Source organism: Candidatus Kuenenia sp. (assembly GCF_027493735.1).
Classification (GTDB): domain Bacteria; phylum Planctomycetota; class Brocadiia; order Brocadiales; family Brocadiaceae; genus Kuenenia; species Kuenenia stuttgartiensis_A.
Map to the genome: position 1 here is coordinate 57,672 of NZ_JAOSKF010000004.1, position 57,671 is coordinate 115,342.

Here is a 57,671-nt window from a genome sequence, read left to right on the forward strand (position 1 = left end):
CCCCCGCTGGCGAGGGTGCAGGGGGGGGATTTGTATTTAGTATTTCGGATTTAACCATTAAATATTTTGCCAAAAAATACAAAGGAGGCAACACTTTAGTTTTTTGAAAAATTCCAATAGTCGTAGTTTAGGGGCGAAGCATTTGCTGTAAATTGTCATAAATGCGTTCATACCCAAACGAGCAAATGCTTCGCCCCTACTTTTTCAAAAGACTAAAGTGTTGCCAAAAAAATTACTGATAAGAAACTATACGTATCTTTTATAAGGAGAGCAAAGCCTTGAACCAAAATAACGAATTTAACAATACATTTGGTAGGAAACCGCTTAATCGCGAGGTTCATCTTACGGATTATCTTAACATCATAAGAAAACATATATGGATATTGGTAATTTTCTTCACTGCAGTGGTTTCCGTCGTTACCTATCTGTCGTTTACTGTAACGCCTGTCTACAAAGCGACAACACAGATTATCATCGATAACAAAAAGTCTTTTATGGAAGAAATGGCTGATGTTATGCGGATAGACGCCACGGATAAGGAGTACTACCAGACACAATACAAACTACTTGCCAGCAGGAGTCTTGCGAAACAAGTTATTCAGGAGAACGAACTCAGTGAAGTATTTTATCGTGATGCGCCTGAGAAAACAGGTTCACCAGAGACAGCTCCCGATGAGAACGATACCGAAAGTTCCTTGCCTTTGTCAGACGCAGAGGTGACATCTGAAATGATCGACTGGTATTTAAAAAATCTTCAGATAGAACCCATTCGTGAAACACATCTGGTAAATATCAGCTTTTCAAACAAATCCCCGGAAACATCCGCACGCGTAGCCAATGCCCACGCCCATGCTTTTATAGAGAGGAGTAGCCAGATACAACGTATGTCATCACAGCAGGCGCTCGATTGGCTGAAATCACAGATTCAAGGGCAGAAGTTTAAAGTAGGTGATTCGCAGAAGGCGGCATTTCAATATAAATATGAAAAACTTCGATCCTTTTCTTTTGACGATGAAAGTATATTCTTGTTTCCCGAAATAAAAGAAAATAAAGTTATTGATGAACTTTACAAACAACTGTGCAGCCTTAAAGAATCGGTATTGGCAAACACTAAAAAGTACGGGCCAAATCATCCCAGGATGATAGAAGCAAATGCAAGCATAAAGGGGCTTGAGCAGGAAATCATTGAAGAGGTGAAGAAGGTCTGTTCGTCAATTAAGAGAGAACTGGACAGTATCATCGCCTTTGAAAGTACAAACCCAAAAATGCAGGATATCCAGGAACAAATGTCTTTGGTCAAGGCGGGAGGAGCAATAAATTACGATATTTTACATCTGGAGGCAATGAGTGATCAGGCGATTTACGATATCCTGATTAATCAGGCAAAGGAGATTAATTTAACAGGAAACATGAAGAAGGACACAATCCGTGTTGTTGATAAAGCGGAAGCTCCTCTATTTCCATCAAAACCAAGAAAGAAATTAAACGTCCTTCTATCGGTCGTGGTAGGCTTAACATTTGGAACAGGCCTTGTATTTTTCCGTGAATATATGGACAACACGGTCAAAACTCAGGAAGAAATTGTCCAGTGTACGAGTATGCCGGTTCTCGGCACGATACCGTATATGAAATCATTAAAGAAAGAGGGGGTGCTGGCTTTATCCGGCAACGGAAAATCTCCGGGGCAGAAGAATCAGAAAGGCGGTTATTATTATCACACCAATTCCGATTGTATTATCAACCGGTTGCCTTTTATGCAGACAGGAATGAGCGGGCAGGCCATGATGGTAGGAAGCGCCACGCCGGGGGAGGGTAAGACCACGGTTATTACAAAATTGGCAGTAAGTATGGCAAAGGGTGGGTTACGCGTGATAATGGTGGATGCGGACGTGTACAACACGAGTTTAAGCAATTTGTTTGGATTAAAAGATAATGAAAATGCCGGAATGTCAAATGCAATGGAAAAAATCCGGTCATGGCAAATACAGGATGGTTCTTTGTGCAATTGCAGTGTGGACGATCTTTTTTCCATTATTTCATTAAAAAAATTGAGCGGAGAGCTGACTGTTTCCAACGAATTACAAAAGATTACCACCATCTTTGAAAATGGCAACCTTTTTCATATTGACAATGAGGACACTCCATTTACCAACAGATTGGGAACGATGCTCCTGCGAGGGGGTTTTATCAATGAGACCCAGTTGAAAGACGCCATGGAACGAAACCAGCGCACGAAATTGCCGTTGGGATATATCCTCATCAATGCGGGCTATATAAATCAGGAACAATTAAAAGGTCCTATCAAATTGCAGATAGAAGAACATCTCCAGAAACTATTCAGTTGGAAAGAGGGAACGTATTCATTCAAACCGGGAAGTATAGAAACGTACGAAGATAAAAGGGTATTTTTCCAGGAGGACTTTACTCCGGTGATCAACCGTTTGGGGCGTTTGGGGGGAAGCAGATTATTGGAACGTGAGATATTATCGAACGTGACAACGTTAAATGGCTCAAATATCTCACTCCTGCGATTTGGAACCGGGGAGATTTTTCCGGAAGGAAGGACCTATTTTCAGCTTTTTGAAAAATTCCTGAACCTGTTGAAACAACGGTATGACGTGGTGCTTGTGGATACACCGCCCTTGTTAAACGCAACGGGCAGTGTTACTCCATTACTGCCATTGGCAGATGGTGTGATCCTGGTGGCCAAATCAGGGCATGTCACCGTTGATGAGGTTGATCAGGCAACAGCTATTATAAAAGAAACAAAAACAAAACTTCTTGGCACCATCATGAATTATACAGAAACCGGCGCGTATTATTATAGATGATTATAAGTAAGGAGTAAGGACAGGGTTTAGGCGCTGAATTTACGTATAGGAATTTCAATATTTTTGTAGAGACGCATTGCATGCGTCTGTAAACTGCTACGCGTAAATAAAGTGTTGACACAACAGAGAGGCGAAGAGCATACCCGATTTTTTGTAACCGTTTGTGTGATTGGGGCAAAACAACGCTGCCAGGGGTTAATACTACTGTACGTTTCATTAAAACATGGCAGAAGTCACAAAAAACCGGGAATGCACCTTAATTTGCTCCATAGTATCAACCCCACAAGGGCATGAAAGCCTGCAAGGGATGTGGTAAGCCTGTCCCCCGCTGGCGGGGGATTAAGGGGGTGGAATTGTCTGCGGAGGAAATCCTGGAGGTTTATAACATGAATAGCCATAAGTTTTTCTTCTCATTCCCAAGCTCTCAGGCCTGGTCAAATGGGCAATTTTATCCTATTTTACGACAGGCATTCCCCACTTTAATGGGAAAATAGTACTAAATATGGTTGAAAACAGGCATAATGCCGGGAGTTGTTCCCGCTTTTGAGACAGCAAAGTTCATTTTGCCCAGTCTGTCTGCGTGGGAAAGAGGGGCAAATTTGTTTTCATAATAAAGGGGTAGTTGAATCGATGGAGAAATCCGGTCCACCCCCTGCACCCCCGCCAGCGGGGGACATAGTTTGAACAGGAGCATTCCCGACTTTTGGTTAACTAATTGTACACTGTACCACAAGCATCCTGGCTCGAAAATAAGACTACAAAAAATAGTTTAAGTACAGATACTACAACACTATATGGTTATAAACCCATTTTCATAGTTCCTGGGTGTTGCTAATGCAACATGATGACTGTTGACTGATGCTGATGACTTATTTTGTCATTACAAGGGCATCAGCTTGTCATTGCGAGGGTCTTTTCCGAAGCAACCTCATAAACCGTCAAAGAGATCCTTCCATCCTGCATTCATCCCATTAACTAATTCTATTTTTTTAGCCCTTGAGCCACCCTTAATTTGCTTCTCCCGCGATATGGCGTTTCTTATGTCACGAAATATCTCGTAGTATATTGATTGCTTCGGAAAAGACCCTCGCAATGACAAGCGGAGACAAGCGGAGACCCACTGTAATGACAAGCTGATACCTTTTGGATGGCCATATACTAAGGTGAACTGGTACAGAAACAGAAATGCCAGATGTTTCCAACTCGGAAGTAAGACTACAAAAAATAGTTTAAACACAGATACTACAACACGATATGGCTATAAAACCATTTTCATCGTTTCTGAGTGTTGCTAATGCAACATGATGACTGCTTGCGTTATTTTACCCTCAAGCTGGAAGCTTGAGTCACTATTCTTCCACACCCCCCTGCTAATGGCATTTTTACAAAAAATCGGGAATACTCCCGCAAATTACAAATTACAGACCGCGGCCCGCCGACTGAAGACAGCCTGTAGGCAGGTATGACGGTGAAAATCTAGTATAGCGTTTCATTAAAATATCTACATTGATACCGTCATTGCGGGCGACAGCGAAGCAATCTTAAGTTTTTTGGGAACAAGAGGTTGCTTCGTCGCTCTACTCCTCGCAATGACATTTTTTTACGTATACATTTTAACGAAACGATGTGCCAGTAATACTCTACTTTTTTGAAAAAGTAGGGGCGAAGCATTTGCTCATTTGAGTATGAACGCATTTATGGCAATTACAGCAAATGCTTCGCCCCTACACTATGCGGCAAACATCGTTACTGTTGGAATTTTTCAAAAAACTAAAGTGTTATGTTTTTTGTCATTTGAATTTGTTTCGTATTTCGATATTAGTATTTCGAATTTGGTTTCAGCCAAAGGCCTGGCCAATCCCTTTGTGGTTAAACTCTTTTTGGCTGCGTATGGCATAGATCCCTGGAATTTTCTAAGATGCCGTAGCACTCGGCGCCCGGCAAATTGCCGACTACCGACTGCTGACCTCTGATCTCTGACTGCCAGGTTTATGCTGTATTCGTTAACTGGTTACAGAAGTTATTCATGTAACTGAGAGGGACGAAGTCCCTGTAAATTAAATCAGCAGGCGCGGCCTGCCTGCTGGCAGGTATGTAAGTGAATGCATATGATCCATAGAGAAATTATTTGGGATTTGTGAGTTATTTTTTATCGTAACACTTTAGTTTTTTGAAAAATGTACTAATAAGCTCCGTAGGAGCAGCCTGTTTGTGGTAAAATAGGATATTATAACAGATCGTAGAGACAGGTTTGAAACCTGTCTCTGCAATTAGGAGTGATCTGTCTTTTGTAAATCCATATAAACAGGTCTGCCTGAATACGGACATGCCGCTCCTACGGAGCTATTTATTCTATTGAATTTTATTGTGCTACAAACAGACCGCCCCTGCCGGGGCTACATGGTATTTTTTCTATCCTGTGAATTTTTCAAAAAGCTAAAATGTTATTTTTTATTTGTATTTATCCTTGCCCGCCCTGTATGGAACCAAAGGTTATATCGTACGGGGTCTCCATCTGTGGCAAAACCCCTTTGTGTCTAAGTGTCTTCGTGGCAAAATTCACGGGTTAAAAATATATCTTTTGTAATCGCGAGGCTAAAACAAAACAACTATGGAACTAATCGAAAAAATTAAATCAAAGAAGTCGCATATTGGTATCATCGGCCTCGGCTATGTTGGATTGCCGCTGGTCATTGAATTCTGTAAGGCTGGGTTTCAGGTTACCGGCTTCGACATTGATCAAGAAAAAGTAACATTATTGAGCCAGGGCAAAAGCTACATAAAACATATTGATAGTTCACGTATCACGGACGCCGGATCGCGTTTCACTCCCACCACGGATTTTTCGATGTTGTCAGCTATGGACTGCATCATCATATGTGTTCCGACGCCTCTGAACAAATACCGTGAGCCTGATATGTCATATGTCTTTAACACAACAAAGACCATTGCCAGAAATCTTCGCAAGGGTCAGCTTATTGTCCTTGAATCTACTACGTATCCAGGGACTACGGATGAGGACATGAGACCCATGCTTGAGGAGTCAGGGTTAAAAGCTGGCGAGGACTTTTATCTGGCGTTTTCACCGGAGCGGGAAGACCCGAATAATAAGGGTTTTTCAACAAGGACCATCCCGAAAGTGGTTGGCGGTTATACGAATAATTGTCTTACCGTTGCACAAGCCCTTTATGATTCGGTAGTGGTAAAGACCGTCCCGGTTTCTTCAACAAGAGTTGCGGAGGCCACAAAACTACTTGAGAATATCTATAGATCAGTGAATATTGCGATGGTGAACGAACTGAAGATGCTTTTTGACAGGATGGGGATTGATGTGTGGGAGGTCATAGAGGCGGCGAAGACAAAACCCTTTGGATTTCAGGCATTTTATCCCGGCCCGGGTCTTGGTGGACATTGCATACCTATCGATCCCTTTTATTTGACCTGGAAGGCGCGGGAATACGAGTTTTCCACCCGGTTTATAGAGCTTGCAGGGGAAATAAATACCAACATGCCTTATTATGTGGTTCAAAAGACTGTTGAGGCGCTTAATGAGAAAGGGAAAAGCATTAAGGGCGCAAAGATTTTAATACTGGGGCTTTCATATAAAAAGATATAGACGATACCCGTGAATCTCCCTCGCTGAAGATCATGGAGCTTCTTGGGGAGAAAGACGCCCATGTTGACTACAACGACCCGTATATACCGGTTCTCCCGAAAATGAGGAAATATTCCTTTAATAATAGTTCAGTCCCTTTACATGCCGAGACGCTTGCTAAATATGATGCGGTTGTTATCGCAACAGAGCATGCTGATTACGACCCTGATTTCATTCTTAAAAAATTCAAAGCTTATCGTTGATACGAGAAATTTAATTAAGAATCATACGAATCATTCTGATAAGGTAAAAAGAGCATAAAAGAGTAACAATTATGTAGCTACAGATATACAAATAAGCACTGATAAAAGATATTGAGTAAAAATAACTTTGGCAAGTCAAAATAATAAAACTTGTATTATTAAAATTGGATTTTGTATATTATTTGAAATTTGTTGTTTGAGATTTGGTATTTGCCTGTATCTGTGGTAAGAATGCTATTTGTGTCTTAGTGCCTTCGTGGCAAAAATAATTAGCCAGAAATTGAAGAGGATGATAATTAAATAATGAAGGTTTGATACCATTACATAGAACGGAGAAAGTCGATTGTGGGGCATTCTGGATAGAAAATTCCTGGCATCCTCTTTGGCAGACGACTTTTTCGGCAGAATCAAGAAACAAGACTTGACCCCATGACCCCATGCCATGAACACGGCAATACCATTATTTGTTGGGAGGTATTTAAATGAAAATAAAAGAACAGACAATAAAAGAACTTGAAACATTGAGCCCTTCTGAATTGATAACAGTGTATGAAATGATACTTTCCTTGAAAGCGAGGGATAGAAAACGTGAGAGCCGAGAGGGGGAACCAGCCTATCTGAGGGTTAGGAAGGCTTTAAAGCAATGTAAAGGGTCGTTGAGTGAGGATATAAAATTACAGAGAGAAGATAGGATATGATTCTATTCTTTGATACCTCGGCGCTTGCAAAATTCTTCCATAATGAAGAGGGCACGGAAGCGATTACCGACCTGTTAAATTCGCAAGAGAACGAACCCTGGATTTTGGAATTGGCAACACTAGAGTTTATCAGTGTTTTACATAGAAGGTTTAGAGGTAAAGAAATAAATGAAAAGTCGTTAGCTGAAGCAATTGACGGATTTGAAGCAGAACTCACTCGTTTCAACATCGAACCCTTAAGTCATGCAATTGTTCAAGAGGCAGAAGACTTGTTAAAAAGACACGGCAAGGAACATGGGCTTAGAACATTGGACGCATTACATCTCGGATGTTTTAGTTTGGTTTCTGAAAGTGCCTGGCTTTTTGTCTCTGCGGATGAAAACCTTTGCAAGGTTGCAGAGTATATTGGCGCCAGGGTTTTTAATCCGTTAAAAAAGTAGCCGAAGTTAAATATATCCTGGAGAAATTGGGATTCGTTTTTTTATCTGTGTTTATCCGTGCCTGCCCTGTAGGGAACCGAAGGTTATCGTACGGATTTAATTTGTGGCTAAATATGTTTTTAATTTGCTTTTCTTTGCGTACACTATTTCCATGAAGGCAGGCTTTGTTGTGCAGTAATTACTAAATTGGATGTTGTCTGTTATTTGATTTTTGGGATTTGTTATTTGGAATTTACCCGTTTGTGTCTTAGTCCCTTCGTGGCAAAAATAATTACAAAGAATACTTAAAAAGATGTGGGCTGAATTTTGTTTTCTATATTCAAGGTCTGAGCCCAAATACTTTTAATATATTTATGAATATTCTGAGTCTTGCAGGCAAAGTGCAGAAAAGAGGATTTTAGTTCTTCCTCATGCTGTGAGACAAATGTCACGTCCTGATAGAATGATAAGCATGGCTGAAGTTTGCCTTGCTATCGGAAATGGAGAACTGGTAGAAGATTATCCGGAAGATGTTCGTGGCCATAGTTGTCTTATTCCTGGTCAGGGAGAAAGCAATCGTCCAATACATGTTGTCTGTTCACCGAAAACAGAATATCCGGCCGTTATTACTGCTTACCTTCTAAGCGAGCAGGAATGGGAAGAGAATTTTAAAAGGAGGAAACTATAATGAAATGTATGTATTGTCAAGGTGAAATGGAGCGGGGAACTGCACCTTTCCACATTGATCGTAAAAGCTATCATCTGATGTTGGATACTATTCCTGCCTGGGTGTGCGCGCAATGTGGCGAAGTATACTTTGATGAGGCAGAAGCAGATACAATCCAACAGATTATTCGTGCTGTAGACGAAAAAACTGAGAAAATGTCTGTCTCTGTGTAAATATATATGCTCTATTTATCTTTAACTTATTAACCTTAACCTGAAAATGTATTAACCCTGACAGGGTTTAAATCCCTGTCAGGGTTGTTTCTCGTATTAGGCATTTGAATTATAAAGGGCTGGTAACTATTCAGCGTAATCTATTAAACTACCGAAGCACAACTCGTTCTCAAACCTTGTACTGAACATAGTGAAGTATCTGTTTGGGAACGTAATGGCAATGGAAACTACATTCGCGGGTTCAGGTTTGTAACCTGAACCAAACGTTTTATACTTTCAATTCAGCCTTCTATTAGCAGAACAAATGACAAATAAATTCCAGGTTCCAAACAGGGATTTTGTGATTTGGGCATTGGAATTTTACCGCAGTACATGGCCCCATTATACGCATAAACTCATAGGTTCAGGTTACAAACCAATGTCATTAAGTTAAGAATTATTGTAACACTTTGGTTTAAAAAAAACGTATTACCGATAAGCTCCGTAGGAGCAACCTGTTTGTAGTAGATAGGATACCATAACAGATATTAGCTCCGTCAGGAGCGGCCTGTCTTCCTGTCAAGCATATACAGGCCGCTCCTATGGAGCTATTTACCTGTTGAATTTTATTGCGCTACAAACAGACCGCCCCTAAAGGGGCTACATTGTTTTTTATATCCCCTTGGATTTTTCAAATAACTAAGGTGTTAAGAATTATTTTATTAAAAACAACCCCCTTTTTCCTCCTTTATTAAGGGGGACTTTTCTGGCAGGTTGCTTAACTTAATGACATTGGGTTACAAACCTGAACCTGCGGGGAGTCGTGTAATGTTTACGCTAAATAGTTACAAGGGCTGATCCTGTCTATCTTTTATTCACGGCTAAAATATGTTTATGATCTGCTTTTCTTTGCGTACACTATTTCCATGAGGGCAGGCTTTGTTGTGCAGTAATTACTAAATTGGATGTTGTCTGTTATTTGATTTTTGGGATTTGTTATTTGGAATTTACCCGTTTGTGTCTTAGTCCATTAGTGGCAAAAATAATTACAAAGAATACTTAAAAAGATGCGGGCTGAATTTTGTATTCTATATTCAAGGTCTGAGCCCAAATACTTTTCAGAAGGAGGGATTGACAATGGAGTTATTGCATAAGATAGAAGTTCTCAAGGATACTTATCCCGACGAGGCTGAGTTGGACCTATTTTTTCTATTTTTCATAAGGAGATGCCGAAATGTTGGTAAAAAAGATGGAACTGTCCGTTGCTGAAGATATATTACTGGCTCTAAATGAAAAGCCGGCAGAGTTCCTTAAAGATGTGAAAATATTTGCTGCCATCAAGTTCTTTGAAATAGGTAAACTATCCTTGGGAAAGGCTGCTGAATTGGCAGAGATGAGCAAATTAGATTTCATGGAATTGTTATCCAATAACAAGATATCTGTGTATAACTACCCACCGGAAGAACTGGAAGAGGACTTACGCAGTATCCAAAAGGCAAGGGAAGCCTTAAGATGAAGGCGGTAATCAATTCCACACCACTCATCTCCCTGGCTATTATTGACAGATTGTCTTTGCTGGATGAACTTTTTGAAGAAATATATATCCCTAACGCCGTTTTTAAAGAGACAACGAGGAAAGGGAAACGAAAGGCTTCTGTCATTGAAAAATGGGGGGAAAACAGGAAGGCGGATGTTTTAGACATTAAAGCAAAGACAGCACTTGGGTTAATCATTGATGAAGGAGAGGCAGAGGTAATCGTCCTGGCTCAAGAAAAGGATATCGGCCTTGTTATTATAGACGAGGATAAAGCCAGGAAGGTCGCTAAATTGAATGGACTCAATGTCACCGGCACCATAGGAATTTTGTTAGATGCAAAGAAGCAGGGAAAGATTCTGCAATTAAAGCATTCTCTTGATAAGCTGTTAACTGAGGGAATCTATATAAGCGAATATCTTTATGATAATGCGCTTTTACTGGGGAAAGAAAAAAGATAAAGCTTGGAGTTTCTCAGTCTATCAATACCGAAATCGCAAATGAGCGATGAGGAAAGAGTCCGAGACTTTCAGCGTAAACTATATCGAAAAGCCAAACAGGAAGAAGAGACCTACGATATTATCTTTTCAGGAGATTGACGAGATATTATAAGAGGAAAAGTCAGCGCAGGAGCAAGCTCTATAATCGAGGAGCGTTTAAGGAATTAGTCAATAGATATGGGCTAATAGACCCGACAAAATATGTTTCTGTCAGACAACCTGTGAAAGCTTAAGAAGAAGACTGTCGGAAAGCCGTGTGCGGGAAAATCGCATGCACGGTTTGACGAGGGGGGCAGATGATAAGTATATGGCGGAGATATGGTGGCACTGGCGGGAAACCAGCCAGCAAACAGAGAAAACAAACTTCTGCCTAAGTTCTTGTCGTCTGGTTTCTACTCTACTGTACATCCGTAGTTATTTATAAGAGGTTATAAAGAAATTTTTATCAGTGTTCATCAGTGTTCATCCGTGGTTAACATAAGGAGTTAAACTGACATGGAATTATTAGAAAAAGATTTAACTGAGAAAATTATTGGTGCATGTTTTGAGGTTTCAAATGAGCTCGGAACAGGTTTTCTTGAAAGTGTATATGAAAAAGCATTAACTATTGCCCTTTTTGACAAGAAGATAGATGCAAAAGCGCAGGCGCCACTCAAGGTATTATTTAGAGGCAAAGTAGTTGGAGATTTTTATACAGATATCCTCGTTGAGGACAGAGTTATTATTGAATTAAAAGCAGTCAAAGAACTAAGCCCCCAACATGAAGCACAACTAATAAACTACTTGAAAGCAACAGGGATAAAAATAGGTATTATAGTAAATTTTGGCAACCCGAAGCTCGAATGGAAAAGATTAGTGTACTAAAATTTAACCACGAATTCACTTGGCGCGGCCTTTGGCCGCAACCAAATTCGAAATACGAATATCTAAATACAAAACAATTTCAAATGACAAAAACTCAATACTCCAAACTTTACGTAGGCATCATTTAATTAATGCCTTACGTTTGTGCAGCTTGAAAAACGAGCATAAAAAACAAGAAGTTGATGGATTGTAGTACGGATGAACACGGATCAATATTATCAACCTCTTTAACCGAGTTTCTCAGAGTTCATCTGTAGTTATTTATAAGAGGTTATAAAGAAATTTTTATCAGTGTTCATCAGTGTTCATCCGTGGTTAACAAAGGTATTATAGTAAATTTTGGCAAACCGAAGCTCGAATGGAAAAGATTAGTGTACTAAAACTTAACCACGAATTCACACGGATGAACACGGATCAATATTATTAACCTCTTTAACCGTGTTTCTCAGAGTTCATCTGTAGTTATAGTCAAACAAATAAGGTTTTCGAAAAATTTACACCTCCCGTCCCTTCTATAAAGAGGGAATTAAGGGGCGTGCTTGTATCCCATGTTCCGGAAAGAAATTACTAAAGTCAAATTTGGCAAACACTTATAAACATTGATTCTGCGACTACATGTCTTTTGGAAGTCTTTTAATTACTGGCCGAAAACAACATTGGACATTCCAAGTTTTTCCAATAGCATTTGTGTGACGGCGGGAAGTTTCACGGCTTTCTTTAAGGTTTCACCGGTATTTTTAGCCTCAAGAGTGGCGATATCTATATCTTTGAACGGCGCATAGAGTTCCTTTGAGTTTAAAAAATCTTTTTCTCCTATTGCCTTTCGTTGGTTTGATAGATAACGGTTTATAAAATATGCCAGGATGCAGATAGTATAGACGGCTTTAACATGTGCCTCGGTATTGACAAAGAAGGGCCTGATTTTTAAGAACGATTTTACATTTTTAAAGACATCTTCTATTTTTGTCTTGTCCCGATAGGCTCTAACTATAGATTGGGGTTTTGCTTTAAACGCACCTCCATCTTCCCGTTCTGTATGGTTAGTGATAAAAACACATACGCCATCCAACAATCTATCTGCGGCTATAACATCAGTTAACAGCTTGATTTCTATTTTGAAACTTTTGACGGATTTGACCTGCCCGTTTTTCAGTCTATGGGTAACGGTGATGGACGTCAGAACAGGGTCTTCGAAATATTTATGAATCTTTAACCTTTTCAGCTCATCTACAATGCGGCTCTTTGTTGCGTCATATTGCCGGTCTCTTTGGGCATTTTTAAGGTTTTTATTCTCTTCTTTGAGATAATCCTTAAAAAAGGTTATTTTCTCGTCTCTATTATTGCGGTCTTCTATAAATAAAGTGGGATTAAAACCGGTAATAAAACGCTTGTTTCCTATGACGCCATTGTCATGGTAGTATAATTCATCATCATAGTTTAAAAACCCTTGCGGGATAGGTATATCGGAGGCGTCCTTATCTTCTATGGATAACCCATTAAGAGACTTTAAACTGACACCGCAAGAGGGTATCTGATTTCTATCCAATGCCGAGATGTATTTGAGTTTGGCTTCTTCTATCAAATTGGCATTGTCCTCAGAGATTATGCCTCTGTCAAATACAAGGGTGACGTTTTTATCAGTCAATTTGAATCTGGTTTTACAGGCATTGATATTCTGTTTGAGGGTTTTTACCTCAGCGGTGTTCCCGGGGAATACATCCCATTTGAAAGGATATCCCTCAGAGTTGATAAGAACACCCAGTAAGACCTGCCGCCTGCCATGACACTCTATTTTGCCCTTGCCAAATGCCGATAGATCACAGTTATATCCCACAAAGTAGGAAGTAGTTAGGTCGTAGTTGATAAATTTATAGGATTCCGGACGTTTCCAGAAGGTTTGGTTAAAAAGGTGGTTCTCTATAGATATTTTGTTTTTGTGTATTTTATCTAATTCATAATAGATTTTATCGTCATTTAGGCCTGAAAGATCAATTTTAAGAATGTCCTCCAGCGCGCTCTTTTTCGCCCAATGAGGAATGGAATAATGAGAACACGGATCGGTGCACCTGTTAATAGTCAGTATCTTTGCAATCATATTGGTAGGAAGGGCGCCTGCAGTGACATCGTAGTCAAAAGCCTGATCAAGCTGCCACTGGTTCCACAACTCATTAACAACGGCTATATCGAGATATGCCCTGCTTTCCAGGACTGCAACGTCTTTGAGCTGAGTCTGCAATTGATCTGTGTTTTCAACTGTTTTACATATCAGTTTGATTTGCTCGGCTTGAATATCGGAAAGTTTCCCGATGGGCCAAAGTATTCTTTTTCTGACCTTTTTGCCATCCCTGTAGGATTCGGCAATAGAGTAAGATTTATAGGTTTTCCCTTTGTATTTAGAATCGCTATAAGTAAGGTGCATAATGTAGTCCCAATATTCTTTGACTACACTATCATTAATAAAATATTTTGTCAAGTCAGTATTTATAGGGTTATAAAGGATTTGTATTAATAAATAGGCCATTTATTCTGCGACTACATATTATTTTGAATTTGTGGAAACCCGCTTAAAATAAGGATTTTGTTGAAATCTTTCCGGAAAGGGGGTTGTATAGTATGCTTAGTCAAATAAATCTGTTTTTAGAAAGCCATTTTATTGCCAAATTCCTAAAATCATATTTGTTTGGCTATATTTATAAGAGGTTATAAAGAAATTTTTAGCAGTGTTCATCTGGTGGCAAAAATAATTACAAAGAATACTTAAAAAGATGCGGGCTGAATTTTGTATTCTATATTCAAGGTCTGACCCCCAAATATTTGCTTGACAAACCTTGTTGGAAGAGGAGATAAAATTAATGAAAGAAAATGTACTTACTATAAAATATTCAGATGATGTCCTGCTCTCTCTTAAGGAAACCAGAGAAGAGTTCGAAGATGAAGCAAGATATCTTTTAGCATTAAAACTTTATGAGCTTGGCAAAATATCTTCTGGTAAGGCTGCAAAGATGGCTGGTCTGAGCAGGGTTGAGTTTTTGATGAGATTAAAAAAATACAAGGTTTCTCCATTTCAGATGGATTTGGAAGAAATACTAGAGGAAGCCAGAAGTGACAGATAAAGGAATCGTGGTCAATACATCTCCTTGGATTGCCCTTTCAATATGTGGTCAGATTCCGTTACTTGAAAAGCTTTATACGGACGTTTGTGTCCCACTGCATGTCAAAGAAGAGATTATGGCTGGTGGAAGAAAAAGTTTTGGCGTTTATGAACTGGAAACTTGCGAATGGGTAAGAATTGAAAAAGTTCACGATATTGAGAAGATAAAATTGTTGTATGAACTGGAGCAAGGTGAGGCAGAAGTTATCATCCTGGCAAAAGAAAAAGGTATCCAGCATGTGCTGATAGACGAAAAGATTGCAAGACTCCAGGCAAAAGTTTTAGGACTTAAGGTGATTGGGACACTAGGCGTACTGTTAATGGCCAAGAAAAAGGGACTGCTTAATTCAATAAAACCAGCCATTGCCAAGATATTGGGAAACGGTATTTGGATTAGAGACGAAATAGTAGTTGGGATATTACAAGATGCAGGAGAGGAATGAAAATTATTGTTCTGCTAGTTATTAAGATTGTCAGCTTGTTCAATTGGTAGCCAAAGTAAAATGTATTATGGAAAAGTTGTAATTTCGTAATTATTTGGGATTTGTTTCTATCTGTGTTAATCCGGTACGCCAAGAAGCGTATATATATCAGTTGGTGCAAATCCAACCCGCCAATTGACCGTTCGGGCGGTAGTGAAAGAGGCAGAAAGCCTCACGGGAGGACGTAAACAGCGATGAATACGTTCGAGTTCCCTGTAGCGAGCAGTCAGACCGTAGTGCAAGCGAACACGCAGGCTTAGTTACGCTAAAAATACGATAGATGAGCCTCCCAGAGAGGGTGAAATCTGTAATCGCATAGGTAGCAAGAGACAAACGGTAGAACTATGCGGTGTCGTCGGAGTTGAGAGTGACGGTATGACTGTAAAAGGTATATAAATGAACTTGGGAGGTCTCATTATTCAGGTTGATGACCGTAACGCATACTATCAATACCGAAATCGCAAAAGAGCGATGAGGAAAGAGTCCGAGACTTTCAGAGTGATTAGCGGGATAATTAACATAAAAATACCATGATGAATAAAATTTGTCAATAAAACAAGTTAGCGCTTATGCCCCTGCACCCCCGCCAGCGGGGGACATAGTTTGAACAGGTACATTCCCGATTTTTTGTAAATTTTGGCAGTAATTTTTCATGGCTATACGCTAACTCATTACCCATCCCTTGCCCCTCTCAAGAGGGGAATACTTGGAGTCCCCTCTTGAGAGGGGTAAGGGGCGGGTTCTCGTTATAATGAATAATTTTGAATGCTATCTCCATGAATTTACACACATTCAAGTAAAATATCAGTCAACGGCTTTCTTTTCTACAAAAAATCGGGAATACACCCATTGCCGACTGCCAGGTTTATGCTGTATCCGTTAACTGGTTACAGAAGCTATTCATGTAACTGAGAGGGACGAAGTCCCTGTAAATTAAATCAGCAGGTGCGACAGCCTGCCTGTTGGCAGGTATGTAAGTGAATGCATATGATCAATAGAGAAATTATTTGAGATTTGTGAGTTGTTTTTTATCGTAACACTTTATTTTTTTGAAAAATGTATTACCTATAAGCTCCGTAGGAGCAGCCTGTTTGTAGCAAAATAGAATATTATAACAGATCGTAGAGACAGGTTTGAAACCTGTCTCTGCAATTAGGAGCGACCTGTCTCTTGTAAATCCATATAAACAGGTCTGCCTGAATACGGACAGGCCGCTCCTACGGAGCTATTTATTCTATTGAATTTTATTGTGCTACAAACAGACCGCCCCTACCGGGGCGACATGGCATTTTTTCTATCCCATGAATTTTTCAAAAAGCTAAAATGTTATTTTTTATATGTATTTATCCTTGCCCGCATTGCATAAACCCGCACTGCACTTTTGACTATATCTTTTGTAATCGCGAGGCTAAAACAAAATAACCTATGGAACTAATCGAAAAAATTAAATCAAAGAAGTCGCATATTGGTATCATCGGACTCGGCTATGTTGGATTGCCTCTGGTCATTGAATTCTGCAAGGCCGGGTTTCAGGTTACAGGCTTCGACATTGATCCAGAAAAAGTAACATTACTGCACCAGGGGAAAAGCTATATTAAACATATTAGTTCTTCGCTTCTCACTCCTCACTTTTCACAGTTCACTCCGACAACAGACTTTAGTCAGTTATTGGCTATGGACTGTATCATCATCTGTGTCCCGACGCCGCTGAACAAATACCGGGAGCCTGATATGTCATACGTCTTTAACACAACGAAGACCATTGCCGGCAATCTTCGCAAGGGACAGCTTATTGTCCTTGAATCCACTACATATCCCGGCACTACAGATGAGGACATGAGACCTATGCTTGAGGAGTCGGGGTTAAAAACGGGTGAGGATTTTTATCTTGCGTTTTCACCGGAGCGGGAAGACCCGAACAATAAAGATTTTTCAACAAGGACAATCCCGAAGGTGGTTGGCGGTTATACGAAGAATTGTCTTACCGTTGCACAAGCCCTTTATGATTCGGTAGTTGTAAAGACCGTTCCGGTATCTTCAACAAGAGTTGCAGAAGCCACAAAACTCCTTGAGAATATTTACAGATCCGTGAACATAGCGCTGGTGAACGAACTGAAGATGCTTTTTGACAGGATGGGGATTGATGTATGGGAAGTCATAGAGGCGGCGAAGACAAAACCCTTTGGATTTCAGGCTTTTTATCCCGGCCCGGGTCTTGGTGGACATTGCATACCTATAGATCCTTTTTATTTGACCTGGAAGGCGAGGGAATACGAGTTTTCCACCCGGTTTATAGAGCTTGCAGGGGAAATAAATACCAACATGCCTTATTATGTGGTTCAAAAGACTGTTGAGGCGCTCAATGAAAATGGGAAAAGCATTAAGGGCGCAAAGATTTTAATCCTGGGACTTTCATATAAAAAAGACATAGACGATACCCGTGAATCTCCATCGCTGAAGATCATGGATCTTCTTGGTGAGAAAGATGCCCATGTTGACTACAACGACCCTTATATACCGGTTATACCAAAAACGAGGAAATACTCATTTAATAATTGTTCAGTTCCTTTACATGCAGAGACGCTTGCGAAATATGATGCGGTTGTTATCGCAACAGAGCATGCTGATTACGACCCTGATTTCATTCTAAAAAATTCACAGCTTATCGTTGATACGAGAAATTTAATTAAGAATCATACGAATCATTCTGATAAGGTAAAAAGGGCGTAAAAGGGTAGTAAAATTTAGCTACGGATATACTTGGCGCGGCCTTTGGCCGCAACCAAATTCGAAATACGAATATCTAAATACAAAACAATTTCAAATGACAAAAACTCAATACTCCAAACTTTACGTAGGCATCATTTAATTAATGCCTTACGTTTGTGCAGCTTGAAAAACGAGCATAAAAAACAAGAAGTTGATGGATTGTAGTACGAATAAGCACTGATAAAAGATATTGAGTAAAAATAACTTTGGCAAGTCGTAACTATTCAGCGTAATTTATTAAACTACCAGAGATCAGAGCGCAACTCGTTCCCAAACGGGAGCATTCCCGATTTTTTGTAAAAATATCATTAGCAGGGAGGGGAAGAGGAAGAATAGTAACACAAGTATCCAGTTTGAGGGTAAAATGCCACAAGCAGGATGCTTGTGCTACAATGTACAATTAGTTAACCAAAAATCGGGAATGCGCCTGTTGTTCAAACTATGTCCCCCGCTGGCGGGGGTGCAGGGGGTGGACTGGATTTCTCCATCGATTCAACTACCACTTTATTATGAAAACAAATTTGACCCTCTTTCCCACGCTCCGCAGGCTGGTCAAATGGACAATTTTATCCTGTTTCGTGACATGCATTCCCGCAGAACGTAGGAATGAGAAGAAAAACTTATGGCTATTCATATTATAAACCTCCCAGATTTCCTCCGCAGACAATTCCACCCCCTTAATCCCCCGCCAGCGGGGGACAGGCTTGCAGCATTGTTTTGCCCCAATCACACAAACGGTTACAAAAAATCGGGAATGCTCCTTTCCCAAACCTTGTACTGAACATAGTGAAGTATCTGTTTGGGAACGAGCCGTGTATCGTTTACGCTGAATAGTTACGCAACGGAAGCGTTCCAGATTCTTTGCAAAAAAAGCAATCAGTAGGGGTTAATAGTAACGTAGAAACAGGTTTGAAACCTGTCTCTACCGCTTGAAAATGAAAGAAACAACCCTGACAGGGTTAGTCAAACAAGATGTTTTACGATACAATACCTGTCAGCCGACATGCAGGTGCGAATATCTGCAAAAAAGGTAACACTTTAGTTTTTTGAAAAATTCTAACAGTAGTGATGTTTGCCGCATAGTGTAAGGGTGAATCATTTGCTGTAAATTGTAATAAATGTGTTCATACCCAAACTGGCAAAAGCTTCGCCCTTACTTTTTCAAAAAACTAAAGCGTTACCAAAAAGGCACCCTAGAAGTTCTGAAATACTCTTTTTAAATTGCCTGTGTACAATTAGTACACCAAAACCGGAAGGAAAAATCGGGAATGCGCCTGTTGTTCAAACTATGTCCCCGCTGGCGGGGTGCAGGGTGGACTGGATTTCTCCATCGATTCAACTACCACTTTATTATAAAAAAAAATTTGACCTCTCTTTCCCACGCTCCGCAGGCTGGTCAAATGGACAATTTTACCCTGTTTCGTGACATGCATTCCCGCAGAACGTAGGAATGAGAGAAAAACTTATGCTATTCATATTATAAACAGAATTCCTCGCAGAACGTAGGAATGAGAAGAAAAACTTATGGCTATTCATATTAGCAACCCCTTCCCAGATTTCTCCGCAGACATATTCCACTCTCTGCAAGGGGACAGGCTTGCAGCATTGTTTGCCCCAATCACAACAAACGAGTTACAAAAAAAATCAGGTAGTGCTCCTTGTCCCAAACCTTTGTACTGAACATAGTGAAGTATCTGTTTGGGAACGAGCGGTTTATGGTTTACGCTGAATAGTTACGCAACGGAAGCGTTCCAGATTTTTGCAAAAAAAGCAATCACGTAGGGTTTAGAATAGTAACGTAGAAACAGGTTATTGAAATCTACCGCTACCGTGAAAAAAAGAAACAACCCCTGACAGGGTTAGTCAACAAGATGTTTTACGTACAATACCCCCAAGAGGAAAAATAAGCACTGGTTAGTTTTTTGAAAAATTCTAACAGTAGTGATGTTTGCCGCATAGTGTAAGGGTGAATCATTTGCTGTAAATTGTCATAAATGTGTTCATACCTAAACTGGCAAAAGCTTCGCCCTTACTTTTTCAAAAAACTAAAGTGTTACCAAAAAAGGCACCTTAGAAGTTCTGAAATACTCTTTTTAAATCCGTTCGCAAGTTTATGAAAAATGGGAAGTGTCCCCAATTCGTGCGCAAATATTGCACCATAATACAATAGAAAAAAAGGCATTCGTTTATCGTGTGCTTCATCCTTGTCAATATAATCCCCCAAATCACAATGCTTTCAAGCCGCGTTTGATTTTCTGCAAACTTTGCAAAGAAAAACAAATATAAAAAAGGCCTATCCTTTTGTTATTTGCCCAATTTACCATACTCTGAAACCCCTATTATTACTAACGTATAGTCAGATAACCAATTACAATAAATTTGAAATTATTAAACCATATTGGTATATCAATTGATTATTCATGGTTTTTGTAAGTTTCTCTTCGTGCCCCTTGTGTCCTGTATTCTTTGTACTACTATCCATCAACTTTTTGTTTTTAATACTCGTTTTTTCAAAAGACATAACCGTAAGGTATAGATTAGTAGAGACGCACGGCCGTGCGTCTCTAATAGTACATCGTTTCGTTAAAATGTGTACGTAAAAAAATGGTAACATTTTAGTCTTTTGAAAAACGTATTACCGATAAGCTCCGTAAGAGCAGCCTGTTTGTAGCAAAATAGGATATTATAACAGATCGTAGAGACAGGTTTGAAACCTGTCTCTGCAAGTAGGAGCGACCTGTCTCTTGTAAATCCATATTAAACAGGTCTGCCTGAATACGGACAGGCCGCTCCTACGGAGCTATTTACCTTATTGAATTTTATTGCGCTACAAACAGACCGCCCCTGACGGGGCTACATGGTATTTTTTCTATCTCGGGAATTTTTCAAACAACTAAAGTGTTACAAAAAATGTCATTGCGAGGAGTGGAGCGACGAAGCAATCTCTTGTTCCTAAAAGACTTAAGATTGCTTCGCTGTCGCTCACAATGACGGTATCAATGTAGATATTTTAATGAAACGCTATACAAGTTTGGAGTATTGGGGTTTTGGTAACAATTTAGTTTTTTGAGACCGTAGGGGCCAAGCATTTGCAAAATAACTGGCATAAATGCGTTCATGCCCGGACATGCAAATGCTTCACCCCCTGCACCGTGCGGCAAAACAATGTTATTATTGGAATTTTGTAACTATTCAGCGTAAACGATACACGGCTCGTTCCCAAACTCCAGTTTGGGAATGCATTTGTTCGAGAAACTCCGGTTTCTCGCCTGTTTACTGATAGATAGGGAATAAAATCACAGGGTTAAGACAGTTTGTAATTTGTAAAGTCAGCCCCTCACTGGAAACAACGTTTCCTGTGCAATTGTGTTCCCAAACAGATACTTCACTATGTTCAGTACAAGGTTTGGGAACGAGTTGCGTTCTGATCTCCGGTAGTTTTATAAATTACGCTGAATAGTTACGGAATTTTTCAAAAAACTAAAGTGTTACGTTTTTTGTCAATTGAATTTGTTTCGTATTTCGATATTCGTATTTCGAATTTGGTTGCAGCCAAAGGCCGCGCCAAGCCCTTTGTGGTTAAACTCTTTTTGGCTGCGTATGGCATAAAGCCCTGGAATTTTCTAAGATGCCGTAGCACTCGGTGCCCGGCAAATTGTCGACTGCTTACTGCTGACTTCTGACTGCCAGATTTATGCTGTATCCGTTAACTGGTTACATAAGTTATTCATGTAACTGAGAGGGACGAAGTCCCTGTAAATTAAATCAGCAGGCGCGACAGCCTGCCTGCTGGCAGGTATGTAAGTGAATGCATATGATCAATAGAGAAATTATTTGAGATTTGTGAGTTGTTTTTTATCGTAACACTTTATTTTTTTGAAAAATGTATTACCTATAAGCTCCGTAGGAGCAGCCTGTTTGTAGCAAAATAGAATATTATAACAGATCGTAGAGACAGGTTTGAAACCTGTCTCTGCAATTAGGAGCGACCTGTCTCTTGTAAATCCATATAAACAGGTCTGCCTGAATACGGACAGGCCGCTCCTACGGAGCTATTTATTCTATTGAATTTTATTGTGCTACAAACAGACCGCCCCTACCGGGGCTACATGGTATTTTTTCTATCCTGTGAATTTTTCAAAAAGCTAAAATGTTATTTTTTATATGTATTTATCCTTGCCCGCATTGCATAAACCCGCACTGCACTTTTGACTATATCTTTTGTAATCGCGAGGCTAAAACAAAATAACTATGGAACTAATCGAAAAGATTAAATCAAAAAAGGCGCATATTGGTATCATCGGACTCGGCTATGTTGGATTGCCGCTGGTCATTGAATTCTGCAAGGCAGGGTTTCAGGTTACAGGCTTAGACATTGATCCTGAAAAAGTAAAATTACTGAGTCAGGGCAAAAACTATACTCGAGGGGTTCACAAAATGTGATTCCAGAAATGCTATAACTATCTATATAAACAGAAGTTAAATGTAATTCTAGAAATCCCTATTTATAAACTCTTACAGTATATATTAAACATATTGATAGTTCACGGATCACGGGCACAGGATTGCATTTCACCCCCACCACGGATTTTTCTAAGTTATCGGCTATGGACTGTATCATCATCTGTGTACCGACACCGCTGGACAAATACCGTGAACCTGATATGTCATATGTCTTTAGCACAACGAAGACCATTGCCGGAAATATTTGTAAGTGACAGCTTATTGTCCTTGAATCTACTACATATCCCGGTACTACGGATGAGGACATGAGACCCATGCTTGAGGAGTCGGGGTTAAAAGCGGGCGAGTACTTTTTATGTGGGTGCATTCCCGATTTTTTGTAAAAAAGAAAGCCGATGGCGGATATTTTATTTGAATGTGTGTAAATTCATGAAGAGAGCATTTAAAATTATTCATTATAACGTGAACCCACCCCTAACCCCTCCAAGAGGGGAATACTTGGAATCCCTTCTTGGGAGGGGTTAGGGGTGGGTAAGGAGTTAGCTTATGGCTATGAAAAATTGCCGCCAAAATTTACAAAAAATCTGGAATGCTCCCTTGCCGATTGCAGATGTTTTAATTGCAGCCACAGTTCTTACGATGGATGTATCGGTATTGACTAAAAATAAGAAAGATTACCAATTTATTTAAGAGATAAAGTTGATACCTTATGATTGGAAAACTTAGGGTCTAGGATTCAAATTTGTAATTGATAATGATGGTGTCAAGAAGACAGGAATTCTGTCCCTGTTTTTCTAAAACTGTGGTAGCTAACCAAAGACTATGATGGTGCAGAGTCTTGAGTGGTAGTGGAAATGTCAAGAATCAAGACTTGACCCTATGTGATGTTTTTGGAATTTGATACTTGTCATTTGGAATTTGTTTGTATCTGTGGTAAGAAAACTATTTGTGTCTTAATGCCTTAGTGGCAAAAATTGGGGATGTGATAATTCGCCAACGTTCCGATTTTAGTAACATTTTTTATCATATAGTTAAAGTCCATTATGGAAGGAAATAAACAAAAAGATATGAAACGCGCCCTTATTACCGGAATCACTGGCCAGGATGGATCGTACCTTACTGAATTCCTTCTGTCAAAAGGTTATGAAGTCCATGGTCTCATTCGCAGGGCAAGTACCTTCAACACGGGGAGGATCGACCACCTCTATATAGATCCACACATTTCCGGTGTAAGATTATTTCTCCATTATGGTGATTTATCTGATGCAGGACAACTTGCCGGTCTTATTTACAACATCCAGCCAGAGGAGATATACCATCTGGGGGCACAAAGCCATGTAAGGGTGAGTTTCGATATGCCGGAATATACCGGAGACGTGTCAGCATTAGGGACGACACGGCTTCTTGAGGCAATTAGGAGGAGCGGCATAAAAACAAAGTTCTATCAGGCTTCTTCTTCAGAAATGTTTGGCGCCTCTCCTCCTCCACAAAATGAGAATGCCCCATTTTATCCCCGGAGCCCCTATGCGGCTGCAAAGGTCTATGCATACTGGATGGCGGTAAATTATCGTGAGGGGTACAACTTGTTTGCCTGCAATGGGATACTTTTCAACCATGAATCACCGAGAAGAGGAGAGACCTTTGTAACCAAAAAAATAACCAGGGCAGTTGCCAATATCCTTGCCGGAAACCAAAAAAAACTCTATCTGGGAAATCTGAATGCAAAAAGGGATTGGGGATTTGCCCCATAAGCGCTAACTTGTTTTATTGACAAATTTTATTCATCATGGTATTTTTATGTTAATTATCCCGCTAATCACTCTATAGGAGGATAAAGCCATGATGAGAGAAGATTGGGATCTTCTAAGAACTTTCTTCCCAAACGATTGGAAAAGTTTAGCCGTTGATACAAATGCTTTAAAAGGCTTGCGCAAGGATAAATCTGAAGAAAAGCTTCTTCGAACATTATTAATTCATTTAGGATGTGGCTATTCATTGCGTGAAACAGTAGTTCGAGCCAAGCGTGCTAACTTAGCAGATTTATCCGATGTTGCCTTATTAAAGCGATTAAAAAAGAGCAAAGAATGGCTATATAAATTATGTTTATCTTTATTCCGTGAGCGTGGCCTCCAAATTAATAAACGGAATAATTTTCATCTTCGCTTATTTGATGCAACAACAGTAAAGGAACCTGGGAAAACAGGAAGTCTTTGGCGCATTCATTATAGTATTGAGGTTCCTTCATTATCTTGCGATTTCTTTAAACTTACGGGAACTGAAGGAGAAGGCACAGGAGAATCTTTTCGGCAGTTTCCGATGAAAAAGATGATTATATTATAGCTGACAGAGGTTACTGTACTGGCCAAGGAATTCATCATGCAACAAGGAAAGGCGCTTATCTTAGCGTTAGAGTTAATTCGCAATCTCTACGGATATTCGGCGAAGAAAAGAAACCCTTTCCTTTATTGAAAGAAATCCAATATTTAAAAAGACCCCTTGCTATAAAATCATGGAACGTTTTTATTCCAAACGTTGATAATACTGAATATGTCAAAGGTCGTCTTTGTATAATACGCAAAACAGAAGAAGCCATTAAAATAGCTCATAAAAAACTTAAAAGACATGCAAGCAAAAAGGGCATTGAACTAAAACCGGAGACCCTTATTTATGCCAAGTACGTAATAGTATTCACAACGTTTCCTGAAAATCAATTTACCGCTTTTGATATCTTAGAATGGTATCGAGTTCGATGGCAAATTGAACTGGTCTTTAAAAGATTTAAACAAATAGCACAATTTGGACACTTACCTAAATACGATGATGATAGCTCAAAAGCTTGGCTTTATGGCAAACTATTCGTTGCTCTTTTGACAGAAAAACTAATAGATTTTGCTACGTCTTTTTCCCCCTGGGGATACTTCATTGTCAAGCAAGAAGACTAAAAGCAAATGGCGTGAATTTGCTTTTATGCTTAATCAAGTAAAACGGGCTATAGAACCAGCGTTATCATTACAGGAAGTTCTTAAGTGCTGGAATGACATTGCTTGTTCTTTAGCAGAAAATACAAGAATCCGAAAAACACAGATATCAAAATACTTCGAGCGCACCTAAAACAAGTTAGCGCTTATGGGGATTTGCCCCTGAGTATGTGGAAATGATGTGGCTAATGCTCCAGCAGGATTCGCCAGACGATTATGTCGTTGGCACAGGCGATAGTTATTCAGTGAGGGAGTTTGTAGGAAATGCTTTCCACTATGCCGGCGTTGAACTAGAATGGCAAGACAAGGGCGTAAATGAAAAAGGTATAATCAGTTCCTCCGCCTCAAACTTATCTATCGGAGATGTAGTTATAGAAATAGATCCAAAATATTTCAGGCCGACAGAGGTCGAATACCTGAAAGCAGATATTACGAAAGCAAGGACAAACCTTGGTTGGGAACCGAGAACAACGTTCGATGAACTTGTCAAGATAATGGTAGATTACGACATGAAGGTTTTGGGATTAGAACCGCCTGGTGAAGGAATGAAGGTGTCAAGGGACAAAGGCTTTAACTACACAAACCACGATTTTTCTTTGTATGAGAAAATTAAAGAAGGGTGTTAGTTAATAGTGATGAGTAATACCTAGCGTGGCAACGCCGCAACCAAATCGACACCTCTCTTTCACCTCCTTTTGAAGAAGAGGATAAATAGGAAGTAAAATACTTACACAACCGTATCCTCGTGAAACTCGTCCTCGTGTTATGGGGAACAGGGGGAAAGAAGTATTTATAGGGTAAACTCACATGAGCCAAAGGCCCATAAAAGGGCGTGGAAATACACCACTCGCCCTTAATCTTTCCCGTCAAGGGAGGAAAAGTTTCCTCGCCTCTTGTGGGGGGTGGGTCTGGGTGAGGGGTATTTTCGTACCAATACTATAGTAAGTTGTCAGGACAACGAGAGTGAAATAAATGAACGAGAACACAGATATAGAATATGACCTTATAATAGAGCCCGGGCGGGGCGTAAAGCATTACTGGCTTGACGTCTGGAAATATCGCGAACTTTTCGCCTTCCTTGCATGGCGTGATGTGCTCGTGAGATATAAACAAACAGTCATAGGAATCGCCTGGAGTATCATAAGGCCGTTTCTGACCATGATCGTATTTACCGTTATATTTGGGAAATTGGCCAAATTCCCGTCAGAAGGTGCCCCGTATGCCATTATGGTGTATGCGGCGATGTTGCCCTGGCAATTATTTGCAAACTCTTTATCGGAAAGCAGCAGTTCTCTTATCGGTAATGCAAATTTAATCTCCAAGGTCTATTTCCCCAGGCTCATTATTCCGGCGAGCGCCGTTATTGTGAGTCTCGTGGATTTTCTTATTTCATTTTCAATCTTGTTTGTGCTCATGATATGGTATAAATTTATCCCGGATTGGCGGATCGTAACCATCCCGTTGTTTTTATCACTTGCGCTGCTTGTTGCCCTTGGTTGTGGTTTCTGGATTTCTGCCTTGAATGTGAAGTACAGGGATTTTCGGTATGTTATTCCCTTTTTTATACAATTTGGCCTGTATATCTCACCGGTTGGCTTTAGCAGCGCCCTCATTCCCGAAAAGTGGAAATTGGTTTATTCCATGAACCCGATGGTAGGAGTTATAGATGGATTCAGGTGGGCTATCTTAGGAGCGGGTGTAAAGTTTTATTGGCCGGGCTTTCTGCTGTCGCTTGTGCTGACTGCAACTATACTAATTTCCGGTTTCTGGTATTTCCGCAAAACTGAAAAAACCTTTGCAGATGTGATATAGCAGGGCGCATGGCGCAAAGGGCATAGCGCGGGGGTGCAAAGGGCATAAAGAGAGATTGCATTCTTTATCAATAATACCTGAGGTTATCGTATCATGAAAACATTCATCCTTGCCGGTGGAGGAGGGGAAAGGCTTTGGCCTTTATCCAGAAATAATTTCCCGAAACAATTTTTAAAACTGAACGGAAGTATGTCCCTTTTACAGCAAACCGTTGACAGGCTTCTGGGCGCTGTTTCTCCGGAGGACATTATTGTCATAACAAACCATAACTACCAATTTCATGTCTCTTCGGCGCTGAATTCTCTGCCAGGTATGAATGGCTCTGTTTCCGGCGCACACACGATACTTGAGCCTTTGAGCAGGAATACAGCGCCCGCAATAGCGCTCGGAGTGAAATACTGTAAAGAAATACTTAGGTGCACGGAGGATGAAATAATATTTTTATCCCCCTCCGATCACATCATAAAACCGACGGAAGCATTTGCAGAACGGGTGAGGCATGCAGAAGAGATTGCCCAAAAAGGTTATATTGTAACCTTTGGTATAAAACCGGATAAGCCCGAGACGGGTTACGGGTATTTAAAGTTCAGCGATCAATCTTCAGGGAATTGTGCCAAAAAATTCTTTAAAGTGGAAAGATTTGCGGAGAAGCCTGACAGAGACACGGCAAAGCAATATATCCATGAGGGCAACTATTATTGGAATTCAGGCATGTTCGCCTTTAGTATACAAACAATAATGGAAGAACTTCAGAGGTATGCACCAGAAATAACTGAAATATACCATCTGGGTTATGAAGAAATGCTGCTGCAATTTCAACACATGCCCGATATCTCTATCGATTATGCTGTTATGGAAAAATCAGACAAGGTTGTGGCATTGCCATTTGATTTATACTGGAACGACGTCGGTTCGTGGGATTCTTTATTTGATATTCTTGACAAGGATGCGAATGGCAATGTGCTCCAGGGGGATGTTATGGCAATAGACACAAAAGACTCCTTTCTCCTGGGCAAAAAAAGACTCATTACCACCGTAGGCCTTGAAAACTGCCTTGTGGTAGAAACGGACGACGCCATACTGATAGCAAAAAAAGGGAGAGGCGCAAAAGGTAAAAGACATCGTAAAGAAACTCAGGGAAAATTCAAGACCGGAGGCCGTTGAACATGTTACTACTTACAGGCCGTGGGGAAGCTATACCGTGCTTGAAAATGGCCCGCGGTATAAAATAAAGCGGATCGTAGTAAACCCGAAGGAAAAGCTCAGCCTGCAAATGCATTATCACCGGTCAGAGCACTGGGTGGTGGTAAAAGGAAGCGCGAAGGTGACTACCGGTGATAAGGAGAGTTTTATCCATGAAAACGAATCGGCATATATACCGAAATCAACGATACACCGGCTTGAAAACCCCGGCAAAATACCCCTTGAAATAATTGAAGTGCAGAATGGTGAATATCTTGGGGAAGACGACATTGTTAGGTGTGACGATGTGTATGGCAGGACGCAAGGAGCATAGCGCAAAGAGCAAGGCGCATAGAGCAAAGAGCAAAGAGCAAAGAGCAAAGAGCAAGGCGCAAAGAGCAAAGAGCAAAGAGCAAGGCGCAAAGAGCAAAGAGCAAAGAGCATAGAGCAAAGAGCAAGGGCAAGAGCAAAGAGCAAAGAGCAAGGCGCAAAGAGCAAAGAGCAAAGAGCATAGAGCAAAGAGCATAGAGCATAGAGCATGGCACAATATATGCTTTGTGCTCCAGGAGAGTGAGATGGTTAGATTCAGATTTCAGGATATGGAAATATGGCAAATGGCAATAGAGATTGCCGATAAGCTTTTTGATATTGCTGACGAGCTTGATAAAAAAAGACTCTACCGTTTTTCAGAACAGCTTCGAGGAGCCGGAATGAGTATGTCTAACAACATCGCCGAAGGAAGCGGTTCAAATTCAGACAAGGAATTTTGTCAGTTCCTTAATATTGCTCGCCGATCAACTTTTGAAAATGCAAATATCCTGATATTATTACAAAGAAGAAGTTTTATCGATCAAGTAACTATGGATTCACTATTAGAAGGCCTGGATCATTTATGCAGAAAAATCACCAACTTTCAAAAATCCTTAAAATGATTTTTATTTTGCCCTGCGCCCTGCGCTCCGCCCTTTGCGCCCTGCGCCATGCACTCTGCTCTCTGCGCCATGCGCTTTCCGCTATGCTATTGGGAGTTGAACTATGAGTCACACCGTCATTAAAGTCGAAAATCTTTCAAAAAAATACACCATCCGCCACCAGCAAAATGGCAGCTACACTGCCCTGCGTGACGTCCTTGCCGACAAGGCGAGAATGGTGGGCAATAGAATGCTCTCTGCCCTCTGCTCTTTGCGCCCTGCGCCCTGCGCCCTGCCCTCTGCGCATAATCCTTCCCGCGAGGACTTCTGGGCGCTCAAAGACGTCTCCTTCGAGGTCAAGCAGGGCGAGGTTATTGGCATAATTGGACGTAACGGCGCCGGTAAATCTACGTTATTAAAGATATTAAGCAGAATTACAGAACCAACCACGGGTAGCGTTAAAATCAAGGGCAGAGTAGCAAGTCTGCTTGAGGTGGGGACGGGTTTCCACCCGGAGTTAACGGGCAGAGAAAACGTCTATCTCAATGGCGCCATTCTCGGCATGACAAAGGCAGAGATTAAAAAGAAGTTTGATGAGATTGTGGCATTTGCAGAAATTGAAAAATTCCTTGATACGCCAGTGAAGCGTTACTCAAGCGGGATGTATGTGCGGCTTGCTTTTGCAGTAGCGGCGCATCTTGAGCCGGAGATACTGATTGTAGATGAAGTTTTAGCGGTTGGGGATGCGCAGTTTCAAAAGAAGTGTTTGGGGAAGATGGGTGAAGTGGCAAAAGAAGGAAGAACCGTTATATTCGTAAGTCATAATATGCCTTCGGTTCAGAATCTTTGTAGCAGGGTCTTGTTAATGCAAAAAGGTTTACTTATATTGAGCAACAATCCTGATACAGTTATTTCAAATTATTTATCTAGTGGAGTGAATATTGAGTCTTCTGAAGTAGACCTGAATTTGCACCCTGGACGATCACGATCTAAAGAACCCGCATTGAAACAAGCATGGTGCTTAAATAAAGATAACACCAAATTCAATAAGATAATGATGGGAGAAAGTCTAAGGATATGTTTTCGATTTCGAAGTAGTCGTGCAATAAAATGCCCTTACTTTGGTTTCGGAATTGAAGATGGAAATGGTCGTCGTATTTTCTCCTTAAATAATTTAATGTCGCCAATAGAAAATAATTCTTTAAAACCAATCGATTCTGGTGTTGCTTGTCTTGAAATACCCTGTGTTCCCTTACTGCCAGGTACATACTTTGTTAGTTTGTCTTTGGTAGAAGACAACAATACGTGGGTGGATTTTGTTGAACGTGCAATTGCGTTTCAGGTTCAACCTGCCGATGTATATGGGTCAGGAAATATTCCACATAGCACGCATGGAGTTGTTTATGTTAACGGGCATATAAATTTTAATCCTGAAAATTTTACTATTAAGGGTTCATATACTAATTAGTTGGCAAAATATTGTGTATATTTTTTAAGGAAATTTTCTTGCAGATCAAATTTTATATGCTTTTCTTTTAATGACTATGATTTTATTGATGGCAAAAAAGCTAATTGATTTAGAGTTTGTATCATGGTTTAGAATCTATAAACCTGGTAATTACATTTTAACTAAAGAGAATGCCTACCTTCGTATTTTGCGGCGTCTTGGAGAATATATAAATGGTGTTACGTTAGCACGGCAAAACATAAATAGATTAAAACCCCAATTTCTTGTAGAAATAACTGGGGATGTTCTTGATATAGGAGGATTTGACGGAATTTTTAAAAATTATTACAAAAATGGTAAATATCTAAATGTAGATATAATTGATGGTCCGCAGATAGACCTAGTGGCAGACTTGGCAAATATGAAAGAAATTGAGTCTAATACTATAGGTGGAATTATTTGTGTTTCTGTTATTGAGCATACACTAAATCCTGAAAGTGCTATTCGAGAGATATATAGGTGTTTAAAGCCAGGCGGGAAAGCGTTCGTTTCCAGCCCATGGCTTTTTGAAATGCATATGATGCCGAATGATTATCTTAGGTTTTCGTCCTATATGTGCGAAAAATATTTTAATGCCTTTGATATAATTGGAGTTAATTATACAAATTCATATTTTGGGCTATTGGCACATATAGCTCAACATAACATATTTTTAAGACTTACATTTGGGTTAGCATTTTTTCTTGTTGATGCAGTGTGCAAAGATACGCCGAAGTGGGCCACCCAAATATCGTATATTTTACAGAAGCCACTTAAGTAATTGTCTAACAATGCAATTTTGCCGTCTTTGTTCTCAGTTGCTGAATTGTGATTTAAAAAGATTTATTAAATGCAAATAAATTTATAAATAGTTCATGATTATACATATTGAAGTGGGAACGGGTTTTCACCCGGAACTTACCGGCAGGGAAAACGTCTATCTCAATGGCGCCATTCTTGGCATGACAAAGGCAGAAATAAAACCCCCTTTCCGGAAAGATTTCAACAAAATCCTTATTTTAAGCGGGTTTCCACAAATTCAAAATAATATGTAGTCGCAGAATAAATGGCCTATTTATTAATACAAATCCTTTATAACCCTATAAATACTGACTTGACAAAATATTTTATTAATGATAGTGTAGTCAAAGAATATTGGGACTACATTATGCACCTTACTTATAGCGATTCTAAATACAAAGGGAAAACCTATAAATCTTACTCTATTGCCGAATCCTACAGGGATGGCAAAAAGGTCAGAAAAAGAATACTTTGGCCCATCGGGAAACTTTCCGATATTCAAGCCGAGCAAATCAAACTGATATGTAAAACAGTTGAAAACACAGATCAATTGCAGACTCAGCTCAAAGACGTTGCAGTCCTGGAAAGCAGGGCATATCTCGATATAGCCGTTGTTAATGAGTTGTGGAACCAGTGGCAGCTTGATCAGGCTTTTGACTACGATGTCACTGCAGGCGCCCTTCCTACCAATATGATTGCAAAGATACTGACTATTAACAGGTGCACCGATCCGTGTTCTCATTATTCCATTCCTCATTGGGCGAAAAAGAGCGCGCTGGAGGACATTCTTAAAATTGATCTTTCAGGCCTAAATGACGATAAAATCTATTATGAATTAGATAAAATACACAAAAACAAAATATCTATAGAGAACCACCTTTTTAACCAAACCTTCTGGAAACGTCCGGAATCCTATAAATTTATCAACTACGACCTAACTACTTCCTACTTTGTGGGATATAACTGTGATCTATCGGCATTTGGCAAGGGCAAAATAGAGTGTCATGGCAGGCGGCAGGTCTTACTGGGTGTTCTTATCAACTCTGAGGGATATCCTTTCAAATGGGATGTATTCCCCGGGAACACCGCTGAGGTAAAAACCCTCAAACAGAATATCAATGCCTGTAAAACCAGATTCAAATTGACTGATAAAAACGTCACCCTTGTATTTGACAGAGGCATAATCTCTGAGGACAATGCCAATTTGATAGAAGAAGCCAAACTCAAATACATCTCGGCATTGGATAGAAATCAGATACCCTCTTGCGGTGTCAGTTTAAAGTCTCTTAATGGGTTATCCATAGAAGATAAGGACGCCTCCGATATACCTATCCCGCAAGGGTTTTTAAACTATGATGATGAATTATACTACCATGACAATGGCGTCATAGGAAACAAGCGTTTTATTACCGGTTTTAATCCCACTTTATTTATAGAAGACCGCAATAATAGAGACGAGAAAATAACCTTTTTTAAGGATTATCTCAAAGAAGAGAATAAAAACCTTAAAAATGCCCAAAGAGACCGGCAATATGACGCAACAAAGAGCCGCATTGTAGATGAGCTGAAAAGGTTAAAGATTCATAAATATTTCGAAGACCCTGTTCTGACGTCCATCACCGTTACCCATAGACTGAAAAACGGGCAGGTCAAATCCGTCAAAAGTTTCAAAATAGAAATCAAGCTGTTAACTGATGTTATAGCCGCAGATAGATTGTTGGATGGCGTATGTGTTTTTATCACTAACCATACAGAACGGGAAGATGGAGGTGCGTTTAAAGCAAAACCCCAATCTATAGTTAGAGCCTATCGGGACAAGACAAAAATAGAAGATGTCTTTAAAAATGTAAAATCGTTCTTAAAAATCAGGCCCTTCTTTGTCAATACCGAGGCACATGTTAAAGCCGTCTATACTATCTGCATCCTGGCATATTTTATAAACCGTTATCTATCAAACCAACGAAAGGCAATAGGAGAAAAAGATTTTTTAAACTCAAAGGAACTCTATGCGCCGTTCAAAGATATAGATATCGCCACTCTTGAGGCTAAAAATACCGGTGAAACCTTAAAGAAAGCCGTGAAACTTCCCGCCGTCACACAAATGCTATTGGAAAAACCTGGAATGTCCAATGTTGTTTTCGGCCAGTAATTAAAAGACTTCCAAAAGACATGTAGTCGCAGAATCAATGTTTATAAGTGTTTGCCAAATTTGACCTTAGTAATTTCTTTCCGGAACATGGGATAAAAAGGAAGTTTGATGAGATCGTGGCATTTGCAGAAATCGAGAAATTCCTGGATACGCCTGTGAAGCGTTACTCAAGCGGGATGTACGTGCGGCTGGCGTTTGCTGTTGCGGCGCATCTGGAGCCGGAAATATTGGTGATAGATGAGGTGTTGGCCGTGGGGGATGCACAGTTTCAAAAGAAGTGTTTGGGGAAGATGGGTGAAGTGGCAAAAGAAGGAAGAACCGTTATATTCGTAAGTCATAATATGCCTTCGGTTCAGAATCTTTGTAGCAGGGTCTTGTTAATGCAAAAAGGTTTACTTATATTGAGCAACAATCCTGATACAGTTATTTCAAATTATTTATCTAGTGGAGTGAATATTGAGTCTTCTGAAGTAGACCTGAATTTGCACCCTGGACGATCACGATCTAAAGAACCCGCATTGAAACAAGCATGGTGCTTAAATAAAGATAACACCAAATTCAATAAGATAATGATGGGAGAAAGTCTAAGGATATGTTTTCGATTTCGAAGTAGTCGTGCAATAAAATGCCCTTACTTTGGTTTCGGAATTGAAGATGGAAATGGTCGTCGTATTTTCTCCTTAAATAATTTAATGTCGCCAATAGAAAATAATTCTTTAAAACCAATCGATTCTGGTGTTGCTTGTCTTGAAATACCCTGTGTTCCCTTACTGCCAGGTACATACTTTGTTAGTTTGTCTTTGGTAGAAGACAACAATACGTGGGTGGATTTTGTTGAACGTGCAATTGCGTTTCAGGTTCAACCTGCCGATGTATATGGGTCAGGAAATATTCCACATAGCACGCATGGAGTTGTTTATGTTAACGGGCATATAAATTTTAATCCTGAAAATTTTACTATTAAGGGTTCATATACTAATTAGTTGGCAAAATATTGTGTATATTTTTTAAGGAAATTTTCTTGCAGATCAAATTTTATATGCTTTTCTTTTAATGACTATGATTTTATTATGGACTACTTCTAGTTCATTGGTATGGAAATGATGGTCACTATGATTCAAAGTTCCTTATGTCCTTTTTCAATAGTGTAATTAATCGTTAATTTCCTTCGCTCTTCAACTAATTGATAGAAAACTAAAAATAAAAGGTTTTATAATCAAACAAGAACAATCAAAAGGATGGCAAAAAAGTTAATTGATTTAGAGTTTGTATCATGTGACTTATGTGGTTCAGAACGCTTTGTTGAACGTTACAAGAAACCAGATACATGGCTATGGCAACACGACTACGAATTCTCAGTGGTTGAATGTATGAATTGCGGTTTAGTATTTCTTGATCCAAGACCAACAAATGAATCAATGTCTCAGTTCTATCCGCATGATTATCACGAGAATAGAGATAGTAAAATTCATCATGAACGTTATAAAAACCAGTACAGTTATCTTGGTAATATAAATAATCATGGGAAAATGCTTGATATTGGCTGCGCTAGAGAGGGGATTGGCTAAATTTCTTTTATGACAAACATCCCTACTGGGAATTATATGGTTGTGATACTTTTTCTAAAAAGGTTAATTATGAAAATATAACCTTCACGAATGCTCCTTTGCCTTCTTGTAATTATAAATCAAATTATTTTGACATGATTACAGCATGGGCTGTCTTTGAACATCTGTATGAACCTATAGTCTATTTTACTGAAGTTAATAGAATACTAAAAAGAGGGGGTTCTTTTATATTCTTAGTTACCAATTCAGAAAGTCTTTATGGAAAATATTCGGATGTTGAAGATATTCCCAAGGCACACATATTATTTCTCTGAAAAAACGCTTTTGAAGTATGCTGGAATTGTTGGAATGAATGTAGAAGAAGTTGTTTATTCAAACGAAATATTTGATGGACGAGGATATAAAAACATAGAAATGCTATTCAGGAGAATGTTAGGTATTAGTTACTTAGCTATAAAAAATAAACGTATAAATCGCTTACAGTCTTTAACGATTAAGTTAGCCCATTTCTTTGACAAATTATTAAATAAAATAAATTTAGAAAAAAATAAACCCACAGGCATAATGATATGTCATTGGAAAAAAACCTAGATTTAGAGATAAATGAACTTGAGAAAAGCACTACAAAAGATATTTAAAATAATAGCACTACGAAAAATTAGAAATAGTAAATACAATCAAATAGTTACTCATCTTACGGAGGACGAGAAATTAGTGCTCTACAACCTCAGTAAAAAGTTAGAGAACGGAATGGTAATGGTGGAAGTTGGTTCTTATCTTGGCGCAAGTGCGTGCTTTTTAGCCTGGGGTTGTAGTAAAAAAACTAATATTTTCTACTGCATTGATACTTGGGAAAACGACTCAATGACAGAAGGGAAACGAGATACGTATAATGAATTTATATTTAACACGAAGGACTTTAAGGATTTGATTAAGCCATTACGCGGCAATTCTGTTGATGTTGCAAAGACCTTTCAAGGGGAAATTAATCTACTTTTTATTGATGGCGATCATTCTTACGAAAGCTGTTTGCAAGATTGGGTCTCATGGGAACCATTCTTGGATCGTAATGCCATAGTAGTTTTCCACGACATTGGCTGGGCTGAAGGAGTCCAAAGAGTTGTTCAGGAAAAAATCGTCCCAATAGCCAAAAAAGAAAAACAGCTTCCAAATTTATATTGGGCGTGGATTTAAGAGTGTTTTTATCCGTTATTATTCCAACCCGAAATCGTGCTGATTATTTGGAAGATGCCTTAGAAAGCATCTTAGTGCAAACTCTAAAACCAGAATTTTATGAAGTTATTGTTATCGACAACGGCTCTGTGGATAATACAAGGGGAATTGTTGACAAATTGAACCTACAGCATGAAAATCGAATCAAGTATATATTTGAAGAAGAACCCGGGCTTCATGTTGGGCGTCACCGTGGAGCCAAAGAGGCAAAGGGGGAAATTTTAGTTTACGCTGATGATGATATAATTGCCTCTCAGGAATGGTTAAGTGCGATTCAAAATGCATTTAAGGATCCAGAAGTTGTATTAGTGGGAGGTAAAATCCTTCCCAAATGGGAAGGTCAGATACCTGAATGGATTAATCTTTTTAAGAGTAAAGTTGAGTGGGGTTGGACCATTGGGTATTTGAGCCTTTTGGATTTTGGCGATGAAACCAAAATTATTTCTCCTGGCTACGTCTATGGTTGTAACTATTCAATTCGTAAAACTGTTTTATTTGAATGTGGGGGATTTCACCCAGACGGTATGCCGCAGGAATTAATCCAGTACAGAGGAGATGGAGAGACCGCCTTGTCCAGGGTAATTAAGGGAAGGGGATATAAATCTCTATATGAGCCCAAGGCATCTGTCTTTCACTGGGTTCCATCTGAAAGGTTGTCGGTTGACTATTTTTGCCGCAGGGCATTTAATCAGGGCATATCGGACTCGTACACTGAAATACGAGCCAAATATGGATTGTCCAATATATTCTCGCAACCGTCTAATCAAACACCTTTTCCAATTTGGAAGAATATTAAAAAGATGATCAGATTTTTCTTGTTTTGGAAAAGCAATAAAGCTTCACATAAACATCCTATAGTCAGGCGAGTAAACAAGGCATATGCAGAGGGGAAATCCTTTCACAGGAAGAAAGCAGAACAAGATCCTGAACTTTTGAAATACATTTTAAAAGAAAACTATTTTTTATGAATACATTGAAAAAATTGATAAAAAGCAAAACAAAATCCTTTTTGAATCTCGCATCAAAACGTTAGTTGAATCTATCGTTGAGAAGAAACTGGATCATGAACTTCAAGTTCGCTCTCAGCTTCAGGATTTTTATCATGCCACAGAAAATGAAAAAGCCTCTTATTGGGAACAACAATTTGATCCGAAAGAATTTTGTGAGCGTTTTAAAAAATCTGGTATTGAAATAGAAGAAATAGAAATTGATATAGGGGATTTCGAGCAGTGGATGGGAAAATATCCTTCTATAGTAGATACCTATAAAGGATTGGTGATGTTAGAATTGAAAAGGTTTTAGAACACTATCTTACCTTAAAGCACCTTGATGTGAAGCGAGAGGATATTCTAATTGATATTGCAGCGGCAGGAAGTAATCTGGCTAAGGTTTTACGTAAAAAAGGTATGAAGGCTTACAGGCAGGACTTGACCTATCCCGATGGGATAAATGGGTATGATATAGGGGGTGATGCTGGAAACATGCCGCTCGCTGATGCCTTTGCAGATGTCTTAACGTTGCATTGTGCCTTTGAATGCTTTCAAGGAGAAGCGGATGTTAGATTTGCACGTGAAGCAGGTCGTATTTTGCGAGGGGGGGGGAGGGTAGGAATTATCCCTTTATATATCGATACCATAACTTTTGTAAAAACTAGCCCTTGGTGCGATACAAGAAATATTCAAGTGGAACAAGAAGCAAAATTCTTATGGCGGGATGATAAGTATAAAGAACCCTTTAGTCGTCACTATTCTCCCGAAACTTTTAGTTATAAAATTGCATCACAAATGCCGGAATTTGCCATAAAGATTTTATATTTTACCAACTTAAAAGAACTTTCAGAGAATGTCTATCCTGGGCAGAGAATATATTGCCACTTTATGTTTAAAGCACAGAAAAGGTAATGTCAGAAAAATACACACTCAGGCGGGCGGGTTCAGGTTTGTAACCTGAACCCATAGTTTATTTGGCGAATAGTGCTCTATGTATTTAATAGCTAAATCCCCCCTATTAGCAGTCAGTAACAATATAAAACGTGGGGTTCAAGTTGCAAACTTGAACCCGCCAGGAGTAGTACTGTATCAATTTAGTGTTTTGAAAATTTAAGCCCTATTAAGGGCGTACTGTTTGTAGCAATTAATCGTTAAGATACGATTAGCTCCGTAGGAGCGACCTGGATATGATTGATATGCAAACAGGCCTGTCTGTCGGCAGACAGGTCGCTCCTAACGGAGCTAATATCTGTTATGGCATCCTATCTTGCTACAAACATGAGAAAAGTATAGGAAGATATTTATAGAGGATGATTGTATTGTGAGTATATTTCTTGATACAAACATTCTCATTTACTCTTATGATAGGGTAAGTCAAGAAAAACATAAAATATCGGTAGATTTTAATTTGTGAGAGAAAACATCTATTCTCAAAATGGCTGTTCCGGAAGGAGGAAATATGTGGAAACAAAGAATTGAGTATGATTCGCCTGTAGATGCTCTTATGGCTATAGCTAAGCGTCTCAGCATTTTTGGAACTCGGTACCGTATGACATCGGAGGAGTTTTTCGACAAGTTTAGCAAGGGACAGTTGGAAGACTCCGAGGATTTTGTCGAATGGGCGAATGACTATCAACATTATGTTGCGATCAGGCGTGAAATAGAGGCACATGTATAGCATGTTGCTTGATTTTGCAAAAAATAGAGAGAGGAGGCGGTTCATTTATGAAGTTGCAATTAATTATTGAGGTATGGAAAAAAGGATCCTGGTTTTTAGCACGAGCACCCGAAATGGACTTTATTTCACAGGGGAAAACTCCTGAGGAAGCAAGGAAGAATCTTTTAGAAGTTATAAACATACAATTTGAAGAAATGAAAGATATGGGGACACTTGAGGAATATTTACTTGAGTGTGGGTTTGAAATAAAGGGAGGCGAGTTAACCCCTCAAGGTGAAATTATAGGTTTTGAGAAATCGGTCATATCGGTGCCCTGATGCCGAGAATAAACCCTGTAGATTACAAAACGCTTTTAAAGATATTCCAGATGTTTGGTTGTACATATAAACGTAAAAAAGGCTCACATCACATCCTGACATACCCTGGAGCAAAGCGAGTTGTAGTTATTCCAGAGTATGACGAGATAGACATTGAAATAATCAAAAATAACATGCGAACAGTTGGTATGACAAGGGAACAGTATTTTGAGTTGCTAAAAAAAGCATAAGCCTCATTAAAAATCGGAATAAGGAAACTATTTGGAATTTGTGATTTATCATATAGAGAATGATTATAGAAAAAGCACTTACAGAGCAGATAATTTGAAATTTGGTAACACTTTAGTTTTTTGAAAAAGATTTGCCACACATATATAGTACAGTGTTTGTGGTAAAAGTTTGCTTCCTTATAACACCCCCCCGGCCCCTCTTTTTAGAGGGGATTTAGGGGTGTGTTTTAATACGAAAAAGCTTCTTACTCTATAAAACCCGGAATCCTTGATTTTATTAAGTCTTTTCAAAAAACTAAAGTGTTGTGAAATTTGTTATTTGGTATTTGTTCTTGTCTGTCTCTGTAGTAAGAAAACTATTTGTGTCTTAGCGCCTTAGTGACAAAATAATTAGCCAGAAATTGAAGGGAATGACAATTGAACAATAAAGATGACTACAAGCATCCCTTCAGGGATAATTATCTTGATTTTATTGTTTGACTGAGGAAGAAGATATGAGAGAGGCTATTGATAGGGTCTTTTGCGAAAACAAACTCCTCGCAATAATCATCCGCTCAGATTACAGCAAGGAGGGAATCGAGTTCTTTACCCCAAACGAATTCTCCCAGCAGCTTGCCTATATGAACCGCCCAGCCGGATACAAGATAGCCCCACACGTCCATAATAAAATTCAACGTGAGGTGTTTTATACGCAAGAAGTGCTCTTTATCAAAAGCGGTAAGGTAAAGGTTGATTTCTATACGGATGATCAGGGTTTTCATGATTCGCGTATTCTTGAAACGGGCGATATCATACTCCTTGCTTCCGGTGGACATGGATTCACCATGCTTGAGCCAACTGAAATGATTGAGGTGAAGCAGGGTCCCTATGCGGGAGAGGCAGATAAGACGAGGTTTGAGGGGAAAGGTGAATAGATTGAGATTGAGGAAAAATGTATAAAAACTTTAAGGATATGATAATTGAATATTTTAAATACGGATATGGAAATCTTCAATCCCCATGATAAATTCTTCAAAGAGACTTTTTCTATACGAGAAAATGTAATCGATTTTCTTAAGGGGACATTTCCCCCGGAAATTTTTAAAAAGCTGGATTTATCCACTTTGACACGGGATAATAACTCATATATCGACGAGGAACTTAAGGAACATTTTTCAGATATTGTCTATACCTGTTATTGTAAAGACAAAGAGCTAAAGATAACCCTTTTATTTGAGCATAAGAGTTATTCTGTAACATGCCCGCACCTCCAGTTATTAAAATATCTTTTAAAGATATGGGAAGCGAATATTAAGCAGACAGAAAAACTCATACCAGTAATTCCCGTGATTTTGTATCACGGTAAAGAACTATGGAAAGTCCGGAGATTTAGTGACTATTTTGAAGGAATAGACGAGATATTTTGTCGTTTTGTTCCGGAATTTGAATATCTGCTTACCGACCTGTCAAAATTTAGTAATGAAGAGATAAAGCAGAAGGTGTTTAGAAAGGTTTCTCTGGAGATAGCCTTATTGCTTATGAAGAATGTTTTCGATGAAAGGGAATTGGAGCGTAATCTAAAGGGCTTCTTTGAAATAGGGAGGCAGTATTTTGAAGAGGAAGAGGGGTTAAGGTTTTTGGAAAGTGTAATCCGGTATCTATATAGTTCTACCGAGATAGAAGTGGGTAAGGTTGTAAATACCATAAAAGATATCTCAGAGAGGGGAGGTGAATTAGGAATGACAACGGCTGCGAAACTTATTGAAAAAGGCAAGATTGAAGGCAAGATTGAAGGCAAGATTGAAGGGCTCAAAGAGGCAATAGAGATTGGTTTGGAGTTGAAGTATGGGGTTGAGGGCTTAAAGCTTTTGGAACGGATTAATAATATATCTTTGGTAGAGAAGTTAGAAGCAATAAAGGAAGCAGTGAAGATATCAAAGAATATGGAAGAAATTGAAAAATTGCTGTGAGTGTTGACACAGGCGCTGATAGTTGCGCTTATTCGTGCATATTTGTGTTCATTCGTGGCAAAAATAATCCGTGTTTAATCTGTTTTCTCTTGCGTTCTTTGCGCCCCCCCATTTCCATGAGGGCAGGCTTTTGCGGTGCAGTAATTATTAAATACGGAGTTTGAAGGTTTAAGGATTTAAAGGAAGATTATTTAAGGGCATGGAAGGGGTTAGGAAAATGGGAAGTGTCCCCATTTTCCCCTATTTTCCACTACAATTTCACGGGAGTATCTCATGAATAAGACAGAAAGTCTTAAGAGACAAATCGATGTATTGCCTCCTGCAATGCTTTCCGAAGTCGACAGGTTCATAAAGAGTTTAAAAAAGCAGGTACGTAAGCCGGTCAAGAGGGTGTCCCTTCTGTCCGAACTGGCGGAGTGCGCCCTCGACGATGACCTGCCGACCGATCTTGCCGAACAGCATGATCATTATCTGTATGGTACTCCCCGAAAATGAGGCAAACGGTCTTCCTGGATACCAGCTACCTGATTGCACTGATACGGAAGAAGGATGCCCGTCACCCTGATGCATTGGCTGCCGCATCGATATTTACCGGGCGTTTCGTCACTACAGACCTTGTTCTGGTTGAGCTTGCGAATTCCCTGTCACTGCCTCCGAATAGAGCTGCTGTGATCTCAGCCATCGAAAGAATCAGAACTGATGCAGCCACAACAATCATTTCGTTTACTTCAGAAGGCATGGAACGGGCTTTGACATTATTCAAGAGCAGTCACGACAAATCATGGGGATTGGTTGACTGCTTTTTCTTTTGTGGTTATGAAAGAAAAACGGATACGTAATGTGTTGACGTTTGATGATCATTTTCGTCAGGCTGGATTTGAAACACCCCTGCTGGCTGATCTGAAATGATTAATAATCCTGTTCCTTTTATAATAAGGTGAAATGAAGTTAGGTGTCAGACCTCAGACCTCAGACCTCTGACTTCAGACTTCAGACCTCAGACTTCAGCTCACAACTTTCAACTTAAAAAAACTATGATCCCTGTTAACGAACCATTATTAAACGGCAACGAAAAGAAATATTTAAACGAGTGCATCGATACGGGCTGGATATCCAGTGAAGGGCCATTTGTAAAGAAATTCGAGGAACAATTCGCCGCAACCGTGGGGAGAAAATACGGAATTGCCGTGGCAAATGGATCGGTAGCCCTTGATGTCGCTGTGACCGCTGCCGGTATTGGGAAAGGCGACGAGGTTATTATGCCAGCCTTTACGATTATATCTCCTGCAGCCTCTGTGGTCAGGGCTGGGGGAATTCCCGTCTTAGTTGATAGCGATCCCATTACCTGGAATATTGATGTGGAGAAATTAAAGATTAAGATTGAGGATGAGATTGAGGGAAAAGAGAATAAAAACCTAAAAGCGATTACGGTGGTGCATATCTACGGCCTGCCTGTCGATATGGACCCGATCCTTGAGGTTGCTGATAGATATGGACTTAAGATCATCGAAGATGCTGCAGAGATGCATGGGCAAACCTATAAAGGGAAACCTTGTGGTAGTTTTGGGGATATCAGTATTTTTAGTTTTTATCCGAATAAGCATATTACTACCGGTGAAGGGGGGATGGTACTTACCGATGATGACGGTATCGCAGAAAGACTGCGATCTTTACGCAATCTCTGTTTTCTGCCGCAAAGACGTTTTGTTCATGAGGAATTAGGCTGGAATTTCCGGATGACGAATCTACAGGCAGCCTTAGGTGTTGCACAACTGGAACGTATCGATGAATTTATAGCCCGTAAACGGAGAATGGGTATTCTTTATACGGAATTGCTAAAGGATGTTCCAGGCATTGAACTCCCCCTAGCAAAAACAGACTTTGCGCAAAATATCTACTGGGTCTTTGGCATCGTTTTAAAAGATGAGGTGCCATTTGATGCAGAGACGATGGCAAATAAATTGGCCGCGTACAAGATTGGAACCCGTCCGTTTTTCTGGCCCATGCATGAACAGCCGGTTTTCCAGAGAATGGGATTGTTTAACGGTGAGCGTTATCCGGTGGCAGAAAAGTTAGCACGCCGGGGGCTGTATATTCCAAGCGGATTGGCGCTCAAAGAAGATCAGATTAGACGAGTGGCTCAAACCATTAAAGAAATTATGATTGAGAGCGAACAGAGATGAGTACCTTTGGTGATTTATACTCTAAGTATTACGATTTGTTATATCGTGATAAAAATTATCAGGGAGAAGCGGATTATGTTCACCGGTTAATCCAAAAATATCATACAAGTACAAAAGAGATTTTAGAGTTGGGATGTGGTACCGGAAGGCATGCAGAGTTGCTTTCTGAAAAAGGATATTTCATTCATGGTGTAGACCGCAGTGAAGAAATGGTTCAAAGAGCCAAGCGGCGGTGTGTTGGCAGGGAAGACAAACTGACATTTGATTGTGCAGATATTTTGTCACTTCAGTTGTGTAAGAAATTTGATGTAGTTATATCGCTTTTTCACGTTATGAGTTATCAAGTAACCAATGAAGCGCTTAGTTGTGCCTTTGAAACAGCAAGCAGCCATATTAAATCAAGAGGGATTTTTATTTTTGATTTTTGGTACGGCCCGGCGGTTTTTACAGACAAGCCTTCGGTTAGGATCAAGCGAATTAGAGATGAGGATTTGGAGGTTTTAAGAATCGCAGAACCCATGATGCAAGAAAATGAAAATAGTGTAGATGTCAACTACCATATAATATAGTAAAAAGCATTTATTTTTATAAAAGATTGTTTTTTTCTTGCATTCGAATTGTTTCTAGAGTATTAAATTCTGCATGAATCCATTTCTCAGTGAAAAAACCCGAATAGAATTTAAAAAAGCACATAAGAAAGAGCCTCATAGACGTCATGCCGACCGAATCAAGGCGATACTTCTTCTTGATTCAGGATGGAGTTACGACGAAGTGGCAGAAGCGCTCTTATTAGACGATCAAACAATCAGGAATTACGAAAAACTATACAAAGATAAAGGTTTTGACGGGCTTTTATCTGACAATTATATTGGCTGTGTACCAAAACTCACCTGCGAACAAGAAGAACAATTAAAAGATCATATCAGGCAAAACAACTATAGTGCGGCAAAAGAAATTGTTGAATATGTAAAACAGACATTCAATAAAATCTATACACCCGAAGGAATGGTACATACCCTCGATAGATTAGGCTTTACTTACAAGAAAACTACAATAGTTCCAGGCAAAGCAAACCCTGAAAAACAAAAAGAATTTATCGAAAAATACAAACAACTCAAAGAAGAGAAAGCCCCGGAGATAAGATACTTTTTATGGATGGAGTTCATCCACAGCACAATTCTACGTCTGCATATTGCTGGATAGAGAAAGGCAAAAAGAAGGAAATACCCTCTAATACCGGTAGGAAAAGAATAAATTTAAACGGTGCTATTGACATAGAAACCTTTGAAGTAACAATCCGGGAAGATGAAAGCATCAATGCTCAATCAACAATAAAGCTTTTCCATGAAATAGAGTCAAGGTCTGCTCAAGCCGGTACTATTTACATAATCTCTGATAATGCTAAATATTACAGTTCTAAGTTGGTCAAAGAATACCTTGCAAATTCGAGAATAAAGATCAAATTTCTCCCTTCCTATTCACCCAATTTAAATCTCATTGAAAGATTATGGAAATTCTTTCGCAAAAAAATATTGTATAACAAGTATTATGATACTTATGAGAAGTTTAAAAACAAATGTTTAAGTTTTTTCAAAAATATTAACGAGTATACAGATGAATTGTCTACTCTTTTAACTGAAAATTTTCAAATTATTGGCGAGCAAATTTCGAAAACCTGATTTGTTTGACTATAATTAAAGACTTGAAAAATAGAGAGATTCAGGAGAAGCACGAGCAGCATCGAATGAGGTATCTTTTTTTACCAGAAATCAGAATGTATTTGAAGGTGAGTGGTTTTGAGTTGGTTGATGCAATTGAATGGTTGACGGATGATAAGCCATTAGGACTTAATAGTTGGAATGGTGTAGTGATAGCAAGGAAAAGTTTATGAAAATAATTTTTAATAGTTGTTTTGTTCAATGAAGGATTTAGGAATAAGCAAAACGTGCCACATTGCTATTTATTTAGTTGCGCATCCAAGTATGGGCGGTACATTCCAATATACTTTAACGGTACTCAAGGCTTTCGCAAAAATAAAAGAAAATAATAGGAATGGTGTTTCCATTCTATGTATTACTCTCACAAAAGACTGGAATGATTTACTAAAGAAAGATTATCCACAGTTTAGTGTGACACACATTCATAGGAATATTTTTCACAAAGCTGTTGGCAAGGTTTTAAAATCTACTAAATTTGGATGGTTTGTTTGGAGAAAAATAAACAAATTACTACCTTTTGCATACAAAGATATTTTTAAGATGAATCTGGATTTGATTCTATATCCTTCTCAAGATGATATTGTACATGAGATTGATATACCTGCAATATCAGTTATTCATGATCTTATGCATCGTTATGAAAAACAATTTCCTGAGTCATGTAGCATTCAAGAAATTGAACGGAGAGAACGACAATATAAAAAGATATGCAAGTTTAGCACAATAATAATTGTTGATTCTAAAGTAGGGGAAAAACAGGTAGAAGAGTCTTACGGAAACATTTTGAAGGCAAAAGTTATACCCTTGCCGTTTATACCCCCACCTTATATACTCGAACATAATCCGACAATTGATTTTACCTATGTAATAGAGAAATATAAACTCCATAGTAAATATGTATTTTATCCTGCCCAGTTTTGGACACATAAAAACCATCATAACCTATTAAAAGCAATAGATTTGTTGAAAGACAAGGGAATCAAAGTAAATGCTGTATTTGTTGGTTCAAAGAAAAACAATTACAAAAACGTGATTGATCTCATTAACATTTTATCTTTAGGTGAACAAATAAGAATAATTGACTATGTACCTAACGAAGATATAGTTGCTCTTTATAAAAATTCTATTGCATTGGTTATGCCTACTTTTTTTGGACCAACAAATATACCTATAGTTGAAGCTATGTTTTTAGGGGTCCCGGTCATCTGTTCGAATGTTTATGCAATGCAGGAACAAGTTGGTAATGCCGGGCTTTTATTTGATCCCAAGAGTATAAATGGTATTGCAGATAGTATTTATAGAATATGGACAGACGAAAATCTAAGAAAAGGCCTCATACAAAGAGGGTATAAAAAAGTGAAAAATATTACAATAGAAAATTATACAAAACAATGGGAAAACATTATTATGGAAGCTTTAAAAAGATGACGTTTATTGACAACGTAAATAAAACTATACTGATAAGCAAACTGCTAATACCTTTGGTTCTTCCTGGATAAAAATCAGTATGGTTATGCTTTGTAATAACCAGAGCCCGCATGGAGATGAAACTAATCGTTAATATTGGTCAGATATTTATTAACAGACTAGAGGAAAAATGGATGATGAAATTAACCTATAAGGTTCGGACACTGTATTATCTTGCCTTTAATGAAGAGTAACATAGCAGAAAGTTTTCAAATAAGAGGTAGGGGTTAAAAATTTTCAAATGACAACAAAAATCAAATAACCAAGGTTGGATAAGCAAACTACCCACATGGTATGAAAGAGAATAAGACTAAATTGCCCGGGAGGGTTTTGATCGTTACCAGTGGTTACCCTCCAATAATCGGGGGATCATCCACGGTATTCATAAATCTATTGGGCAATATTGACCCTTCCACATTCGTTATCCTGACAAAATCGTGGGGTTATGGTTTGGGTATGGAGAAGCCAAAAGGATACAATGTTTACCGTGTGCCACGTTTAAAATATACTTTTCTGCGTGGTCAAAGATACTGGGAGCCACTTATAAAACATTTTGTAGTAAGCCGCATTGTTAAGATGGGGATGAGGGCAATTCGTGAGATGAAATGTACAGGGATCCTGGCTGCTTTCCCGTGTCTTCCATATATGGAGGCTGGTTATTTATTAGCTAAAAAGTCCGGATTGCCGTTTTCTGTTTATCTGCATGATACTGTTTTAGAAGCGAATGTTGGACAATTATTTTATGAGAATTGGGCAAGAAAGATACAAGACCTTATATTTCCAAAGGCAAAACCCATTTTTGTTATGAGTGAGGGGATTAAACAATTTTATAAAACACAATATTGTATGGATACGATTGTTCTATCCCATTGTTTTAATGAACCATTACCCCAAGAATATGATAGTGAAAGTACCAATAAAAATAATATAATCAACCTTTTCTTTGGTGGCAATATTTATAGAACGTGTTTATCGGCATTAAAAAATATTTTCGTTGCCATTAAAAATGAACCTGACATTCATATTACCATAAGCAATCCATATACACTTCATCCAGGCCTTTCGCTTCCTGATAATCGTCTTCATCACTGTTTTTCCTCTGAGAGATACGATTTCTTAAGGAAGCTAATGCAATCTGACGTCACGATAGTACCTCTTGGCTTTACCAAAGAGGTACATCATGGTGAAATTTCAACTATTTTTCCTACAAAGTGTATTGAATATTTTTGGGCAGGAAAACCTATTCTTGTTCATTGCCCAAAAGATTATTTCCTGGCCCGTTTTTTCGAGGAACATGAATGTGGGATGGTAGTGAGCGATCCCGATCCACAAACGATAAGAGATGCTATAAGAAAACTCATAAATGATAATGAGTTACGAGCTAAATTTATCAAAGGCGCTCGGAAGGCTTTAAGTTTGTTTGATGGAAAGCGAGTAGCTGAAATTCTTTCTGATAATCTTTTTAAAAGATGATGTTATAAAAATTTAGACATGATTCGAAAAAAAGACTGATTCAATATTGCATCAGTATGTAATAAGAAAGAACAAGAGAAATAATATTGCGGATGTGTCATTGACAAAGTGAAGAATTTTGAAGATTGAAAACGAAATAGAACGCATCAAGGACGCCTATGAGAGAAGAAAGGGAAAAATCCCTTCCCTTTTGTATTCTTTTTTTAACCGTGCCAACCTTTTTATTATTCAACAAAGAGAATATGCTTTATTAGAGTTACTGGCAAAATACAATATAACCTCCCTTGATTCTAAAAAAATTCTTGATGTTGGTTGCGGTGGCGGAGGGGAACTGCGGAATTTAATCAGATACGGTGCTAAACCAGAAAACATGTGTGGTATAGACCTTTTACCTGATAGAATCAAAATAGCAAAGAAAATAAGCCCCAATATTGATTTTCGATGTGGAGATGCTTCTTGCATTTCTTTTGAAGACGAAAGTTTTGATATTGTCGTGCAGTTTACTGTCTTTACATCAATTTTCGATGATAATATGAAAAAGAGTATTGCAAGAGAAATGATCCGGGTGCTTAAGCCCGATGGCATAATTCTCTGGTATGATTATCATATGAACAATCCGAGAAACCCCGATGTTAAAGGGGTGAAAAAGGGGGAAATTTATGAACTTTTCCCCAATTGTAACATTTATCTGCAACGTATAACCCTTGCGCCCCCAATTATCCGTCTCATTGCTCCGTATTCATGGATTGCGTGTTATATACTAGAAAAGTTAAAAATACTCAATACCCATTATATAGGGGTTATAAAGAAATGTCGGAAATCATAAGCCAATATTAAAGTGAGTATAAATTCAACCGGTAAAAGTTAATGGGGCCTCGAAGTTAAATTCTCCGGAAGTAAAGATACCTTTTTTCAAGCGATAAAATGATGGAATATGCAGTGAGCACACCATCCAACATTAAGGTAAAGTATGGATTCAGAAATATATCTTAAAAAAGTTTGCAACAATATATTTGCATAAAGAAACCGTTTATCGACGCAAAATGGGATTCGGTTTCAATCTTGCATTGATGTTAAGAACCAATATAAAATCATTTTTTAAAGATATTTTGATGAATAAACGTTTTAAAGGGTGGAAAGCTTTTAGATGAACATTTTAAATGGAAATAACATGAATGGGAAATTGTCACGATGGCGCAAAGCAATTAATAATCCTGTAAAATCATGGTATTATCTCATGATGCTTATGAAAGGAAAATGGTATAAATTTAAGTATTCATTCCGTGGCCATCGTTTTTCTTGTGGGAAAAATCTTCTGGTAAAAGATTTGTTTGTATTTTCAGGTGCGGGTTCAGTACATCTAGGGAATAATATTTATATTAAAGGTGGTCCTTATCGAAATAATATTCTCGAGACCTTTTCAAGTGCAGCTAACATCACTATTGGTAACCACAGTTTTCTAAATGGGGTAAAAATGCATTGCCTAAGCCGGATTGAAGTTGGTAAAAGGTGTATTTTTGCTAATGCTCGTATATCTGATCATGATCCACACAGTGTTTATCCCAACCGTTGGAACCTATCTGTTCCTTTGATAACAAAACCAGTAATTATTGAAGATAATGTCTGGGTTTGCATGGAATCTATTGTCCTTAAGGGGGTAAGGATCGGCAAGAATTCTGTTGTGGCAGCTGGCGCTGTTGTTACCAAGGATGTTCCTGATAATTGTGTTGTTGCAGGAAATCCCGCTCGCATAGTTAAGAGATTTTCTCGGGATGAAATAAATCAGGCCGAACAATATATGTCTGGATTACCGGAATGAATCAACGTTGGTCCAAACGTTTTAAAGGAAAATGTATAGAAGGGATCACTGGATATATAGTAGAGACGTAGACCGTCTTGTGGGTGCTTGTAGAGTCTTCAGAAGAGATATGATTAAGGGAAATGAATAATTACAAAACATGGTTAGTTTTTTTGAATGCTATATTTTTTCTGGTCAGCAATTTACGTGTAAAGACGTGAAGTATATAGTAAATGGAATCCTATAATCGTCCTTCAAATTAGCTTTGATATCAATAATAATATCTTCCTTTAAGTTGAAAGACTCAGGAATATTGAAATGACAAAATTTAAGCAAGAGCATTTTAAGTTATTTTCATTTTTACAAGAATCATTAGTTCCATCAGTCATTGGGATATAAGACATCATATAAGGTTTATCATGGAATCGGTGCTGAGAATTAAAAGTCGAAAAGGAATCATTGCTGTGACAGGAAAATAAGGAAGGTCAGAAATGGTTTATGGGTTTTCCAGAAGTAACGGAAGGGACTCGTAGGGGTATTGGCGAACACTTTTTGTCTCATATTGTTCGTTGAGGAAAGCTTCTAATAAATTATTTTGATAAATCTGTACATTTCAAAAATTATCCTTTGGGATTGATCAAACAGCAAATATTTGAATGAAGCAGATAGCAAATTATTCCCCAAAAATTATACTTGTTGGTTAGTCTGGTTGGTTAACATTTATAAAAGCAGGTCTGTCCTTTTATAGTTGGTGGTTATATGTTATTAAAATGATCGTTGACTGATGATATATGAGCAAAGAAATTAAGGAAAACAATAAGAAGGAACCTTTATAAATGAAAATTGCAGAAGTATATGATGCTCCCTATAATGAGAGAGGCGGTATTAGCGTATATGTTGTTTCTTTTATAAAAAATGCGCCAGAACATGATTTTACCCTGTGGACTCGAGATAAGAGTGATATGACAGTTGCAATTGGTAGAAAACTTATAAGTATCAATGCGCTAATTCCGAATAAAAAGAAATTTAAATTCGTACCTGAAATAATAAGAAGTATTTTTACGTTTGGTTAAAACTCAAAAAAATATCTAATCTTCAAAACGTAATTGTATATAACTCCAGTACATATTTTTGGACATATATTTTTAGAAAAAAACGATTCCTACAATTTTAATTATTCATGGCACGAATATGCCAATAACCAGCATGTCAGTTGGTAGAAAAAAGGCATTTTTCGTCGCTTGTTCAGATAGGCTGGCTATTAAAAAAGCAGATAGAGTAATATTGGTTAGTCAGGAAGGCCTTCAATACTATCAGGATAAACATCCAAAATATAAAAGTAAGATGGTTTTCTACCCCACATTTTCGGAGGATTCTTTATTTTATCCAAAAGACCGTAATATCTCCAAAAAGGATTTATTTTTAGCTGGGAAAAATATTTTAACATATGTTGGCAGATTAAATGTTCAAAAAAAAGTCTCATTAGTTATTAGAATATTTAGTCAAATATTAGAGATAAAAACAAATTCACATCTTTGTATTGTGGGAGATGGGCCTGATCGAGAAACATTGATTGATTTAACGAAAAAATTGGGATTGGGAAAATATGTAACTTTTTATGGAAATGTCTGTCACGAAGAGATACCCACTTTTTTCAATGCTTCTGATTTGTCCTTTACGCTTTCATATTGGGAAGGTACTGCGCAGACTATATTGGAAAGCCTTGCATGTGGCACACCTGTTATAGTCTCAGATGTAGCAGATAATCGTCAAATTATTACAAACGGTAAAGATGGCTTTGTCCTTGAGTCTGATGATGAGGAAAAAGGTGCAGCATATGCCATTAAGATCATGGATAATTATGATCAGTTCTCCAAAAACGCACTGGATAAAGGAAAAAAATATTACGCTTCTGCGATTGTTCCCAAGATAATTCAGGAAATAAAAAGTGTCATAGAAAAACAGCATCTATAAGTTCCTATTTCCGATAGAAATTATTTTGTTAATTATCTTTTGATCTTTCTTTTGAAAAATGTTTTATGAAAAACCCGGAAATGAGAGAACGGGGCAAGAAAGCATATACCTGGTTGCCAAATTCTAATCATATCCTGTTAGATATAGGGTGTGGGGTAGGCGAGTTTACAGGTTATTTCCAGGGAAAGGCAAATATTGTTATCGGCTGTGATATCTCCCTTGAGAACTTAAGAAATGCACAAAGGATGAATCACGGCATATCTTTTGTTCAATGTGAATGTGAATACTTACCCTTTAAAAATGATACGGTTGGTGCCGTTGTGTGTACCGATGTATTGGAACATACCAATAGTAAAAAACAAACTATTCACGAAATTTTCAGGGTGATGAAGGAAGAGGCCACTATGTGTTTAAGCGTGCCTTATAAAGGTTCATTTTGGTTTTTAGATGTTGAAAATTTCCGATACTACATAAATAAACTTATAACCACCCCTCTTTTCCCTCCTTCGCAAGGAGGGGATAAAGGGGAGGCCTTCCGAGCAATTAAAAAAAAGGTGAAATCAGGGTTGCCTCATAAACATTTTACGTTTGCCGAACTAAAGGAATTAGTCCACAATTTCACAATTTTAAAATATTCCAGAACTGGTTGCTTCATTTATCCAATGTGCCTGATTGCTTATAGGGTAACCAAAAGGTTAAGAATTACTTTTTGGATAGATTCGTGAGATTTCTTGCTGATGCTGACTATTCAATAGCATATGGAATTCATGCATTTAATATAATGTTGTTAGTTAAAAAACCGAAAAAGAAATGATGACCTCGGTATTCAATAGAGCCTCTTATATACTTAAGTGATAAATAGTGTTTTACAAAAACAACCTATATAAATTTCAATATTTAATCGTTATTTTTCTGCCACTTATCTTTTGGTATCTTTGTGGAGACATTTTTCTTTACAGGACGCCGTTCATCCTTCCGGTTTTTTTTATTCTTCCGTTTTTAGCTTTCCTGCTTATCAAGAAAAATATATTGGGATTATATATCATTATCGGGGCTATGTGCCTCTCCGGCGGGCTTATCAGCATTGGAAGCGGTGAGCATGCTATCGAATTCTTTTCTGATTTACCACTTCCCTTCAACTTTAATCTATTCGAACTTCTATCTATAGGGATAATGGCCATATTGTATGCTTCCATTTGTTTAAAAAGAGACCTCAGCCTTTTTGAAGAAACGAGACTCAGTCATAGTATGTATATTTTTTTCTCTGGCCATGTTAATATGTTGGTTTATTTACGCGATCAGTATACATAATTTTGAGGGTTTATATGAGTTAAGAAGACTCATGTGCATGCCACTTGTTTTTGTACTCATGATTAATCTTATTAAAAATGAAGAGCAATTAAAATTTATTATTAAACTATTTATAGTTTGCATTGGTATAAAAAGCATTACTGGATTAATCACCGTTTTTATTTCCCGCAGTTTTGTTTTACTTTATCCAGGATGGGCGGAATCGACGTTTTTTTAACTGGGATCTTTTTTTATCTTGGTTTTAGAGATAATTGTCCAGGTGATCCGATTGTTAAATCTATGCGGTTTTTTTAATTCCTATATTTCTATGTTTTCTTTTTGCCACTCGTCGCACCATGTGGGGCTCTTTTATAATCACTATCTGTCTTTATTTCTTATTCTTGAAGAAAACCGGCAAGATGAAGTTTATCGGATTACTGATTCCGGCAGGTGTATTATTTGTTACTGCGGTACTTTTGAGTGATAATGAATCGAATACTGTTTTTTCATTATCAGGTGAAATAGAGTCCATGAAAAATCCTTTCGAGGCACATACCTTTATTCTTAGACAATGGGAATGGAAAAATGCCTGGGAATATATTAAGTTGAATCCTTTATTTGGAAATGGACTGGGGGCTGTGTTAAAACCCATAGTTGATTTCAAGTATGTTTCTAGAAATGACTTTACAAGCATACTCATTCATAACAACTATTTGTGGATTTGGGCAAAGATGGGATTGTTTGGGTTTATACCATTTTTGTTACTTACGTGTCTTTGTATTAAAAATACTTATCAATTATATGAGGAATTAGAAGATCCATATTATAGAAGTGTATTGTTAGGAATTTTCTTAAGCCTGATAAATTTTATCATCGCTGGCTTTATCTCCCCCTCAATGGCTGAAATCAAAATCAATGTATGGCTTGGGTTTGTTTTAGGGATCGTTGCGCTTTGCAATCGTTTTAAGAAATCGAAAAACTTAACAAATAAATATTTGAAGAATACTATATTTTCATGGAGATAATCAAAAATAATGTTTGATTCACATTCCAAAGCAAAGAAATATTTTGATAAAAACGTTGAAAACTATTGGAAGAGATCTGAGGCTCAAGTTAAGAACTTCAGTTCAATGATCTTTCAGAGACGAATAGATATCGTAGAAAACTTTCTTCGTCGTGTTCGAAAAGGAACGGTTTTGGATTTTGGTATGGGACCGGCAGTTTTCGGTTCTTCTTGTATTTCTCAAGGATTGCGCTATATCGGGATTGATATTTCACCTGAAATGGTTCAAAAAGCAAAAAGTCTGAATTTGCAAAATGCTGAATTTATGGTAGGAGATATCGACTTGCTTGGTGTTTTTCGAAATAAAATGGATGCAGTATTATGTATAGGTTTGCTTGATTATCTTGAAGATCCGGAACAAGGGATTTTGGCACTTGCTGATTGTGTCAAACCCGATGGTTACTTAATTCTTTCTTTCAGGAATCGTTTTTCGCTTCCTCGATACTTACGCGATGTGTTAAAAATTTCCTTGAGCGTATTTCATCAATGCAAATTGAGCTGGCAAAAGAAGGCGTTTTTTTCGGAAGTACATGAAAAGGCATTTGATTACTCTACGCAATTAAACCCAAAACTTGTCCATCTCGGATTTCGTGATTTCGAGGTTAATTATTTTAATTGTTCGCTTTTTTTCTTTAATTTTCCACTTCCCTCCTGGATTTGGAGGAAATGGCGTTGCTGGGATTCCCAATTGGCAAGTCAACGAACACGATTCTTGTGTTCAGGTGGTGTCATTGTCGCAAAAAGACGGCAAGGCGACATCCCATGAAATCGGTTTGGTTAATGTATCATGATGTTTATCGGGAAGAACCTTTACAAGGCATACCACGATCTGCCTCAATGTATCATGTGTCAGAAAAGATTTTCAAACAACATCTTTCGGTTATTATAGCGTCAGGTCGTAAGGTAATTACGATTACTGAGTTTCTTAAAGGCAATTTTGAAGATTCTGTGGTTTTAACTTTTGATGATGGATGGAGAGGGTCCTTTGAAATAGCAATGCCACTGTTACAGAAGTTTGGTTTAAAAGCAACCTTTTTTATTACAAAAGATTTTGTGGGACGTAAAGGTTTTTGCGACCGGGAAAATATTCTCCGTGCTGTAAGCGCTGGAATGGAGATTGGACTGCACGGTACAACACATCGTATGTTGGCTTCCTGTTCCAGGGAAGAAATTTTATGGGAATTTTATACCTGCAAACAGTTTCTTGAATCGCTTTTGGGGCAAAAAATAGACTCCGCTTCTTTGCCCGGCGGTGATTTGAACAGAATAATTATTGCATGCGCTAAAGAGGCCGGTCTTAAATCGTTATGTGCTTCAAGACCGGGTATTAATAAGATCGGGACATCCCTTTTCAACTTAAAAAGAGTTGCAATCAGAGAAAGTACATCTGCTTCTGAAGTTCAAAGATATTGTAATTATAATATTAACAAAGAGTTGATACGATGGGCTCTATTTCAAGTTCCTTATTTGTTGATGGGAAAGAAAAATTATGCCTATCTTCGCAGATGGCTACTAGGCGAAAGAAGAGGCGAAGGAGATATACTTTTCAAACCTTAATCCTTCCTTATTATTTGATGGAGTGTATTTGTGATATCAAAGAGCAAAATAATTAAAATGAGTGGGTATAGTAAACCTGAAGGTGAGACGCTATATTATCTACATAAGATATGTCTTGATGAATTGCGAAAATGCGAAAAAGGTAAGTTGTTAGAAATTTCTCCCGGACAATTACGGTTCTGGAGGCAAATTAAGGAATTAAATAAGTTTGAGTTGTATGGATGCGATATTGAGTGTAACGATGATTCAATAAAATACTGTAATCTGAATACAGATGATTTACCATATGATAATGCATTATTTGACGATGTTGTTTGTTGTGAGGTTATAGAACACATCCATAATCCCTGGAAACTTATAGCCGAGATGAAACGCGTACTGAAACCAGGCGGAAAGCTAATTATCTCTACTCCCAATATCTCAAAAATGTATGACCGTATTTTCTATTTGTTTAAAGGGTTTTTCCCTGGATTTCAATACGAAAGATACAATCATGCCATGCAACATATAAACCCGATAAATATTAAAGAAATGCTCTTGCTTTTAAATGAAAATGGGTTTGTGATTAACGATATAAAATATGGGTCTTCTCCCTACTGAGTGGGTAAAAATGAGCGAAAAAAGTCTTGCGACCCGCAATTAGAGGGAGTTTTCAGCTTGTTTTAGCGTCTAAAAATGTGATATAAAATCGCATGAGAAAAAAACGATCACTTTATGATGCATATCAGTTTTGTAGTTTTAAACCACAACACAAGGTATCAGGCGTTTTTGGCGACTCCAATGCCATGGTAATAAAGCTTACCCGACAGGGAAAAAAACCGTCTGCGGTAACTGCGGTAAAGTATACCGAACCATCTATGACCGCAAGAATAGGCGAGTGCGTGATCTTTCCAGCGGCAATAGGCGTGTATACCTTGAACTTGAGATTCGCCGGGTTTTCTGTATTTGCTGCAACAAGGTGAAGCAAGAGAAGCTGAAGTTCCTTGCGGATAATCCTTTCTACACCAAGCGCTTTGCCTTCTATGTTGGCAAGCGATGCAATACTCAGACGATTAAAGACGTTGCCGTAGAATTGCACCTGGACTGGAAGACTGTCAAGGAACTCGAAAAGCAGTACATGCGGGAGAAACTCCGCCGTGCCGGGAATCCTGGTCCAAAGGTAATCGGTATTGATGAAATTTCTATTCGTAAAGGTCACCGTTACCGTATCATAGTAAGCGACCTTGAGAGGAAGCGGGTGATTTGGTTTGGTGGTAAAGACCGTTCAGAAGAGAGCATGAACCTCTTCTACGACGAGTTAGGTGTGCACAAAACCAGGAAGATACGGCTTGCGGTTATGGACATGTGGAAGGCTTTTGAGAATGCCATCCGTTGTCGCGCACCACAGGCGGCCATCCTTTACGATAAATTTCATAT

Annotated in this window: 60 protein-coding genes and 2 pseudogenes (1 of these 62 only partly in view); 58 read left to right on the plus strand and 4 right to left on the minus strand. The window is 38.6% G+C overall.

Annotated elements, in window-relative coordinates; genetic code table 11:
- The first annotated feature begins 278 nt into the window (after window positions 1–278).
- On the plus strand, window positions 279–2,831 hold the full coding sequence (locus M5U24_RS03510; protein ID WP_099324277.1) for a DUF4388 domain-containing protein: 2,553 nt from the start codon (window positions 279–281) through the stop codon (window positions 2,829–2,831).
- 496 nt (window positions 2,832–3,327) lie between these two features.
- On the opposite strand, the gene M5U24_RS03515 is transcribed toward M5U24_RS03510, so the two are convergent.
- Window positions 3,328–3,525, minus strand: coding sequence for a hypothetical protein (locus M5U24_RS03515; RefSeq protein ID WP_099324276.1), 198 nt, complete (start codon window positions 3,523–3,525; stop codon window positions 3,328–3,330).
- Between the two features lie 1,917 nt (window positions 3,526–5,442).
- Here M5U24_RS03515 and M5U24_RS03520 point away from each other — a divergent pair.
- The 9 genes from M5U24_RS03520 (at window position 5,443) to M5U24_RS03560 (ending at window position 11,583) form a co-directional block, all read left to right on the plus strand.
- Complete coding sequence (locus M5U24_RS03520) at window positions 5,443–6,447, plus strand: nucleotide sugar dehydrogenase (protein ID WP_298201570.1); 1,005 nt, start codon at window positions 5,443–5,445, stop codon at window positions 6,445–6,447.
- A 32-nt stretch (window positions 6,448–6,479) separates the two neighbouring features.
- Window positions 6,480–6,689: a UDP binding domain-containing protein gene (locus M5U24_RS03525; protein WP_298201572.1), complete on the plus strand. Its 210-nt coding sequence runs from the start codon at window positions 6,480–6,482 to the stop codon at window positions 6,687–6,689.
- A gap of 482 nt (window positions 6,690–7,171) precedes the next feature.
- Window positions 7,172–7,387: a hypothetical protein gene (locus M5U24_RS03530; RefSeq protein ID WP_099324274.1), complete on the plus strand. Its 216-nt coding sequence runs from the start codon at window positions 7,172–7,174 to the stop codon at window positions 7,385–7,387.
- Window positions 7,384–7,827 (plus strand): type II toxin-antitoxin system VapC family toxin, encoded by a 444-nt coding sequence (locus M5U24_RS03535; RefSeq protein WP_099324273.1) that lies wholly within the window; start codon window positions 7,384–7,386, stop codon window positions 7,825–7,827. Before M5U24_RS03530 ends, M5U24_RS03535 begins: the two co-directional genes overlap by 4 nt.
- Window positions 7,828–8,242: 415 nt before the next feature.
- Window positions 8,243–8,494, plus strand: a complete 252-nt coding sequence (locus M5U24_RS03540) for a DUF4258 domain-containing protein (RefSeq protein WP_261341085.1) — start codon at window positions 8,243–8,245, stop codon at window positions 8,492–8,494.
- Window positions 8,494–8,706 carry a type II toxin-antitoxin system MqsA family antitoxin gene (locus tag M5U24_RS03545; protein ID WP_099324271.1) on the plus strand — a complete coding sequence of 71 codons (213 nt, stop codon included), beginning with the start codon at window positions 8,494–8,496 and terminating at the stop codon, window positions 8,704–8,706. The genes M5U24_RS03540 and M5U24_RS03545 overlap by 1 nt, the downstream gene beginning before the upstream one ends.
- Before the next feature lie 1,213 nt (window positions 8,707–9,919).
- Window positions 9,920–10,201 (plus strand): UPF0175 family protein, encoded by a 282-nt coding sequence (locus tag M5U24_RS03550; RefSeq protein WP_099324270.1) that lies wholly within the window; start codon window positions 9,920–9,922, stop codon window positions 10,199–10,201.
- Window positions 10,198–10,680 carry a DUF3368 domain-containing protein gene (locus M5U24_RS03555; RefSeq protein ID WP_099324269.1) on the plus strand — a complete coding sequence of 161 codons (483 nt, stop codon included), beginning with the start codon at window positions 10,198–10,200 and terminating at the stop codon, window positions 10,678–10,680. The genes M5U24_RS03550 and M5U24_RS03555 overlap by 4 nt, the downstream gene beginning before the upstream one ends.
- Window positions 10,681–11,214: 534 nt before the next feature.
- Window positions 11,215–11,583: a GxxExxY protein gene (locus M5U24_RS03560; RefSeq protein ID WP_099324268.1), complete on the plus strand. Its 369-nt coding sequence runs from the start codon at window positions 11,215–11,217 to the stop codon at window positions 11,581–11,583.
- Window positions 11,584–12,220: 637 nt separating this feature from the next.
- Here M5U24_RS03560 and M5U24_RS03565 read toward each other — a convergent pair.
- Window positions 12,221–14,104 (minus strand): IS1634 family transposase, encoded by a 1,884-nt coding sequence (locus M5U24_RS03565; protein WP_099324133.1) that lies wholly within the window; start codon window positions 14,102–14,104, stop codon window positions 12,221–12,223.
- Between the two features lie 331 nt (window positions 14,105–14,435).
- Here M5U24_RS03565 and M5U24_RS03570 point away from each other — a divergent pair, with 331 nt between their 5' ends.
- The 5 genes from M5U24_RS03570 (at window position 14,436) to M5U24_RS03590 (ending at window position 22,428) form a co-directional block, all read left to right on the plus strand.
- Window positions 14,436–14,696 carry a UPF0175 family protein gene (locus tag M5U24_RS03570; RefSeq protein WP_099324267.1) on the plus strand — a complete coding sequence of 87 codons (261 nt, stop codon included), beginning with the start codon at window positions 14,436–14,438 and terminating at the stop codon, window positions 14,694–14,696.
- On the plus strand, window positions 14,686–15,177 hold the full coding sequence (locus M5U24_RS03575; protein ID WP_099324266.1) for a DUF3368 domain-containing protein: 492 nt from the start codon (window positions 14,686–14,688) through the stop codon (window positions 15,175–15,177). The genes M5U24_RS03570 and M5U24_RS03575 overlap by 11 nt, the downstream gene beginning before the upstream one ends.
- 1,464 nt (window positions 15,178–16,641) lie before the next feature.
- On the plus strand, window positions 16,642–17,946 hold the full coding sequence (locus tag M5U24_RS03580; RefSeq protein ID WP_164994683.1) for a nucleotide sugar dehydrogenase: 1,305 nt from the start codon (window positions 16,642–16,644) through the stop codon (window positions 17,944–17,946).
- 403 nt (window positions 17,947–18,349) lie between these two features.
- Window positions 18,350–18,589, plus strand: a complete 240-nt coding sequence (locus M5U24_RS03585) for a hypothetical protein (RefSeq protein WP_164994684.1) — start codon at window positions 18,350–18,352, stop codon at window positions 18,587–18,589.
- A 3,647-nt stretch (window positions 18,590–22,236) separates the two neighbouring features.
- A complete protein-coding gene (locus tag M5U24_RS03590; RefSeq protein ID WP_205713381.1) occupies window positions 22,237–22,428 on the plus strand; it encodes an NAD(P)-binding domain-containing protein in 192 nt (63 codons plus the stop codon).
- A 58-nt stretch (window positions 22,429–22,486) separates the two neighbouring features.
- On the opposite strand, the gene M5U24_RS03595 is transcribed toward M5U24_RS03590, so the two are convergent.
- Complete coding sequence (locus tag M5U24_RS03595; RefSeq protein ID WP_230405761.1) at window positions 22,487–22,756, minus strand: hypothetical protein; 270 nt, start codon at window positions 22,754–22,756, stop codon at window positions 22,487–22,489.
- A 239-nt stretch (window positions 22,757–22,995) separates the two neighbouring features.
- On the opposite strand from M5U24_RS03595, the gene M5U24_RS03600 reads away from it, so the two are divergent.
- The 37 genes and pseudogenes from M5U24_RS03600 (at window position 22,996) to M5U24_RS03780 (ending at window position 53,070) form a co-directional block, all read left to right on the plus strand.
- Entirely contained in the window at window positions 22,996–23,139 is a 144-nt protein-coding gene (locus M5U24_RS03600; protein ID WP_164994685.1) for a type II toxin-antitoxin system VapC family toxin, read from the plus strand.
- A 353-nt stretch (window positions 23,140–23,492) separates the two neighbouring features.
- Entirely contained in the window at window positions 23,493–24,200 is a 708-nt protein-coding gene (locus tag M5U24_RS03605; protein ID WP_230405762.1) for a GDP-mannose 4,6-dehydratase, read from the plus strand.
- 88 nt (window positions 24,201–24,288) lie between these two features.
- Window positions 24,289–25,391, plus strand: a pseudogene (locus M5U24_RS03610) (IS4-like element ISCku3 family transposase).
- 191 nt (window positions 25,392–25,582) lie between these two features.
- A pseudogene (locus M5U24_RS03615) lies at window positions 25,583–26,053 on the plus strand (GDP-mannose 4,6-dehydratase); the annotation flags it as partial.
- A gap of 346 nt (window positions 26,054–26,399) precedes the next feature.
- The gene (locus M5U24_RS03620) at window positions 26,400–27,239 is read left to right on the plus strand and encodes an ABC transporter permease (protein WP_164994687.1); all 840 of its coding nucleotides are present in this window, start codon (window positions 26,400–26,402) and stop codon (window positions 27,237–27,239) included.
- Window positions 27,240–27,332: 93 nt separating this feature from the next.
- Window positions 27,333–28,403, plus strand: a complete 1,071-nt coding sequence (locus tag M5U24_RS03625) for a mannose-1-phosphate guanylyltransferase (protein WP_298201583.1) — start codon at window positions 27,333–27,335, stop codon at window positions 28,401–28,403.
- Window positions 28,360–28,755: a cupin domain-containing protein gene (locus tag M5U24_RS03630; protein WP_298201626.1), complete on the plus strand. Its 396-nt coding sequence runs from the start codon at window positions 28,360–28,362 to the stop codon at window positions 28,753–28,755. Before M5U24_RS03625 ends, M5U24_RS03630 begins: the two co-directional genes overlap by 44 nt.
- Window positions 28,733–28,867, plus strand: coding sequence for a hypothetical protein (locus tag M5U24_RS03635; RefSeq protein WP_261345353.1), 135 nt, complete (start codon window positions 28,733–28,735; stop codon window positions 28,865–28,867). Before M5U24_RS03630 ends, M5U24_RS03635 begins: the two co-directional genes overlap by 23 nt.
- A 129-nt stretch (window positions 28,868–28,996) precedes the next feature.
- Complete coding sequence (locus tag M5U24_RS03640; protein WP_164994689.1) at window positions 28,997–29,353, plus strand: four helix bundle protein; 357 nt, start codon at window positions 28,997–28,999, stop codon at window positions 29,351–29,353.
- Between the two features lie 103 nt (window positions 29,354–29,456).
- Window positions 29,457–30,800 (plus strand): ABC transporter ATP-binding protein, encoded by a 1,344-nt coding sequence (locus M5U24_RS03645; protein WP_164994690.1) that lies wholly within the window; start codon window positions 29,457–29,459, stop codon window positions 30,798–30,800.
- An 88-nt stretch (window positions 30,801–30,888) separates the two neighbouring features.
- Window positions 30,889–31,599, plus strand: a complete 711-nt coding sequence (locus M5U24_RS03650; protein WP_164994691.1) for a methyltransferase domain-containing protein — start codon at window positions 30,889–30,891, stop codon at window positions 31,597–31,599.
- Between the two features lie 94 nt (window positions 31,600–31,693).
- Window positions 31,694–31,873, plus strand: a complete 180-nt coding sequence (locus M5U24_RS03655; RefSeq protein ID WP_164994258.1) for a hypothetical protein — start codon at window positions 31,694–31,696, stop codon at window positions 31,871–31,873.
- An 11-nt stretch (window positions 31,874–31,884) separates the two neighbouring features.
- Window positions 31,885–33,768 carry an IS1634 family transposase gene (locus M5U24_RS03660; RefSeq protein WP_164994692.1) on the plus strand — a complete coding sequence of 628 codons (1,884 nt, stop codon included), beginning with the start codon at window positions 31,885–31,887 and terminating at the stop codon, window positions 33,766–33,768.
- Between the two features lie 47 nt (window positions 33,769–33,815).
- Complete coding sequence (locus M5U24_RS03665) at window positions 33,816–34,751, plus strand: Wzt carbohydrate-binding domain-containing protein (RefSeq protein ID WP_164994693.1); 936 nt, start codon at window positions 33,816–33,818, stop codon at window positions 34,749–34,751.
- A 255-nt stretch (window positions 34,752–35,006) separates the two neighbouring features.
- Window positions 35,007–35,336 carry a hypothetical protein gene (locus M5U24_RS03670; RefSeq protein WP_298201589.1) on the plus strand — a complete coding sequence of 110 codons (330 nt, stop codon included), beginning with the start codon at window positions 35,007–35,009 and terminating at the stop codon, window positions 35,334–35,336.
- A 258-nt stretch (window positions 35,337–35,594) separates the two neighbouring features.
- Window positions 35,595–35,927, plus strand: a complete 333-nt coding sequence (locus M5U24_RS03675) for a hypothetical protein (protein ID WP_298201591.1) — start codon at window positions 35,595–35,597, stop codon at window positions 35,925–35,927.
- 18 nt (window positions 35,928–35,945) lie between these two features.
- Window positions 35,946–36,530 carry a class I SAM-dependent methyltransferase gene (locus tag M5U24_RS03680; protein ID WP_164994695.1) on the plus strand — a complete coding sequence of 195 codons (585 nt, stop codon included), beginning with the start codon at window positions 35,946–35,948 and terminating at the stop codon, window positions 36,528–36,530.
- Window positions 36,521–37,537, plus strand: coding sequence for a glycosyltransferase (locus tag M5U24_RS03685; protein ID WP_230405788.1), 1,017 nt, complete (start codon window positions 36,521–36,523; stop codon window positions 37,535–37,537). The genes M5U24_RS03680 and M5U24_RS03685 overlap by 10 nt, the downstream gene beginning before the upstream one ends.
- Before the next feature lie 363 nt (window positions 37,538–37,900).
- Complete coding sequence (locus M5U24_RS03690; protein WP_164994698.1) at window positions 37,901–38,470, plus strand: methyltransferase domain-containing protein; 570 nt, start codon at window positions 37,901–37,903, stop codon at window positions 38,468–38,470.
- A 547-nt stretch (window positions 38,471–39,017) separates the two neighbouring features.
- The gene (gene tumA, locus M5U24_RS03695) at window positions 39,018–39,236 is read left to right on the plus strand and encodes an antitoxin TumA (RefSeq protein WP_298201593.1); all 219 of its coding nucleotides are present in this window, start codon (window positions 39,018–39,020) and stop codon (window positions 39,234–39,236) included.
- Window positions 39,237–39,250: 14 nt separating this feature from the next.
- Window positions 39,251–39,553, plus strand: coding sequence for a hypothetical protein (locus M5U24_RS03700; RefSeq protein ID WP_164994699.1), 303 nt, complete (start codon window positions 39,251–39,253; stop codon window positions 39,551–39,553).
- Complete coding sequence (locus M5U24_RS03705; RefSeq protein WP_164994700.1) at window positions 39,553–39,783, plus strand: type II toxin-antitoxin system HicA family toxin; 231 nt, start codon at window positions 39,553–39,555, stop codon at window positions 39,781–39,783. The genes M5U24_RS03700 and M5U24_RS03705 overlap by 1 nt, the downstream gene beginning before the upstream one ends.
- A gap of 494 nt (window positions 39,784–40,277) precedes the next feature.
- Window positions 40,278–40,697, plus strand: coding sequence for a hypothetical protein (locus tag M5U24_RS03710; RefSeq protein WP_164994701.1), 420 nt, complete (start codon window positions 40,278–40,280; stop codon window positions 40,695–40,697).
- Between the two features lie 45 nt (window positions 40,698–40,742).
- Window positions 40,743–41,732 carry an Rpn family recombination-promoting nuclease/putative transposase gene (locus M5U24_RS03715; protein WP_164994702.1) on the plus strand — a complete coding sequence of 330 codons (990 nt, stop codon included), beginning with the start codon at window positions 40,743–40,745 and terminating at the stop codon, window positions 41,730–41,732.
- A 273-nt stretch (window positions 41,733–42,005) separates the two neighbouring features.
- Window positions 42,006–42,227 (plus strand): hypothetical protein, encoded by a 222-nt coding sequence (locus M5U24_RS03720; protein WP_164994703.1) that lies wholly within the window; start codon window positions 42,006–42,008, stop codon window positions 42,225–42,227.
- Window positions 42,224–42,571 carry a PIN domain-containing protein gene (locus tag M5U24_RS03725; RefSeq protein WP_164994704.1) on the plus strand — a complete coding sequence of 116 codons (348 nt, stop codon included), beginning with the start codon at window positions 42,224–42,226 and terminating at the stop codon, window positions 42,569–42,571. The genes M5U24_RS03720 and M5U24_RS03725 overlap by 4 nt, the downstream gene beginning before the upstream one ends.
- A 195-nt stretch (window positions 42,572–42,766) precedes the next feature.
- Complete coding sequence (locus M5U24_RS03730) at window positions 42,767–43,915, plus strand: DegT/DnrJ/EryC1/StrS family aminotransferase (RefSeq protein ID WP_164994705.1); 1,149 nt, start codon at window positions 42,767–42,769, stop codon at window positions 43,913–43,915.
- The gene (locus M5U24_RS03735) at window positions 43,912–44,484 is read left to right on the plus strand and encodes a class I SAM-dependent methyltransferase (RefSeq protein WP_164994706.1); all 573 of its coding nucleotides are present in this window, start codon (window positions 43,912–43,914) and stop codon (window positions 44,482–44,484) included. Before M5U24_RS03730 ends, M5U24_RS03735 begins: the two co-directional genes overlap by 4 nt.
- 73 nt (window positions 44,485–44,557) lie before the next feature.
- The gene (locus tag M5U24_RS03740; protein WP_298201595.1) at window positions 44,558–45,118 is read left to right on the plus strand and encodes a winged helix-turn-helix domain-containing protein; all 561 of its coding nucleotides are present in this window, start codon (window positions 44,558–44,560) and stop codon (window positions 45,116–45,118) included.
- Window positions 45,067–45,594: an IS630 family transposase gene (locus M5U24_RS03745; protein ID WP_298201597.1), complete on the plus strand. Its 528-nt coding sequence runs from the start codon at window positions 45,067–45,069 to the stop codon at window positions 45,592–45,594. The genes M5U24_RS03740 and M5U24_RS03745 overlap by 52 nt, the downstream gene beginning before the upstream one ends.
- Before the next feature lie 240 nt (window positions 45,595–45,834).
- Entirely contained in the window at window positions 45,835–47,061 is a 1,227-nt protein-coding gene (locus tag M5U24_RS03750) for a glycosyltransferase family 1 protein (RefSeq protein WP_164994708.1), read from the plus strand.
- Window positions 47,062–47,394: 333 nt separating this feature from the next.
- A complete protein-coding gene (locus M5U24_RS03755; protein WP_164994709.1) occupies window positions 47,395–48,573 on the plus strand; it encodes a glycosyltransferase in 1,179 nt (392 codons plus the stop codon).
- A 118-nt stretch (window positions 48,574–48,691) separates the two neighbouring features.
- Window positions 48,692–49,399: a class I SAM-dependent methyltransferase gene (locus M5U24_RS03760; RefSeq protein ID WP_164994710.1), complete on the plus strand. Its 708-nt coding sequence runs from the start codon at window positions 48,692–48,694 to the stop codon at window positions 49,397–49,399.
- Window positions 49,400–49,720: 321 nt separating this feature from the next.
- Entirely contained in the window at window positions 49,721–50,392 is a 672-nt protein-coding gene (locus tag M5U24_RS03765) for an acyltransferase (RefSeq protein ID WP_298201600.1), read from the plus strand.
- Window positions 50,393–51,207: 815 nt separating this feature from the next.
- Window positions 51,208–51,444 carry a hypothetical protein gene (locus M5U24_RS03770; protein ID WP_298201602.1) on the plus strand — a complete coding sequence of 79 codons (237 nt, stop codon included), beginning with the start codon at window positions 51,208–51,210 and terminating at the stop codon, window positions 51,442–51,444.
- Between the two features lie 118 nt (window positions 51,445–51,562).
- Window positions 51,563–52,345: a glycosyltransferase gene (locus M5U24_RS03775; protein ID WP_298201603.1), complete on the plus strand. Its 783-nt coding sequence runs from the start codon at window positions 51,563–51,565 to the stop codon at window positions 52,343–52,345.
- 65 nt (window positions 52,346–52,410) lie between these two features.
- Window positions 52,411–53,070 (plus strand): class I SAM-dependent methyltransferase, encoded by a 660-nt coding sequence (locus tag M5U24_RS03780; protein WP_298201605.1) that lies wholly within the window; start codon window positions 52,411–52,413, stop codon window positions 53,068–53,070.
- A gap of 228 nt (window positions 53,071–53,298) precedes the next feature.
- Here the strand turns inward: M5U24_RS03780 and M5U24_RS03785 are convergent, their stop codons facing one another.
- Entirely contained in the window at window positions 53,299–53,526 is a 228-nt protein-coding gene (locus M5U24_RS03785; RefSeq protein WP_298201607.1) for a hypothetical protein, read from the minus strand.
- Window positions 53,527–53,955: 429 nt separating this feature from the next.
- Between M5U24_RS03785 and M5U24_RS03790 the strand changes: the two genes are divergently transcribed.
- From M5U24_RS03790 to M5U24_RS03815, 6 genes are all read left to right on the plus strand, one after another.
- On the plus strand, window positions 53,956–54,660 hold the full coding sequence (locus M5U24_RS03790; protein WP_298201627.1) for an O-antigen ligase family protein: 705 nt from the start codon (window positions 53,956–53,958) through the stop codon (window positions 54,658–54,660).
- A gap of 9 nt (window positions 54,661–54,669) precedes the next feature.
- On the plus strand, window positions 54,670–55,464 hold the full coding sequence (locus M5U24_RS03795) for a class I SAM-dependent methyltransferase (RefSeq protein WP_164994715.1): 795 nt from the start codon (window positions 54,670–54,672) through the stop codon (window positions 55,462–55,464).
- Entirely contained in the window at window positions 55,461–56,255 is a 795-nt protein-coding gene (locus tag M5U24_RS03800) for a polysaccharide deacetylase family protein (protein WP_164994716.1), read from the plus strand. The genes M5U24_RS03795 and M5U24_RS03800 overlap by 4 nt, the downstream gene beginning before the upstream one ends.
- Before the next feature lie 57 nt (window positions 56,256–56,312).
- Window positions 56,313–56,855, plus strand: coding sequence for a class I SAM-dependent methyltransferase (locus M5U24_RS03805; RefSeq protein ID WP_164994717.1), 543 nt, complete (start codon window positions 56,313–56,315; stop codon window positions 56,853–56,855).
- A gap of 92 nt (window positions 56,856–56,947) precedes the next feature.
- Window positions 56,948–57,217, plus strand: coding sequence for a hypothetical protein (locus M5U24_RS03810; protein ID WP_230405763.1), 270 nt, complete (start codon window positions 56,948–56,950; stop codon window positions 57,215–57,217).
- Window positions 57,109–57,671 carry the 5' portion of an ISL3 family transposase gene (locus tag M5U24_RS03815; protein WP_298201628.1) on the plus strand. Its footprint extends 496 nt past the window's final position, so the window shows 563 of its 1,059 coding nt (coding positions 1–563); it begins with the start codon at window positions 57,109–57,111; its stop codon lies beyond the right edge, outside the window. The genes M5U24_RS03810 and M5U24_RS03815 overlap by 109 nt, the downstream gene beginning before the upstream one ends.

Bases quoted from the DNA above. Each gene is read 5' to 3' on its own strand.
- M5U24_RS03515 (WP_099324276.1), bottom strand. From the start codon at position 3,525: ATGCTCCTGTTCAAACTATGTCCCCCGCTGGCGGGGGTGCAGGGGGTG.
- M5U24_RS03520 (WP_298201570.1), top strand. From the start codon at position 5,443: ATGGAACTAATCGAAAAAATTAAATCAAAGAAGTCGCATATTGGTATC.
- M5U24_RS03525 (WP_298201572.1), top strand. From the start codon at position 6,480: ATGGAGCTTCTTGGGGAGAAAGACGCCCATGTTGACTACAACGACCCG.
- M5U24_RS03530 (WP_099324274.1), top strand. From the start codon at position 7,172: ATGAAAATAAAAGAACAGACAATAAAAGAACTTGAAACATTGAGCCCT.
- M5U24_RS03535 (WP_099324273.1), top strand. From the start codon at position 7,384: ATGATTCTATTCTTTGATACCTCGGCGCTTGCAAAATTCTTCCATAAT.
- M5U24_RS03545 (WP_099324271.1), top strand. From the start codon at position 8,494: ATGAAATGTATGTATTGTCAAGGTGAAATGGAGCGGGGAACTGCACCT.
- M5U24_RS03550 (WP_099324270.1), top strand. From the start codon at position 9,920: ATGTTGGTAAAAAAGATGGAACTGTCCGTTGCTGAAGATATATTACTG.
- M5U24_RS03555 (WP_099324269.1), top strand. From the start codon at position 10,198: ATGAAGGCGGTAATCAATTCCACACCACTCATCTCCCTGGCTATTATT.
- M5U24_RS03560 (WP_099324268.1), top strand. From the start codon at position 11,215: ATGGAATTATTAGAAAAAGATTTAACTGAGAAAATTATTGGTGCATGT.
- M5U24_RS03565 (WP_099324133.1), bottom strand. From the start codon at position 14,104: ATGGCCTATTTATTAATACAAATCCTTTATAACCCTATAAATACTGAC.
- M5U24_RS03570 (WP_099324267.1), top strand. From the start codon at position 14,436: ATGAAAGAAAATGTACTTACTATAAAATATTCAGATGATGTCCTGCTC.
- M5U24_RS03580 (WP_164994683.1), top strand. From the start codon at position 16,642: ATGGAACTAATCGAAAAAATTAAATCAAAGAAGTCGCATATTGGTATC.
- M5U24_RS03585 (WP_164994684.1), top strand. From the start codon at position 18,350: ATGCCACAAGCAGGATGCTTGTGCTACAATGTACAATTAGTTAACCAA.
- M5U24_RS03590 (WP_205713381.1), top strand. From the start codon at position 22,237: ATGGAACTAATCGAAAAGATTAAATCAAAAAAGGCGCATATTGGTATC.
- M5U24_RS03595 (WP_230405761.1), bottom strand. From the start codon at position 22,756: ATGTCCTCATCCGTAGTACCGGGATATGTAGTAGATTCAAGGACAATA.
- M5U24_RS03600 (WP_164994685.1), top strand. From the start codon at position 22,996: ATGGCTATGAAAAATTGCCGCCAAAATTTACAAAAAATCTGGAATGCT.
- M5U24_RS03605 (WP_230405762.1), top strand. From the start codon at position 23,493: ATGGAAGGAAATAAACAAAAAGATATGAAACGCGCCCTTATTACCGGA.
- M5U24_RS03620 (WP_164994687.1), top strand. From the start codon at position 26,400: ATGAACGAGAACACAGATATAGAATATGACCTTATAATAGAGCCCGGG.
- M5U24_RS03625 (WP_298201583.1), top strand. From the start codon at position 27,333: ATGAAAACATTCATCCTTGCCGGTGGAGGAGGGGAAAGGCTTTGGCCT.
- M5U24_RS03635 (WP_261345353.1), top strand. From the start codon at position 28,733: ATGGCAGGACGCAAGGAGCATAGCGCAAAGAGCAAGGCGCATAGAGCA.
- M5U24_RS03640 (WP_164994689.1), top strand. From the start codon at position 28,997: ATGGTTAGATTCAGATTTCAGGATATGGAAATATGGCAAATGGCAATA.
- M5U24_RS03645 (WP_164994690.1), top strand. From the start codon at position 29,457: ATGAGTCACACCGTCATTAAAGTCGAAAATCTTTCAAAAAAATACACC.
- M5U24_RS03650 (WP_164994691.1), top strand. From the start codon at position 30,889: ATGGCAAAAAAGCTAATTGATTTAGAGTTTGTATCATGGTTTAGAATC.
- M5U24_RS03655 (WP_164994258.1), top strand. From the start codon at position 31,694: ATGATTATACATATTGAAGTGGGAACGGGTTTTCACCCGGAACTTACC.
- M5U24_RS03660 (WP_164994692.1), top strand. From the start codon at position 31,885: ATGGCCTATTTATTAATACAAATCCTTTATAACCCTATAAATACTGAC.
- M5U24_RS03670 (WP_298201589.1), top strand. From the start codon at position 35,007: ATGGCAAAAAAGTTAATTGATTTAGAGTTTGTATCATGTGACTTATGT.
- M5U24_RS03675 (WP_298201591.1), top strand. From the start codon at position 35,595: ATGGAAAATATTCGGATGTTGAAGATATTCCCAAGGCACACATATTAT.
- tumA (WP_298201593.1), top strand. From the start codon at position 39,018: ATGTGGAAACAAAGAATTGAGTATGATTCGCCTGTAGATGCTCTTATG.
- M5U24_RS03705 (WP_164994700.1), top strand. From the start codon at position 39,553: ATGCCGAGAATAAACCCTGTAGATTACAAAACGCTTTTAAAGATATTC.
- M5U24_RS03710 (WP_164994701.1), top strand. From the start codon at position 40,278: ATGAGAGAGGCTATTGATAGGGTCTTTTGCGAAAACAAACTCCTCGCA.
- M5U24_RS03720 (WP_164994703.1), top strand. From the start codon at position 42,006: ATGAATAAGACAGAAAGTCTTAAGAGACAAATCGATGTATTGCCTCCT.
- M5U24_RS03725 (WP_164994704.1), top strand. From the start codon at position 42,224: ATGAGGCAAACGGTCTTCCTGGATACCAGCTACCTGATTGCACTGATA.
- M5U24_RS03730 (WP_164994705.1), top strand. From the start codon at position 42,767: ATGATCCCTGTTAACGAACCATTATTAAACGGCAACGAAAAGAAATAT.
- M5U24_RS03735 (WP_164994706.1), top strand. From the start codon at position 43,912: ATGAGTACCTTTGGTGATTTATACTCTAAGTATTACGATTTGTTATAT.
- M5U24_RS03740 (WP_298201595.1), top strand. From the start codon at position 44,558: ATGAATCCATTTCTCAGTGAAAAAACCCGAATAGAATTTAAAAAAGCA.
- M5U24_RS03745 (WP_298201597.1), top strand. From the start codon at position 45,067: ATGGATGGAGTTCATCCACAGCACAATTCTACGTCTGCATATTGCTGG.
- M5U24_RS03750 (WP_164994708.1), top strand. From the start codon at position 45,835: ATGAAGGATTTAGGAATAAGCAAAACGTGCCACATTGCTATTTATTTA.
- M5U24_RS03755 (WP_164994709.1), top strand. From the start codon at position 47,395: ATGAAAGAGAATAAGACTAAATTGCCCGGGAGGGTTTTGATCGTTACC.
- M5U24_RS03765 (WP_298201600.1), top strand. From the start codon at position 49,721: ATGAACATTTTAAATGGAAATAACATGAATGGGAAATTGTCACGATGG.
- M5U24_RS03770 (WP_298201602.1), top strand. From the start codon at position 51,208: ATGAAAATTGCAGAAGTATATGATGCTCCCTATAATGAGAGAGGCGGT.
- M5U24_RS03775 (WP_298201603.1), top strand. From the start codon at position 51,563: ATGCCAATAACCAGCATGTCAGTTGGTAGAAAAAAGGCATTTTTCGTC.
- M5U24_RS03780 (WP_298201605.1), top strand. From the start codon at position 52,411: ATGAAAAACCCGGAAATGAGAGAACGGGGCAAGAAAGCATATACCTGG.
- M5U24_RS03785 (WP_298201607.1), bottom strand. From the start codon at position 53,526: ATGGCCATTATCCCTATAGATAGAAGTTCGAATAGATTAAAGTTGAAG.
- M5U24_RS03795 (WP_164994715.1), top strand. From the start codon at position 54,670: ATGTTTGATTCACATTCCAAAGCAAAGAAATATTTTGATAAAAACGTT.
- M5U24_RS03800 (WP_164994716.1), top strand. From the start codon at position 55,461: ATGAAATCGGTTTGGTTAATGTATCATGATGTTTATCGGGAAGAACCT.
- M5U24_RS03805 (WP_164994717.1), top strand. From the start codon at position 56,313: ATGAGTGGGTATAGTAAACCTGAAGGTGAGACGCTATATTATCTACAT.
- M5U24_RS03810 (WP_230405763.1), top strand. From the start codon at position 56,948: ATGAGAAAAAAACGATCACTTTATGATGCATATCAGTTTTGTAGTTTT.